We start from the raw sequence: 57,671 nt of genomic DNA, 5'->3' as shown, positions 1-57,671 counted from the left end.
CCGAACCGAAGAATAATTCAAAATCAATACCGCATATGGATACCAAAACGATTCTCAACGATGCTTCGGCCCGCATGCAGAAGGCCATCGACCACCTCGAGGAGGAACTCCTCAATGTCCGCGCCGGCAAGGCATCGCCCAACGTCCTCAACGGCGTGATGGTCGACTATTTCGGTTCGCAGGTGCCCGTTTCGGGTGCCGCCAGCGTCACCGTCCCCGATGCCAAGACCATCCTCATCCAGCCCTGGGACAAGAAGATGCTCCGCATCATCGAGAAGGCCATCCTCGATTCGAACATCGGTCTGACCCCCTCGAACAACGGCGAAACGATTCGTCTGACCATTCCGCCCCTGACCGAGGATCGACGCAAGGAGCTCGTCAAGCAGATCCGCAGCGAGGCCGAAACCGCCCGCATCAGCCTGCGCAATGCCCGCCGCGAGGCCGTCGAAGCCTTCAAGAAAGCCCAGAAGGAGGGTATGCCTGAAGACGAGTCGAAAGACGGCGAAAGCCAGTCGCAGAAACTCCTCGAGAAGTTCACCAAACAGCTCGACGAGGTACTGGCCCGCAAGGAGAAGGAGATCATGACCGTCTGATACGGCCGATTCCCGATCCTGCAGAAATCCATGACACCCGGTTCCTTTGTGAACCGGGTGTTTTTGTTTTGTCGGACGACGTCGGGCGCAAGACAGGCCGACCGTCCCGACTCCCGCACCCCGGAGGACAATCCGTCATACGGACCTTTGTCCGACAGCCCGAATGCAGGCGGAACGGGAGCGGGCAGGACGGAAGCCTGTTCGACCGCCATTGCGGCTTCCCGCCGGGAATCCCGCAAACCCGGCAAACAGCCGCAAAAAAACGGGGCGGATGGAGAACCATCCGCCCCGTCGGGGTTATCTCATGCGGCAGACACCGCACGGAGAGTCATTACAACTTCGGGCCGGCAGCCACGAGGTTCTTGCCCTCCTCGTTGCCCGTGAACTTCTGGAAGTTCTTGATGAAGCGGCCGGCGAGGTCCTTGGCCTTCTCGTCCCACTGCGATGCATCGGCATACGTGTCGCGCGGATCGAGGATGTGCGAGTCAACACCCGGCAGCTCGGTGGGCACCTTGAAGTCGAAGACAGGGATCATCTTCGTAGGAGCCTTGTCGATCGAGCCGTCGAGGATGGCGTCGATGATGCCACGCGTATCCTTGATCGAGATACGCTTGCCGGTGCCGTTCCAACCCGTGTTCACGAGGTAGGCCTTGGCGCCCGACTTCTCCATCTTCTTGACCAGCTCCTGGCCGTACTTCGTCGGGTGCAGCGACAGGAAGGCGGCACCGAAGCAAGCCGAGAAAGTCGGCGTCGGCTCGGTGATACCACGCTCCGTACCGGCCAGCTTGGCGGTGAAGCCCGACAGGAAGTAGTACTTCGTCTGCTCCGGAGTCAGGATCGATACCGGGGGCAGCACGCCGAATGCATCGGCCGAGAGGAAGATCACCTTCTTGGCGGCCGGAGCCTTCGATACCGGCTTAACGATATTCTCGATATGGAAGATCGGGTACGATACACGGGTGTTCTCCGTTACCGACTTGTCGGCGTAATCGATCTTGCCCTTCTTGTCCACGGTTACGTTCTCCAGCAGGGCGTTGCGGCGGATGGCGTTCCAGATGTCGGGCTCGTTCTCCTTCGAGAGGTTGATCACCTTGGCGTAGCAGCCGCCCTCGAAGTTAAAGACGCCGTCGTCGTCCCATCCGTGCTCGTCGTCACCGATCAGCTGACGCTTCGGATCGGTCGACAGCGTGGTCTTGCCCGTTCCCGACAGACCGAAGAAGATGGCCGTTTCGCCCTTCTCGTTCGTGTTGGCCGAGCAGTGCATCGAAGCCATGCCCTTCAGCGGCAGCAGGTAGTTCATGTAGGAGAACATACCCTTCTTCATCTCACCGCCGTACCAGGTGTTGATGATCACCTGCATCTTCTCCGTGAGGTTGAAGACTACGGCCGTCTCCGAGTTCAGACCCAGCTCCTTGTAGTTCTTTACCTTGGCTTTCGAAGCGTTCAGTACCACGAAATCGGGCTCGCCGTACTTCTCCAGCTCCTCATCCGTCGGACGGATGAACATGTTCTTCACGAAGTGAGCCTGCCAGGCAACCTCCATGATGAAACGGATCTTCAGACGCGAGTTCTCATTGGCGCCGCAGAACGTATCAACCACGTAGAGCTTCTTGCCCGAGAGCTCCTCGGCTGCGATCTTCTTCAGCTCTTTCCAAGCCTTCTTCGTCACGGGCTTGTTATCGTTCTTGTACTCGTCGGAGGTCCACCAGATCGTATCCTTCGTGGTTTCGTCCATCACGAAGAACTTGTCCTTGGGCGAACGGCCCGTATAGACACCCGTCATTACGTTAACGGCTCCCGTCTCGGTCAACTGACCCTTCTCATACCCACGCAGGCCTTTCTTGGTCTCCTCACGGAACAGTTCGTCGTAGGAGGGATTGTACACGATCTCGGTTACGCCCGTGATCCCGTACTTTTTCAGATCCATTTTGTCCATAACTTGTTTATTTTGATTAAACACCAAATCCTTAACCCAACGTCCGGGCAGCGTTGAAAATTGCCTTTTCGGACGGCACAAAGGTAAAAACTTTTTCCAGAATTGTGAAAAAAATAACAGCATAAATTACGAAAATTTTTTACGATCCCCGCCCGACGGCGGCGACGGGCGGTTCGCAGGTCCCCGGGAGTCGGAAGTCCTGACTCCGCAGGAGCGCTTCTGGACGGGGTTTACAGTGCACGGCCGAGCCCGGCAGAAGTACCGGCGAATGGCAGGACACCGTTCAGAAAGAGCGCGGCATGGACGGACGAGGCAAGCCCAGTTGCGATCCCGAAAAGCCACCGTCCAGATAAAGGGAGGAACAAAACAACCGAAGCGGTCAGGACAACCGGGAGGATCCGAAACGACAAGGAGGATTCGGACAGTCGAAGCACCAGGAGAGGGGCAGCAGGGGGGGGGGCAGGGCCGGCAAACGGCCGAGACAGGCGGAATGGTCCGGCGGCCGAAGCACCGGGAAAGGGACAGCAGGGGACGAGAGGAACGGAAAGTACAGGACGGACAGGACAGGACAGGACAGGGAAAGCAGGCAGGACGGGAAAGGGCACCAACAGCCGAAACCGGCGAAATGATACCGACTGCCCGGCTGCCGGAACGGTCGGGACAACAGGAACAGCACAAGCAACCGGAACGCCCGAACCGTCGGGCAGCCGCATCTTTTTCGAAAGATTTCCTTTCCGATTTCAAAACGGAGATTTTATCCGAAAAATAATTTCATTTCGAAAAACGTTTCCCCATGCCGAGAATTTTTGTATCTTTGGTTTGTTATGGCCGGACTCTACCTTCATATCCCCTTCTGCAAGCGCGTATGCGCCTACTGCGACTTCTTCAAGGAGGTCGGAACCCGCCGCATGGGCCCGCTCATCGAAGCCATGCACCGCGAAATGGAGTCCCGTCGCGACTATCTCGGCCAGGAAGCCGTCCGAACCCGCTATTTCGGCGGCGGAACCCCCTCGCTCTGCCCGCCCGACGTGCTGAAAGGACTCCTGGACCACGCCGCAGAGCTTTTCGACTGCTCGCAGGTCGAGGAGACCACCCTCGAAGCCAACCCCGATGACCTGACTCCCGAATACCTCGAAGCCCTGCGACGGGCCGGCACCGACCGTCTGTCGATCGGCATCCAGTCGTTCGACGACGCCTGTCTGCGGTTGATGAACCGCCGTCACACCGCCGCTCAAGCCGAAGAGGCTGTCCGGAATGCCCGCAAGGCCGGTTTCGGAAATATCACCGTCGATCTGATTTTCGGCGTGCCGGGTTTCGGCGGCGATTCGCTCCGCCGTTCGATCGACCGCACGCTGGAGCTCGGCGTCGAACACATCTCGGCCTATCACCTCACGATCGAACCCGGTACGGCCTTCGGCCGCCGGATGGAGCGCGGCGAGTTCGCCCCGGTGGACGAAACGGTCAGCGAAACGGAGTATGCGCTGGTTCACGAGCGACTCACCGGTGCCGGCTATGAGCACTACGAGGTTTCGAATTTCGCCCGTCCCGGGTTTCGAGCCCGCCACAACTCGGCCTACTGGCACGGCGTCAAATACCTCGGAATCGGTCCGGCGGCCCACTCCTTCGACGGCCGCGAACGCCATTGGAACGCCTCGTCCGTCGACCGCTACCTCGCCGGCGAAGCCCCCGAAGCGGAGATCCTCACCGACCGCGACCGTTTCAACGAGTATGTGATGACCCGGCTGCGCACGACCGAGGGGATCGACCTCGGACAGGCCGAAGCCCTTTTCGGCCCCGATCGCACCGCCCGCATGCGCCATGAGGCCGAAGGCTGGATCCGGGCCGGAATCCTCCGCATCGAGGGGACGCAAATGGCCATTCCGGCCGAACGCATGCTCGTTTCGGATGCCGTCATCGAAGAGCTCTTCGAAACGTAAGCCAGCTTCGCAACCAAGTGAAACAGAAATGTTAAGTTATTATTAAATATTTTTAGTAATTGATTTTTCAATTGTTTTATCTAAATATAAGTATTACCTTTGCGGCCGGATCCAAATCCGTTCGTCACGAATCAAACAAGCACAAATATGAGCAACGCTAAACACACTCCCGACTTCCTGTTCGAGGTAAGCTGGGAGGTATGCAACAAGGTGGGCGGAATCCACACCGTCATCTCGACCAAAGCACAGACCGTCACCCGAAAATTCGGCGACCGCTACCTCCTGCTCGGCCCCGATCTCTCGCACGAAGGCGTAAACCCCGAATTCGAGGAGGATCAGAACCTGCTCAAGGCCTGGCGCCAGGGCCTCTACAACGAGGGAATCCGCGTCCGCGCCGGACACTGGAAAATCAAGGGCGAACCCACGGTCCTGCTCGTCGACTTCTCGTCGCTGATCCCCCGCAAGGACGAAATCCTCAAGAGCCTCTGGGAATCCTACCACGTCGACTCGATCTCCGGTCAGTGGGACTACATCGAACCCGTCCTCTTCGGCTGGGCCGCCGGTGTGGTGATCGCCTCCTACGTCAAGAGCTTCGGCGCGCCGACCGACCGCATCGCCGCCCACTTCCACGAGTGGCAGACCGCCGCCGGAGGACTCTACCTGCGCAACCATTCGCCCTACGTGGCCACGGTATTCACCACCCACGCCACCGTCATGGGCCGCTGCATCGCCGGAAACCGACTGCCGCTCTACAACTCGCTCACGAAACTCAACGCCGACGAGCTGGCCCGCCGCTTCAACGTCGTGGCCAAACACTCGATCGAAAAGATGGCCGCCACGTATCACGACGCCTTCCTCACCGTGAGCGACATCACGGCCAACGAATGCAAATACCTGCTCGGCCGCGAACCCGACGGCGTAACCCCCAACGGTTTCGAAAACGACTTCGTCTGGTCGGGCGACGAGTACTACGCCAAACGCGACGAGGCCCGCAAGGCCATGATCAACGTAGCCGAAGCCTGCCTGGGCGAAAAATTCGCCGGAGATCCGCTGATCGTCGGAACCAGCGGCCGCTACGAATTCCGCAACAAGGGCATCGACGTCTTCATCGAGTCGCTGAAGATCCTCGCCGAGTCGGACAAGCTCCAGCGCGAAATCCTCGCCTACATCACCGTGCCGGCCGGAAACCGCGGCCCGCGTGTCGACCTGCAGGCCCATCTGGCCGATCCGTCGAAACCCATCGACGCCTCGCAGTACAAATACTCGACCCACTATCTGGAAGACATGACCTGGGACCCGATCGTCAACGCCCTGAAGGACAGCCCGCTGACCAAACCCGGTTCGAAGGTCAGGGTGATCTTCGTCCCCACGTACCTCAACCACAACGACGGCATCTTCAACAAGGACTACTACGAACTGCTCGTCGGCATGGACCTGACGGTCTTCCCCTCCTACTACGAACCGTGGGGCTACACCCCGCTGGAGTCGGTGGCCTTCTCCGTGCCCACGATCACCACGACACTCGCCGGGTTCGGCATGTGGGTCGACAAGCAGCGTGAACACGCCGGCGTGGAGGTCATCCGCCGCGACGACTACAACGACAAGGAGGTCGAGCAGAACATCGCCGACGCCCTGCTGCGCTTCTCGCAGCTCGACGAAAAACACGTCAACGAGATCCGCACCTCGGCCTACGAAATCTCCACGACGGCCCTCTGGGAGCACCTCTACGCCGCCTACGAACAGGCCTATTCCGAGGCGGTCGAGAGCTCGATCGTCCGCACCAACCGCGCCACGCTCGATGACGGCGGAGCCAAGACCGAACAGATCAACTTCGTGCGGCAGCAGCTCTTCGTCGAAAAGCCCAACTGGAGCCGCATGATGGTCGACAAGACCCTGCCCAAGCGGCTGCATGCCCTCGAGGAGCTCTCGCGCAACCTCTGGTGGTGCTGGAACCCCGGCGCCCGCGACCTGTTCGAGAGCATCGATCCGACGCTCTGGGCCGAATGCGAGCGGAACCCCATCGCCCTTCTCGACAAGCTCAGCGTCGAGCGCATACGCGAACTCGAAAAGGATTCGAACTTCCTCGCCTTGCTCGATGCCGTGCACACCCAGTTCCGCGACTACATGAACGAGAAGCCCGACCCGAAGGCCACCTCGATCTCCTACTTCTCGATGGAGTACGGCCTGCACTCCTCGCTGAAGATCTATTCGGGAGGTCTGGGCATCCTGGCCGGAGACTATCTCAAGGAGGCTTCGGACCGCAACGTCCCGATGGCCGCCGTCGGACTGCTCTACCGCTACGGATACTTCACGCAACGCCTCTCGGCCCAGGGTGCCCAGGAGGCCACCTATGAGGCCCAGAACTTCTACAAGCTGCCGATCTCGCCCGTACGCGACGAGGCCGGAAACTGGATGACCATCTCGATCGCCTTCCCGGGACGTACGCTCCTGGCCCGCATCTGGAAATGCCAGGTCGGACGTACGGACCTCTACCTGCTCGACTCCGACATCGAGGACAACCTCGAGGAGGATCGTCAGGTGACCCACTACCTCTACGGCGGCGACTGGGAAAACCGTCTCAAGCAGGAGATCCTGCTCGGAATCGGCGGTATCCGCGCCCTGCGCAAACTCGGCATCAAGCACGACGTATACCACTGCAACGAGGGCCACGCCGCCTTCATCGGCATCGAGCGCATCCGCGACCTGGTCAACCACCGCAAGCTCTCCTTCTCGGAGGCCCTGGAGGTGGTCCGCTCGTCGTCGCTCTTCACGACCCACACCCCCGTGCCGGCCGGCCACGACGCCTTCCCCGAATCGATGATCCGCCAGTACATGTCGCACTATCCCGACGTGCTGGGAATCACCTGGGAGCAGTACATCAACCTCGGCAAGACGAACCCCAACGATCCGAACGAAAAGTTCTCGATGTCGGTGCTGGCCTGCAACCTCTCGCAGGAGGTCAACGGCGTATCGTGGCTCCACGGCGAGGTCTCGAAGGAGATTCTCGGCAACATGTGGCCCGGATACTTCAAGAACGAACTCCACATCGGATACGTCACCAACGGCGTGCACTTCCCGACCTGGATCGCCACGTCGCTGCGCCGCCTCTACGCCCGCTACTTCGCCGACGGATTCGAAGGTCATACCTATAACATCCCCGCCTGGCAGAAGGTGCACAACATCCCCGACGCCGAACTCTGGGAGGAGCGCATGAAACTGAAGGACAAGCTCATCAAGCATATCCGCAAGCGTTACAGCGATCCCAAGCAGGTGCGTCTCGAATCGCCGCGCCAGATGCTGCAGGTCATCGAGGGGATCCGTCCCGACGTGCTGACCATCGGTTTCGCCCGCCGCTTCGCCACCTACAAGCGCGCCTACCTGCTCTTCACGAACCTCGACCGCCTCTCGGCCATCGTCAACAACAAGGAGCGCCCCGTACAGTTCATCTTCGCCGGCAAGGCGCACCCCAATGACAAGCCGGGTCAGGATCTGATCAAACGCATCGTCGAGGTGGCCGCCATGCCGCAGTTCGTGGGCAAGATCCTCTTCCTGCAGAACTACGACATGGAGCTGGCCCGCCGCATGGTTCAGGGCGTGGACGTATGGCTCAATACGCCGACCCGTCCGCTCGAGGCCTCGGGTACGTCGGGCGAAAAGTGCGTCATGAACGGCGTCATGCAGTTCTCGGTGCTCGACGGATGGTGGGTCGAAGGCTACAAGGAGGGCGCCGGATGGGCCCTGCCGATGGAGCGCACCTTCACCGACCAGCACTTCCAGGACGAACTCGACGCCGAGATGATCTACAACACCATCGAGGAGCAGATCGCCCCGAAATACTACAGCCGCGGCACGGACAACATCCCTCACGACTGGGTGGCCTCGATCAAGAAGTGCGTCGCCGACATCGCCTCGAACTTCACCACCAACCGCATGCTGATCGACTACGAGGAGCGGTTCTACAACAAGCTTGCCGCCCGCAAGCACCTGATGAGCGCCGATTCCTACCGCATGGCCCGCGAAATCGCCGCCTGGAAACGCAAGGTCTCGGCCGCCTGGGACAAGGTGCATGCCGTCGACGTACAGCGCGTGAAGATCGACAAGGAGGCCGTCTATGTCGGTGAAAAGTACCACTTCTCGGTGACGGTCGACATCGCCAACCTCCGCCCCGAAGACATTGGCGTCGAGATGGTCCTCGCCCGTCAGATCGTCGGCGGTCAGTCGGTCAACGTCACCCGCACGATCCAGCTCGAACGCACCAAAATCGAAGGCAGTCAAGTCACCTATGCCCTGGACTACACCCCCGACGAGGCCGGCACGTTCGACGTGGCGCTGCGTATCTACCCCTCGAACCCCAATCTCCCCCACCGTATGGACTTTGCCCTCGTGAAGTGGGCCTGATAACAAAACGGGTCGGATTATTGGGGCGAAAAGTGTCGTTTTTCAGCAACAGAGTTGCCGATTTTCGAATTTTTCAATAACTTTAATGGACGAGAAAAAGCATTTTTTTAGCATATGTCAGCATTAACCTTCGACAAAAGCGAACTCGGAAACCTGGAGTACTCCCTCCAGCGCGAAATGCTCGCTACCGACCGAATCGGCGGATACATGAGCACGACGATCGTCTGCTGCAACACGCGCCGCTATCACGGACTGATGGTCGCCCCCATCGACACCAGCGACCGCACCTATGTGCTGCTGTCGGCACTCGACGAAACCATCATCCAGCACGACCAGTCCTTCAACCTGGCCCTCCATCGCTACAAGGGAACCTATGAGCCCCGCGGCCACAAGTACATCACCGATTTCGAGTACACGCCTACCCCCACGATCACCTATCGCGTCGGCGGCGTGATCCTCAAGAAGGAGATGCTCTGGATCCACAAGCGCACGCAGCTCATGATCCGCTACACGCTCGTGGATGCCCACTCCGAAACCCGGCTCCGCCTCCGCCCGTTCCTCGCTTTCCGCGACAAGCACGAGCTGACCCATGCCAACATGGAGGCCGACGGACACTCCTATCCCGCTGTCAACGGCGTCAAGTGCCGCCTCTACGGCTCGTTCCCCTGGCTCTACCTCCAGACCAACAAGCCCGACACGGAATTCGTCCCGGCTCCCGACTGGTACTACAACTTCGAATACCTGCAGGATATCGCCCGCGGCTATGAGGGCCACGAGGATCTGATGACCACCGGATACTTCGAAACCGAACTCAAGAAGGGCGAAAGCATCATCTTCTCCGCCTCGCTCGACGAAATGGGCTCGACGAAGACCATCGACGAACTCTTCGCCGGCTCGATCGCCCGCCGTACCCACAAGATCGACTTCATCAGCTGCCTCGAACACTCGGCCCGTCAGTTCCTGATCCGCCGCCCGGGCAACCGCACCGAAGTCATCGCCGGGTATCCCTGGCACGGCGTCACGGGCCGCGAAACCTTCATCTCGCTGCCCGGCATCACGCTGCGGCAGAACCACAAGGAGGATTGCATGGATGCCCTCGACACACAGACCCGCAACCTCTGTCACGGCATGTTCTGCGGAGGCTTCTCGGCCGCCCAGGGCGCCGACACCCCGCTGTGGTTCTTCTGGACGCTGCAGCAGCTCGAACCCCAGATCGGCGCCAAGGCCCTCTGGGAGCGTTACGGCGAGACCATGAAGCAGATCCTCGAGGCCTACCGCGAAGGGGTGGCCGGCCGTGTCATCCTCAACGAGAACGGGCTCATCTGGGCTTCGTGCGAAAGTCAGCCGATGACCTGGATGGACGCCATGATCGACGGAAAACCCGTCACTCCGCGAAACGGCTATCAGGTCGAGGTCAACGCCCTGTGGTACAACGCCCTCTGCTATACCCTGAAGCTGGCTGCCGAAAACGGCGACAAGAAGTTCGTCAAGGCCTGGGAGAAGCTCCCCGAAAAGACCAAGGCCGCATTCAACGAACTCTTTACGCTGCCCGAGGGCTATCTGGCCGACTACATCGGATTCGAAGGCCCGGCCCGGGAGATCCGCCCCAACATGATCATCGCCTGCGGACTGCCCTTCAAGATGATCGACGAGCAGACGCAGCTGGCCGTCATCCAGACCGTACGCCAGCACCTGCTCACCCCGAAGGGTCTGCGGACGCTCTCGCCCCGAAACCCCCTCTACAAGGGTTCGCAGGAGGGTTCGCCCCGCGAGCGCCAGTTCTCGGCTAAGAACGGTTCGGTATGGACCTGGCTGCTGGAATTCTACGTACAGGCCTGCTTCGACATCAACGGCGACTCGTTCCTGCCCGAGGCCGAGGAGATTCTCGAAAACTTCAACGAGGACATCCAGACCTACGGAATCGGCTCGATCGGCGAACTGTTCGATGCCGATCCTCCCTACTCGCCGCGCGGCGCCATTTCGCAGGCGTGGAGCGTGGGGGCCGTTCTGGACATCTACGCCATGATCCAGGAGCGCAAGGCCCGGATGGCCGCCGAGCCCAAAAAGAAGAGTACACGCAAAACGACCGCCAAAACGGCAGCCAAGGCCGCAGCCAAAACCACGGCAAAGGAGGCCGTAAAGAAAACTGAAGAGGTAAAAGAGGCAAAAACGGCTGAGGCCAAACCGGCCAAAAAGACGACCCGAAAGGCCGCAACCAGGAAGACGGCCGCAAAATAGCAGCCGCAGCCCGACGGTCCGGAAGAGATGAGACCCGAAAAGTCTTCCCGCGCTCATGTATCGCGGCACGGGTCTTCCGGACACCAGCCTGGGCCCTCGCGGGATCGTATGCGATCACCGCGGGAGCAATGCAGAGAGTGAAAAGGTGTCCTCGACCCGGCGACGGCCATCACCCTCTCCTCGGACCAGAAGGGTGGAGAGACGGGATCCGCCGACGCAAAGAGAATGCCAAGTGCCAGAGAACCAGGGGGGGGGAAAAAAAAAAAAGCCGGACAAAAGCGTATACGCAACGATACACAGATAAAACAAGGAATATATGAAAGTATTAATGTTCGGATGGGAGTTCCCGCCCCATATTGCGGGCGGCTTGGGAACGGCCTGCTACGGAATGACCCGCGGTCTGGCTCGCAACGGTGTGGATGTGACCTTCGTGGTCCCGCACGCCTACGGCGACGAGGATCAGCGCTTCACCCACGTCCTGAATGCCAGTGAAGTCGAAGCCCTCTACGGTTCGACCGGCAGCGGTGCCGACGACATCCTCGAAAAGATGTCGTTCATCCACATCGACTCCAACATGGTCCCCTACATCTCCCCCGAAGAGTATCAGTCCTACCACGAACAGTATGTCAAGTCGGGTCAGCGGACCTGGTCGACAACCGACGCCTGGAAACAGCGTTACACCTTCTCGGGCAAGTACGGCGCCAATCTGATGGAAGAGGTCGCCCGCTACGCCGTCGTTGCGGCCCAGGTGGCCCACGACCTGGAGGGGCAGTTCGACGTCATCCACGCCCACGACTGGCTGACCTACTACGCCGGAATCGCCGCCAAGCGTATCTCCGGAAAACCGCTGGTCGTCCACATGCACGCCACGGAATTCGACCGCAGCGGCGAGAACATCAACACGCAGGTCTATGCCATCGAGCGCGCCGGCATGGAGGCCGCCGACCGCGTCATCGCCGTCTCGAACCTCACCCGCAACATCGTCATCAACCGCTACGGAATCCCGGCCGACAAGGTCGTGACGGTGCACAACGCCGTGCGTTTCGCCGAACACGAAACGGCGGTACCCGAACGCGGTGTGACGGACAAGATCGTCACCTTCCTCGGCCGAATCACCTATCAGAAGGGCCCCGACTACTTCGTCGAGGCGGCCGCCAAGGTCCTCAAGCGCGTGCCCAACGTCCGCTTCGTGATGGCCGGATCGGGCGACATGATGAACCACATCGTCCGCCGCGTCGCACGCCTCGGAATCGCCGACCGCTTCCACTTCACCGGATTCCTCCGCGGCGAAGACGTTCACAAAATGTTCCAGCTGTCGGACGTCTACGTCATGCCTTCGGTCTCGGAGCCGTTCGGCATCTCGCCCCTCGAGGCCATGCGTTCGAACGTCCCGGTGATCATCTCCAAGCAGAGCGGTGTGGCCGAAGTGCTCGATTATGCCGTCAAGGTCGACTACTGGGATGTCGACACCCTGGCCGATGCCATCTACGGTCTGATCGAATACCCGGCGCTGGCCAAAATGTTCGCGTCGAAAGGACTCGAAGAGGTGACGAACCTCAAGTGGAACGATGCCGCGGCCAAAATCAAGAAGGTCTACGAAGACGTCATCGAAGAGAACAAAAATCAATCAAAATAGACATTCACCAACATGAAAACCGTTTGCCTCTACTTTCAGGTACATCAGCCCTGGCGTCTGAAAAAGTACCGCTTCTTCAACATGGGCAAGGACCATAACTACCTGGATGACCTGCAGAACCGTGCCATCATGCAGAAGGTCGCCCGGCAGTGCTATCTGCCGATGAACGCCCTGCTGCTGAAGCTCATCAAGGAGAACAAGAGCAAGTTCCGCTGCTCGTTCTCGATCACCGGCAGCGCCATCGAGCAGATGAAGGCCTTCGCCCCCGAAGTCCTCGAATCGTTCAAGGAGCTCGCCGCTACGGGATGCGTGGAGTTCCTGGCCGAAACCTACTCCCACTCGCTCGCCTCACTCGCCTCAAAGGAGGATTTCGAAGAGCAGGTCAAACTCCACGTCAACCTCATCAAGAAGGAGTTCGGTGTCAAGCCCACCGCCTTCCGCAACACGGAGCTGATCTACTCGGACGAGATCGGCGCCATGGTCGCCGGCATGGGATTCCGCACGATGCTGGCCGAAGGCGCCAAGCACGTCCTGGGTTGGAAATCCCCCAACTACGTCTATGCCAACGCCATCGACCAGAAACTGCGCCTGCTGCTGCGCAACTACAAACTCTCGGACGACATCGCCTTCCGCTTCTCGAACCGCAGCTGGGACCAGTGGCCGCTGACGGCCGACAAGTATGTCGGATGGCTCGCCTCGGAGGATACCCCCGGCGAGGTGATCAACCTCTTCATGGATTACGAAACCTTCGGTGAGCACCAGACGGCCGATACCGGCATCTTCGAGTTCATGCGTGCCCTGCCGAAGGCCATCCTGGCCAAGAAGAACGGACTCGAATTCGCGACCGTCACCGAAGCGGCCAAGAAACATCAACCCGTAGCCGTACTCCACTGCCCGCACGTGATGTCGTGGGCCGACGAGGAGCGTGACGTGACCGCATGGCTGGGCAACGAACTTCAGAACGAGGCCTTCTCGAAACTCTATGCCCAGAAGGAGAAGGTCAAGGCGCTGAAGAGTCCCGATTTCGACTACGTATGGAGCTTCATGCAGACCTCCGACCACTTCTATTATATGGCCACGAAGTGGCTCTCGGACGGCGACGTGCACTCCTACTTCAACCCCTATGACTCGGCTTACGATGCCTTCATCAACTACATGAACGTCCTCTCGGACTTTATCATCGAGTTGGATAAGGCGCTGGCCGTCAAAAATGCCAAAAAAGCATAAGAGGAAGGGGTCTTCACGCCGAACGAAAAAGGAGCTCGCAACTGACAGCGAGCTCTTTTTTTTGGAGGAGGGGGGGGGAGGGGCGCCACAGGTCGATGCTGGCGTCAGAAGGCTGAAGACAGCAGACAACCCATCGGGTGCAATCGGAAAGGAGAGCCGGAAAAAGGAGGAGTCGGAGAAGGATCCGGGGAAACGAGCTTCGGGAAGAGACAAAGAGCCCCCAAGGAGAAGGAAAGGACAGAAAAGACGAGTTCAGTCAAATGCAAGGTTGAAAAAGGGCAACACCGGGGAGACCACACCGGCGGACAGTCTGACCAGTTGGGACCTGGCCAAATCGCCGCCCAAGATTGCACACCCCTCAATGACGGGCACGCTCCTCGAAAATCGAGGCTTTGTTGGCCTGAGCCCACTCCACCAGTCCGAAGATGTGGGGCAACAGACTCGATCCCCGCTCGGTGAGGCGGTACTCGACCCGCGGCGGGACCTCGGCAAAAACCTCGCGCGCGATCAGCCCGTCGGCCTCCAGCATCCGCAGCGTGACGGTCAGCATCCGGTGCGAAATATCCTCCAGCGAACGGTGAATCTCGTTGAAACGCATCGTTCCGTTGGCGTGCAGTGTCAGCAGAACGAGCATCGACCACTTGTCCCCGATCCGACTCAGAACATCCCGAACCGGACAACTCCCCGTGGGAGGAAATTTTTCCAACTTTTTTCCCGTCTCCATCCTGTTCTCTTTCAACAAAGGTTACATCCGTGTAACCTGCTAACAGGCAGGTGCGTTCTTGTTTATTTGAAAATGTGCCCCTACCTTTGCATACAAAGGTAAGAAACTTACGGAAAATAACCGACAAACCATTCAAAAAAAGAGAAACATGGCCAAGAAAGTTGCAGTTGCAGCCGTCAATCCCGTAAACGGGATGGGGCTGTTCCAGTATCTGGAAGCATTTTATGAAAACAAGATTCCCTACAAGGTATTCGCCGTAGCCCCCACGCGGGAGATCCGCACCAACTCGGGCGTCACACTGACCGTCGACGGAGTGATCGCCGATCTGAAAGGACACGAGGAGGAGTACGATGCGCTGGTTTTCGCCTGCGGAGATGCCGTTCCGTTCTTCGCCCAGCACGCCTCGGATCCCTGGAATCAGGATTTGATGGCCGTATTGAAGCGTTTCGGGGAGAAGGGCAAACTGATGATCGGCCACTGCGCCGCCGGACTGATGTTCGGATTCGCCGGCATCGCCGCCGGAAAACGCGTCGCCGTACACCCGATGGCCAAGGCCGGTGTGCAGGGGCCGATTGCCACCGACGCTCCGTCGGAGATCGACGGCAACTACTTCACCGCCCAGCAGGAGCACACCATTCCGACGATGATCGACCGCGTCATCGAGGCGTTGAAGTAGTTGTACAAAAAGGACATCGGGCTGCCGGTCACAAACCGGAGGGGGGGGGTGAGGCGGCCGAAAGGTCAGCCGGAAAAACGGCCCCGATAAGAAGCCTCCGAAAGGACGACAGGGAAAAGGAGTCCGGAAGAAAAACCCGCCCGAGAATTCCGGGACAGAAGACCTGCCCAAAGAAAACGACCGCCGGAGAGACTCCGGCGGTCGTTTTGCCTGTTACAACGGTTCAAGCTCTGGGTCGTGGCTTCTCCCCGTTGGCTATCACTCCGATACGCGGCTCGATACTCCTGCGGCAGATCATTGCCCCGGCAAGCAGATCGCCGCTCCGTTCGGGCAAATGGGTCGAACCGACCCTACGGCCGCACGTCCTGCACAGATCAGCACTCCGACAGACCACCATCCCCACAGATCGCCGACCGCCCGGGCAAAAAAACGAAAGTATCCGATAACTGACCTCCTCGCCGTCTTACCGTCCTTACTGTCCTCGCCATCCTGCCGTCCTCACCGCCTTGCCGTCTCGGCGTCCTGCCGCTACGTTACCTCGGCGTCCCGCTACCCTTTGCGCTTGTAGCGCGAAGGCGAAGTGCCGGTATGCTGCTTGAAATACTTGCCGAAGAAGGATTGCGTCGAAAAGTTCAGGTGGTAGGCAATCTCCTGGATGCTCATCCCCGAATATTTCAACAGGGCCTTGGCCTCGAGGATCACCGATTCGTCGATCCACCGCGCCGCCGTCTTGCCGCTCACCTCCTTGACCACCGACGAAAGGTACTTCGGCGTGATGTTCAACTGCTTGGCGTAGAAGCTGACGTTGCGTTCGCGTTTGCTGTACTGCTGCAGCAGCGACATGAACTCGTCAAAAAGCACCTCGCAGCGCCCCTGCTTCATCTCACCGGGCTGCTCGCGCAGATTGATCTCCGTGATGATATAGAAAGCCGCGGTGAAGAGCGTACGGATGATCTCGTGACGATAGCGCTCCTTGTCACTCAACAGCATCGTCTTGATCATCAGAAACAACTGCCGGATCTCGTCAACATCCTGCTGCGTCACCTCCAGCACCGGGGCTTTGCCAAAGCGCATGTAGACCGGAAGCGAAGTCGAGAGGTCAATCTGGATCTCGTTGACAAACGACTTGGAGAAGGCCAGCAGGTAGGCGGCGGCATTCGGCGAGCATTTCACCGTGCGGATGATCGAATCGGGATTGAAGAAGACGATCATATTGGGACGCACCGTATAGTTCTGCATGTCGATCGACACAACCGCTTCTCCGGAGATCATGATGATGGCCGTGAAGCCGTCGACCGTCGTCGGATAGTTGGCCGTAGTGTTCTTGTCGGCCGTCAGCGTCGTGATGACCAGATCGTCCGAAAGATAGAAGACATTGTTCATCTCCTTCTTGATCCGGGAGATGGAGACTTTATGAAGGCCTTCCCGTCCGCTGCCGCGCGTCGTTTTGCCATGTTCCGCCATAAGGTCGTGTTTTTTGACAAATATAGCATTTTACCGGGCGAAAAAGCAAATCAGGACATAAAAAAACACCCGAATGTGTAAAAAGTTGCAACAAGATCAAATTTTGCAAAATTGGCAAACCAAATCAGAATTGAATCGGATCATGGAAGAGACAGCAGGACGAAGATTTGCAGATCCCATCGGCCGTGAACCGGTCCCCGAAAAAGCAACCTCCCCCCCCGAAAAGCAACCGGCCCCCCAAAAGCAACCGGCCCCCAAAAGCAACCGGCAGCGGAAGATCACTCCGCCTCCGCAGAGCACGGACGCACCACCCGCAAACCGCCGGCCACACACTCGATGTGAAGCGGGAATTCGGCACCGGGCTGTCCGTCGACATCCGTCGGCTCGTTGACCGTCGACTGGATGTCGATCTTCCGGGCCCGGAAGTGGCGGACAATCTTCGGATTGCCGCCCAGCAGGTACTGTCCCATGGCCAGCGTCGAACGGAAGAGATCCTTCTTTTCAAGCAGAATGCAGTCGAACAGTCCGTCGCGGATCGACGCCGTGCGCGCCAGGCGGAATCCGCCCGCCGTCTCGCCGTTGAAGATCAGCACCATCAGCGACCGCAGGTCGAAATGCTCGCCGTCGGCCACAATCTCCAGCGGCACGGCATGGATCGTCCGGAACTCCTTGACCCCCTCGATGATATAGGCCAGTTTGCCGATGCGGTGTTTGCGCGAATTGGGCGTACGCTGCGAGGTGGTCGTGAAGATCCCGAACGAGAAGATGTTGACGAACCACAGGTCGTTGACCCGGCCCACATCGACCCGATCCTCGCAACCCGTAGCGACCTGACGCGCCGCTTCGAGCAGTTCGTTCGACATGCCGAGCGCCCCGGCAAAATCGTTCGCCGTCCCGGCCGGAATCACCCCGATCGGAATATCGAGACCCTTGCGTTTCATGGCGTTGACGGCAAAATTGATGGTTCCGTCGCCTCCGGCCACGACCATCAGATCGATCGTCTCATGGCCCTCGAAGGGATTGACGGCAAAGTCGATCGGCTGCGGAATAACCCGGTAGCCGTTCGTACGGAAGATCTCGTCGATCTGTTCGGCTTCACGGGCGACGCGCCCCCGGCCCGATTCGGGATTATAGAGAAATACGGCGGTTTTCATAGATAAGAGTCGTTCGAATGGGTTGGTCCGGGGAGTTTCACTCCAGAATCAGCGGCTTCATCGCCGGGGAGACATACTCCTCATAGGCGTCACCCTCGCCCGCCAGGATGAAGTAGACCTTCACGCCCGGCATGCGGTCGACGGCCGCACGCGCATCGTCGGCCCCCATGGCCAGAAACATCGTCCCCAGGGCATCGGCCTCGGCACACGTCGGAGCCACCACCGTCACCGACAGCAGCCGCGACACGACACTGTGTCCCGTACGGGGATCGATCGTATGGGCCACCTTGTTGCCGTCGGCATCCAGATAGAAGCGGCGGTAGTTGCCCGACGTGGCCAGACCGCCCTCCGAGAGGCTGATCCGACGCTGGAGATACTCTCCGTCGCTCATGTTGCCGTCGAAGGGTGTCTCCACGCCGATGCGCCACGGATTGCCCTGGCGGTTGACACCCCGGCAGCGCACTTCGCCGCCGATGTCGACGATGTAGTTCTCGGCGCCGAAGCGCTCGACCAGCGCCGCCAGCAGATCCACCGTATAGCCCTTGGCCACGGAGTTGAAGTCGAGCTGCACGCGCGGATCGGCCTTCACCAGGCGGTTGCCTTCGATGTGCACCTTCTCACGTCCGACAAAGGTGAGGATCGAATCGATGTTCGGGTGTGCCTGCGCCTCCTTGCCCGCGAAGCCCCATGCTTCGACCAGCGGCTTGACCGTCACGTCGTAGCGGCCGTCACTCAGGGCGCCGATACTGTCGGCCAGCCGCAGGTTGAAGGCGATATGGCGGTCGACCGTATCGGTCTGGTTGCGGTTCAGACGGCTCAGCAACGAGTTCTCGTCGAAGATCGACATCGAAGCTTTCGCCTCGCGGTCGAGATCCATGACAGCCGCATAGAGCTCTTGTGCCGAAGCATCGCGCACGTCGGCGACGATATGCAGCGTCGTACCCAGCATCACCCCGTCAACGGTCGTATAGTCGGGGCGTCCGGTACACGAGGCCAGAACCACCGCCGCAACCACGGCCCAGGCGCCGCGGACTCGCTTGTTTCCCATAATTTTCCTGCGTTTAGGCACAAAAATACGATTTTCCCCGTAAACTTTTCATTTTTCGCCCGAAAAGACGAAGAATTTTCGACTTTTCATTCCTAAATCATAATTATATTCGTACCTTTGCCCAACGCTCTGGCGTTATCCACGGTAAGGGGGATGCGTCGTAGAGTGGAACTTAAATAAACTTTTACAAAATGGCTTATTTAACAGCTGAGAAAAAGCAGGAGCTTTTCGGCCAGTACGGCAAGTCTAACACCGACACGGGTTCGCCCGAGAGCCAGATCGCGTTGTTTTCGTACCGTATCAGCCACCTTACTGAACACCTCAAGAACAACCGGCACGATTTCGGTACCCAGCGCGCGCTGCTGCGTCTGGTCGGCAAGCGCCGCCAGTTGCTGGAGTACCTCAAGGAGGTTGACATCGAGCGCTACCGCGCCATCGTCAAGACCTTGAATCTCCGTAAGTAATCCGAGGTTTGAAATGAGGGCAATTCCCGAAGGGGGTTGCCTTCATTTTCTTGCGAAAAAAAATCGAGTACATCATAGGTTAAAATTTTTATGGAAGAAAAGAAGCTGTACAACGCAGTCCGCAAGATCATCACCCTCGGCGACGGCCGCCAGATCGAGATCGAAACGGGCAAGCTGGCCAAACAGGCCGATGGCGCCGTGGTCGTCAAGATGGGCGACACGATGCTCCTCGGCACCGTCGTGGCCGCAAAGGATGCAAAACCCGACACCGACTTCATGCCCCTGCAGGTCGAATACAAGGAGAAGTACGCCGCCTGCGGACGCTACCCCGGAGGTTTCATGAAGCGCGAAGGAAAGGCCAACGACAGTGAAATCCTCGTCGCCCGCCTGATCGACCGCGCCCTCCGTCCCCTGTTCCCCGCCGATTACCACGCCGAGGTATACGTCACCGTAAACCTCATCTCGGCCGACAAGGACATTCAGCCCGATGCCCTGGCCGGTCTGGCCGCTTCGGCTGCCCTGGCCGTGTCGGACATCCCCTTCGGAGGCCCCATCTCCGAGGTCCGCGTCGTACGCAAGAACGGGCAGTATGCCATCAACCCCAACTTCTCCGAAATGCCCGAGTGCGACCTCGACATCATGGTCGGCGGTACGATCGACAACATCCTCATGGTCGAGGGTGAGATGAAGGAGGTCTCCGAGGAGGTCATGCTCGGCGCCATCAAGTTCGCACACGAGGAGATCAAGAAGCAGTGCGCCGTACAGATCGAGCTCTCGAAGGAGCTCGGCAAGGACGTAAAACGCACCTACTGCCACGAGGTCAACGACGAGGAGCTCCGCCAGACCATCATCAAGGAGCTCTACGACAAGGCCTACGCCATCGCTACGAGCGGCACGATGAAGCACGAGCGCGAGGACCTCTTCAACGCCCTCGAGGCCGAATTCGCCTCGCGCTACACCGAGGAGGAGCTCGTCGAGAAGGCCCCGCTGATCCACAAGTATTTCCACGACGACGTCCTCAAGAAGGCCATGCGCAACATGATCCTCGACGAGGGCAAACGTCTCGACGGCCGCCGTACGGACGAGATCCGTCCCATCTGGTGCGAAGTGGGCTACCTGCCCGCCGCCCACGGTTCGGCCATCTTCACCCGCGGCGAAACCCAGGCCCTGGCTACCGTAACCCTCGGCACGAAGCTCGACGAGAAGGTCAAGGACGAGGTTCTCGTCCAGGGCACCGAGCAGTTCGTGCTCCACTACAACTTCCCGCCCTTCTCGACCGGCGAGGCAAAGGCCGCACGCGGTCTGTCGCGCCGTGAGATCGGACACGGACACCTCGCATGGCGCGCCCTGAAGCCCATGATTCCGCTGGGCGAGGAGAACCCCTATGCCGTCCGTGTCGTTTCGGACATCCTCGAGTCGAACGGTTCGTCGTCGATGGCTACCGTCTGCGCCGGCACGCTCGCCCTGATGGACGCCGGCGTCAAGATCAAGAAGCCCGTTTCGGGTATCGCCATGGGTCTGATCACCGACTCCTCGACCGGCAAGTGGGCCGTCCTCTCCGACATCCTCGGCGATGAGGACCACCTCGGCGACATGGACTTCAAGGTAACCGGTACGCGCGATGGTATCACCGCCACGCAGATGGATATCAAGGTCGACGGCCTCTCGTACGAAGTCCTCGCCAAAGCCCTCGAGCAGGCTCGTCAGGGCCGCATGCACATCCTCGACAAGATCACCGAGTGCATCGCCGAGCCGCGCGCCGACTACAAGCCCTTCGTACCGCGCATCGTCCAGATCACCATCCCGCAGGATATGATCGGCCCCGTAATCGGCCCCGGCGGAAAGGTCATCCAGGATATTCAGAAGACCACCAACACCACCATCACCATCACCGAGGTCGACAACAAGGGTATCGTCGACATCTTCGGCGTGGACAAGGCCGCCCTCGACGCTGCACTGGCCCGCATCAAGGCCATCGTGGCAATCCCCGAGGTGGGCGAAACCTATCACGGAAAGATCCGTTCGATCGTGGCATTCGGTGCCTTCGTCGAGATCCTCCCCGGAAAGGATGCCCTGCTCCACATCTCCGAAATCGACTACAAGCGTTTCGAGACCATGGAGGAGACCGGTCTGAAGGAGGGTGACGAGATCGATGTCAAACTCATCGGCGTCGATCCCAAGACCAACAAACTCAAGCTTTCGCGCAAGGCCCTGCTCCCGAAACCCGAGGGTTATGTCGAGCGTGAGCGTCGTCCCAGACCCGACCGCGGCGATCGCCGACCGCGGCACGACCACAAGGACGAATAAAACGTTTGTGAATGTGACATTTCGGGCGGAAATTTTATTTACATTTTCCGCCCGAAATTTTGCATAATTTGCCGGACTTTTCTATATTTGCGTTGTTCCAGCGGCTCAGACTGCCCACCGGATCGGCTTCTGCGGGTTAAGTCGCAGGAGCGGGTCACCCGACAGAGAGAGAGGAGGGGGGGGGAGAGAGAAAGAAGGGAAGAGAGGGAGAGAGAATAATGAAGTGGCGGAGGTGCTCGGGAAAAGAGACAAAACGAAGAAAAAGAAGGTACGAGGCGCTAAATGAAGCGCTGGAAGAAGAGAGGAGAGGAGAAAAAGAGAGAGGAAGAAGAGAGGGAAGAGTGAGAGAACAGGCATACGCCCCGATTCACAAGCGGACGTATCGGTTTTTAATCGAAAATAAGGCAAACAACAAATAAACACACTAACTTTATCTATTATGAAAAACATCATGAAATTGAGCGTTGTGCTCGTAGCTGCCGCTCTGGCATTCTCGAGTTGTAACTGCTTCAAGAAGATGGCCCAAAATCGGGACGACATCAAATTGACGGTGACCCCCGAGATTCTGACACTGAACAACGGCATCGTGGCCGCTGACATCAATGTCACGTTCCCCGAAGAGTACTTCAACAAGAAGGCTGTGATCAAGGTAACGCCCGTCATCGTTTTCGAGGGCGGCGAAGTTGCCGGTACGACCAAATATTATCAGGGTTCGAAGGTGGACGAGAACTACGCCGTTGTCGACAAGACCTCCGGTGGAAACTTCTCGCAGCATGTCGAATTCGCCTACGATCCCCGCATGGATCAGTGCGAACTCCAGCTCCGCGCCGAAATCAAGTGCCCGAAGGGCAAGTGCAAGGAGTTTACGCTCGTAAACCTCAACAACGGTGCAATCCCCACCAAGGAGGAGGCTGCCGTGCTGGCCGGCAATGACGAGGCTGCCAAGGCTGCCTTGGCCAAGGAGTTCGGTCTGACGGTCGCTTACGGTCTGAACACCCTGCAGAAGGATCTCAAGTACAGCGATCTGATGGAGCAGATGCCCAACGACTACAAGAAGGTCACCACCGTCGTTGACAAGACCGACCTGCTCTATGCCATCAACTCCTCCGTCGTGACGAAGAAGAACGAGCAGAACGCAAACCTCGACGCCTTCAAGGCCAACGTCGACAAGAACCTCGACAACGACCGCGCTACCCAGAACATCGCCGTGAAGGGTTACGCTTCGCCCGATGGTCCGGAGAAGTTCAACGACAAGCTCTCCAAGGCTCGTAGCGAGTCCAGCCAGAAGGTCGTTGCCAAACTGCTCAAGGATGCCGGTCTGGAGATCGACGCCGCTGCCTACGGTGAGGACTGGGACGGCTTCAAGGAGCTCGTCGAGAAGTCCAATATCCAGGACAAGAACCTCATTCTCCAGGTGCTGAGCCTCTACAACTCGCCCGCTGAGCGTGAGGCCGAAATCAAGAACATGTCCTCCGTATTCGAGGAGCTGAAGAAGGAGATCCTGCCCGAGCTCCGTCGCTCGCAGATCGTCAACAGCACCGATCTTCAGGGTCTGACCGATGCTGAGATCATGGAGGCTTACCGCAACGGTGGCGAACTCACCGCAGAGCACTACCTCTACGCCGCTCAGGAGCTGACCGAGGATCCCGCCGAGCAGGTTGAAATCCTCACCGCCGCTTCGAAGAAGTACAACGACGCCCGCATCTGGAACAACCTCGGTGTTGCCCAGACCGAAGTCGGCGACAAGGCTGCTGCCCTCGAGTCCTTCGAAAAGGCTGCCAAGCTCGACTCCTCGAAAGAGCTCAACAAGAACCTCCTGCTGGCCAACCTCGCTAACGGCAACACCGCCGAGGCCAAGAAGTATGCCGCTGCCGCCGACGCCGAGTCGAAGGCTGCCATGGCTGCTGCCGAGGGCGACTACAAGACCGCTGCCAAGGGTCTGACCGGCTACAACGAGGCTATTGCCCTGGTTCAGTCCAACGACCTGGCCGGTGCCAAGAAGGCCATCGCCAAGGACAACTCCGCTGAGGCCGACTACCTGCGTGCCGTCATCGCCGTCAAGGAGGGTGACCTGAAGACCGCCGAGGCTCAGCTCAAGAGCGCTACCTCGAAGAATCCCGAGCTCGCCGCCAAGGCTGCCAAGGACGTCAACCTCAAGGCGCTGAAGAAATAATTCCTCCCGCACTGAGGAATAAACGGGCCCGGATCGATTGATCCGGGCTTTTTTTTGCCGGTACGAATAATTTTCCTACTTTTGTGCAAAACCGTTAAGTATGGAATACGCCAACCATCTCAAAGAGTACGCGCCGGCCTGGAGCCCCGCACAGGTAGACGAAGAGGTCGCCCGCTTCCGCAAGATCGCCCAAGAGCGGAATCACAATATCGAGGTATACAAGTTCTGCTACTCGGCTATTGATCTGACGACGCTTTCGTGCAACGATTCGGTCGCTTCGGTCACCGAATTCGCCCGCAAGGCCGCAGAATTCTACGAAAAATACCCCGAAATCCCCAATGTCGCCTCGATCTGTGTCTATCCGGCATTCGTCGATACGGTAGGCGTTGCGGTTGACGGCACGCCGATGCGCATCACGAGTGTGGCTGGCGGTTTCCCTGCCTCGCAGACCTTCCTCGAGGTGAAGGCCCTCGAAGTGGCCATGGCCGTGGAGAACGGAGCCGACGAGATCGATATTGTGCTCAACGTCGGCAAGATGCTCACCGGGGCCTATGACGAAGCCGCCAACGAAGTAGAGGTGATCCGCACGGAGATGGACAGCGACATCGTGCTGAAGGTCATCATCGAGTCCGGAGCGCTGAAGACTCCGGAACTGATCCGCAACGCGTCGCTGCTGTCGATGTTTGCCGGTGCGGATTTCGTGAAGACCTCAACGGGCAAGATCGACGTGGCCGCTACACCCGAAGCCGCCGTCGTCATGTGCCAGGCGATCCGCGATTACCACGAAAAGACGGGCCGCAAGGTCGGTTTCAAGGCCGCAGGCGGCGTCCGCACCCCCGAGGAGGCTGCCCTCTACTACACGATCGTCGAGGAGATTCTCGGCAAGGAGTGGCTCACGACGGATCTCTTCCGCATCGGAGCCTCGTCGGCCGCCAACAACATCCTCTCGGCCATCGAAGGAAAAACGATCAAATACTATTAGCAGCCCTGCACAATTTGCATTGTACGGAAAACGGCAGCCTTTGTAGAAAGGTTGCCGTTTTTTCACGCGCATCAACCGGCCTTTGCGAGACAATGGCGCCCCCTCGAAGCGAAGCAAAGACCGCAGGCAGACCGAAGGACCAAGTAATTGCGGAAAGACCGGGCGGAAACTGAAATCCGACAACCGCAAGATCAGAACCAGAGGTTTCCCGATGGATTCAACGCAAAGAATCCGTCGACGGGGAGGGTTCTGCCGGAGTATCACCCGGAATAGCCGCGGAGTCCACTCCAGGTTTCGTTCCGGGAACCGCTTCAGAGCCGGAGCGTACGGATGTATCCCCGACAGCCTCCTGCGTCGGAACAGGAGCCCGCTGTGAATCCTGCGGCACAAGCGTCACACCGGGATCGCCAAACGGAAGCATCGAACGGTAGCGACCGTGATGAAGGATCGTTATCACCACAACGGCCAGCACGGCCAAAGTCACCACAAAACCGATCAGTCGCTTAATCATCGCTGGCCTCCTCTCCTTTCAAAACGGCAATCGCCCGCATGATGACGTTGTCCACGGGATAGATATTCGCATAGAAACCGTTGTCTTCGAGCTGCGTATTGCGGCCGATATAGGCCCGAAGCTGCGCCTCGATCAGCTTGCGCGAACGGGCAATGTCGCCGTAGCGCGGTGCAACCCCCTTGCGGGCCGCATAGCGGATGAAATCCTCGACCAGCGCCCGGTCGCTGTCGAGCAGCGTCTCGAGATCACCGATCGTCTGCACGGCATTGAGCGCCTCGCGGTGACGGTCGGCGTACTCGATCGTATAGCGGTAGAGGATGTTGCGGCCCACGACCTCGACGAAATAGGGGGTCACATCGGTCGTGTCGGCCGGTACAAAAATGTCGGGCATGATGCCTCCGCCGCCATAGACGATCTTGCCGCCGGGCGTCACCCGCTTGAGCGAGTCGGCAAAGTGGATGCTGTCGGCCGAGAAGAACTCGTTGTTGCGGTAACGGTTGTAGAGATCCTCCTCGTAACTCTCGTCGTCGCCGATCGTATAGGGTTTCTGGATCGATCGGCCGGTGGGGGTGTAGTAGCGGGCCGTCGTCAGACGCAGCGCCGAACCGTCGCTGAAGGGGATCTGGCGCTGCACAAGCCCCTTGCCGAACGAACGCCGGCCGATGATCGTGGCGCGGTCGTTGTCCTGCAGGGCGCCGGCCAGAATCTCGCTCGACGAGGCGCTCCCTTCGTCGATCAGCACGGCCAGCTCCATATTCTGGGCCGAACCTCCGCCGTCGGCGTATTCTCGCAACTGCTGGTGGTGGCGGTCCTCCGTATAGACGATCAGCTGCCCTTCGTGCAGAAACTCGTCGGCTACGCCGATCGCCTGATCGAGATAACCGCCCGAATTGCCCCGCAGGTCGAAAATCAGTTTGTTGACCCCCTCGGCCTGCAGCGCGGCAAGCGCACGGCGGATCTCCTCGTGAGTCGTCCGTGCGAACTGGCCCAGTTTGATGTAGCCGATGCTGTCGGTGATGCGGAACGACGATTCGACACTCTTGATCGGGATGACACCCCGCTCAACCTCGACCTGCACCAGATCCGGAATTCCCTGCCGTTCGAGCCCCAGGTGCACCTTCGAGCCGCGCGGACCGCGGAGCTTCCGTACGACCTCGTTCTGGGGGATCTTGCGCCCGGCCACCAGCGAATCGTCGATCTCGATGATCCGGTCGCCGGCCTTGATCCCGGCCTTGTCGCTCGGACCCTGCGGGATGACGTTCAGCACGATCACCGTATCGGTGGCCATGTTGAAGACCACGCCGATGCCGTCGAACTCCCCTTCGAGCGGTTCGTTCAGCGCGGCCATCTCCGAGGCCGGAATATAGACCGAATGGGGGTCGAGTTCACGCACCAGCAGCGGAATGACGTGCTCGGAGAGCGAATCCATCGAGACGGAGTCGACATACTCGTTCTCGATCAGGGAAAGCGTATAGGTGAGTTTGTTGGAGGGGAGCGTCATGCGGTCCAACACCCCCTTGAGTTGCGAAGCCGTCGTGTTGCGTCCGAGGTACTGTCCGAGCAGCAGCCCCGCTACCACGCCCGCCGCCAGCAGCAGCGGGAAGAGAATCGTCTGTTTCGAATTGCGGTACATCACTTGTTCTTGAAGGTATAGGTCAGACCGACGCTCAACAGCGTTTCGGTCTGTACGGAGAGGTTCTGCGCCCGGTTGTAGTAGAGCTGGAAACTCAGCGTCGTCGTCAGGAATTTCGTGGCCTTGATATCCACGGTATTGGTCCAGCGCACCGTCGGATGAATCGCCAGGCGCGGCTTGAGTTCGGGATCCGAACCGTTCTGCTCCCACGTCTGCACGGCATCCAGATAGCGGTTGTAATCGTTATACTTGTGCGGCTGCCCCACGTCGGTGATCCAACCGTAGAAGGTATAGAGCGTCGTTCGATAGCGCAGGTAACCCGTCTTGCCGAACGTGCGGTCGAAGTTGATCTCCACCGACGAACCGCCCTCGTACTTCGAGGTCTTGCCCTCGGAGGCCAGACCATAAGATTCCCACCCCGGTTTGTTGCTATCCCAACTGTTGCTCCGAATTCGCGAACTCTCCACAAAAACGGCACTCAGGGCTACCGGCGAGATATTGACCGCTATGGGAAACTTCGCAAGCGGACTCTTGTAGGTCAAACCCAGCGAAATGTCGAGGTAACCCGGCGAGAGGAAGGAGCTCTTCAGATGTTCACGTTCCTGCTCGGTACGCGACTTGTAGCCGTTGACGAACTGGCTGCGGAACTGGAACGTCGAACCGTAGGACCAGTTTTTGGCCAATTTGAAGGCCGGATTGACCCATACGACAAACTCATCCTGATTCTTGAACCACACGCCGTTGCTCACCGGTTCGTTCTCCGCGTTCGTCGTCTCCACCTTCATGCGGTTGTAACCCAGTTTGGCAGAAGCCTTCGTCTCAATCGAGAAGAGGTTTTTCTTAAACAGATGCCTCAGGTTGAACGAGGCGACCAGCGCAATAGAGTTATCACCGCCCGATACGGAGATCCATGGATCGTTATAGGAGGTCAACGTGCCCTGCAGTCCTGCACTGATTTCCAAATCATTGCGCTCCTTGCGGATGGCGGCACGCTCGGCCTTGTAACGGGCCAGACTGAAATAGTCGACATCCACTGACGTGGATTTCAGTTCATCGTGGAACTTCACGTCCGAGGGCTCGGCATTGACCTCGTCAATCGAGATCTGGGCCGCGGCCGGAAGGCTCGAAAACAGCAGGAAAAACCCTGCGAGAAGCACATGTGAACGTTTCATAACGGGTTCAAGGCGTTATATTTCCAAAATGCAAAGTTATGAATTTATTTACAAATTCCTTAACTTTGTCCAAAACAACACGAAACATCGAACACCATGAAATACTTCGGAGCACACGTCAGCGCATCGGGCGGGCTGGAGAACGCCCCCCGCAATGCCCACGCCATCGGCGCCACGGCCTTTGCCCTCTTCACCAAGAACCAGCGTCAGTGGATGGCCAAGCCCCTGACCGCGGCCGAGATCGACGCCTTCCGCCGCGCCTGCGACGAGTGCGGGTACACCCCGGCGCAGATCCTTCCCCACGATTCGTACCTGATCAACCTCGGACACCCCGAGGCCGAAGCCCTCGAAAAGTCGCGCACGGCCTTCACCGACGAGATGAAGCGCTGCGAACTGCTGGGGCTCGACCGCCTGAACTTCCACCCCGGAAGCCATCTGAAGCAGATCTCCGAGGAGGAGAGTCTCGACCGCATCGCCGAGTCGATCAACCTCGCCCTCGAAAAGACGCACGGTGTCACGGCCGTCATCGAGAACACCGCCGGGCAGGGTTCGAATCTCGGATTCCGCTTCGAGCACCTCGCCTATCTGATCGACCGCATCGAGGACAAGTCGCGCGTCGGGGTCTGCATCGACACCTGCCACGCCTTCGCCGCCGGTTACGACCTGCGCACCGAGGAGGCCTGCGAAGCCACCTTTGCCGAATTGGAGCGGGTTGTCGGATTCCGCTATCTGAAGGGGATGCATCTGAACGATGCGATGAAGATCCTCGGAAGCCGCGTCGACCGCCATTCGTCGCTCGGCGAGGGAATGATCGGCGAGGCCTGCTTCCGCTACATCGCCCGCGATCCGCGGTTCGACGCCATTCCACTGATCCTCGAGACCCCCGACGAGAGCCGTTGGGCCGAGGAGATCGCCCGGCTGAAGGCCTTCGCCGCCGAGGTGCAATAGGCACAGGCAGCGGGACTCGACGGCAGAGAGTCCGGAGCCGACCTGACCGCAGCGTCAAAGGCTCCCCGGCTGCGACAGTCCGCAGGACGCAGCAGGGGGGGGGATGGAAGGGTAGTCGACGTTCCGCCTCTACCCGGAACCTTTTTCCCCCCCCCTCCTTTCCCGGCTACAGCCGGTCGAGGCATTCGCGAATGAGCGCCGCACTGTCGCGCACCTCCTCCTCGGAGATCGTCAGCGGCGGCGAAATACGGAACGCCGTGTCGCAGAAGAGAAACCAGTCGCTCAGGATCCCCGCCTCCTTGAAGAGTTCCATGATCCGGTAGAGGCGATCCGAAGAGCCCAGCTCGACGGCCAGCAACAGACCGCTGCGGCGGATCTCCCGCACGGCCGGATGGTCGCGCAACAACTCTTCGTACAAGGCACCCTTCGCCTCGACCGTCTCGACGACGCGGTTCTCCAGCAGGTAGTCGAGCGCCGCCAGACCCGCCGCACAGCAGACCGGATGGCCGCCGAAGGTCGTAATGTGTCCCAGCACGGGGTCGTGCTGCAGGGTATCCATCACCTCGTGGCGCGCGATGAAGGCTCCGAGAGGCATCCCTCCGCCGAAAGCCTTCGCCAGGCAGACGATATCGGGCACCACGCCGTACTTCTGCATGGCGAACAGCTCGCCCGTACGGCCCAGCCCCGTCTGGATCTCGTCGAAGATCAGCAGCGTCCCCGTCTCGTCGCAACGCTTGCGAAGCGCCTCGAGGTAACCCGGCTTCGGAGGACGCACACCCGCCTCGCCCTGTACCGGTTCGGTCAGCACGCAGGCCGTGCGGCGCGTGATGCGCTCCAGCTGGTCGAAGTCGTTGAATTCGATGGCCTGCACGTCGGGCAGCAGCGGCCGGAAGGCCCCCTTCCACTCCTCACCCTCGGGGGCGCCCATCATGCTCATCGCACCGTGGGTCGAACCGTGGTAGGCCCGCCGCATGGAGATCATCTCCGTACGGCCCGTGAAGCGCTTGGCCAGCTTCAGCGCCCCCTCGACCGCCTCGGCGCCCGAGTTGACAAAGTAAACACTCTCCAGATCGCCGGGCAGCAGCGAGGCGATCTTCGCCGCATAAGTCACCTGCGGTGTCTCGACCAGCTCGCCGTAGACCATCACGTGCATGTAGCGCGCCACCTGCTCCTGCACGGCCCGCACCACGGCCGGATTGGCATGTCCGACGTTGCTCACCGAAACCCCCGCCACCAGGTCGTAATAGCGTTTTCCCTCGGGCGTGTAGAAAAAGGTGCCCTCGCCCCGGGCCACCTCCACCAGCATCGGCGAAGGCGACGTCTGGGCCACGTGGGCCAAAAACTGTTTCCGAAGAATCGTACTCATCCTATTTCACTTGTTAAAACGTCACTCCGCAGTGCCGAAGCGTCGCTGCAGGATTGCATCGGCATCCTTCACGCTGCGCCGCATCCACCGCTCCATCAACGCCGCCTGCTCCGCGACCGGAAGCTCCCACCCCGCGACCGTACGCCGCACCCGCAACGAGAGTTCGTAGATCAGGATCGCCGCCGAGGCCGAGACGTTCAGACTCTCGACCAGTCCGCACATCGGGATGCGCAGAAACTCGTCGGCTCCGGCAATCGCCTCGTCCGAAATGCCGGCGTGCTCCGTGCCGAAGATCAGCGCAAAGGGCCCCTTCGCGACGTCGAACGTCTCGGGGGTCACATCCTCGCAGTGGGGCGTTGTGGCCACGATGCGGTAGCCCTCGCGCCGCAGCGAGGCGATGGCCTCCGCCGTCGAGGCGTGGCGCTCGACATCGACCCATCGCTCCGACCCACGCGCAATGACCGGATTGGGCCGGAAGGTGCAGCGCGTCTCCACAGTGTGCAGATGCTGCACCCCGAAGGCGTCGCAATGGCGGATCAGCGCCGCGGCATTCTGCCCGTGGTACATGTTCTCGGCCAGCACCGTCATGTAGCGCATGCGCATGGCGACGCTGCCCCGCAGCACGCCGTAGCGCTCGGGGGTCATGAACTCCGCCAGGAAGGCAATCCGCTCCGCCGCAGGCCCCGCCTCGGGACCGAACAGCGCATCGCTGCGCGGCGTCGTGTCGTTACTTGCGGTACTTCTCATCTTCGTCGAGGATTTTCAGGTAGCTCTCGTAGCGCGGCCAGGCAATCTCGCCCGCCTTGACCGCCTCCACCACGGCACAGCCCGGCTCGTGGGTATGCGTGCAATTATAGAAACGGCACCCCGGAGCCACACGCATCATCTCCGGAAAGTAGTGCCACAACTCGGCATCGTCGATGTCGATCAGTCCGAAACCCTTGATCCCGGGCGTGTCGATCACCGCTCCGCCCCCCTGCAGGGGATACATCGTCGAGAAGGTGGTCGTATGGCGCCCCTTGTGGTGACTCTCGGAGATTTCACCCGTGCGGATGTCGAGCGCGGGGTCGATCGTCTGGATCAGGGTCGACTTCCCGACTCCCGAATTTCCCGACACGAGCGTTGTGGAACCGGTCAACAACCTGCGGACCTCCTCCACCCCCCGTCCGTCCCGGACCGAAACCTCCAGAACACGGTATCCGGCCCCCTCGTAGACGGCCCGGAAGTCGGCCACGGCCTCCGGATCCTGCAGGTCGATCTTCGACAGCAGGATCGTCACCGGCACCTTGTAGGCCTCGCACGTCACCAGAAAACGATCCACGAACTCCGGCGGAGTCTCGGGCGACTGCAAGGTGACCATCAGCAACGCCTGGTCGATGTTCGAGGCGATGATGTGCGACTCCTTCGAGAGGTTCGAAGCCCGGCGGATGACATAATTGCGCCGCGGACGAATCTCCACGATCACCCCTTCGCCGGGAGTCTCCTCCCGTTCGCACTCCACCACGTCGCCCACAACAACCGGATTGGTCGACCGCACCCCCTTCAGGCGCAGGCGCCCCCGGATCCGGCAGCGCACATGCCCGCCCTCCGGCGTGGCCACGTCGTACCAACTGCCCGTCGCACGCACGACGGTGGCTGTAAATCGCTCATTCATCGGTTGGTCTGTTATCGTTCTGAAAGGTGATTCTCTCGTACATCCGCTCCACGAAGGGGAAGAGGCTCTCCGAAAGCCGAAGAATCGGACGGTAGCTCCGCGACTCATCGAGCGTCTGCCGCTTGACCAGCGTATAGTCCGCATTCAGCCGGCTGAAAGCCGAGAAGAGCACGCTCATGACCAGCAGGTATTTCACCACCGAGACGGCAATGCCCAACAGGATGTCCGCCACGCCGAACCCCGCAAAGTGAAAGAGACGGCGCACCAGTCGTGCCGCAATGGCCACCACAAGCACCACCACGATCAGCACCGTGACGAAACCGCCCGCTGCGGCCACCTCTTCGTCGAGCCGGAGCAGCGCACCGACCTCGGCGCCGAAACGCGCCGCCAGCCAGATCCCCGCGACGATTCCCGCCAGCGAAAAAATCTGTACGATGAAGCCCTGGCGCCAGCCATTCCAGACGGCCAGCACCAGCACCAGGCAGACAAGCAGATCAATCGTATTCAAGCAGTGCTTTTTAAGTTCCGAAAGATACGAAAATTACCTGAACGAGCCAAAAAAAGCACCGATACCGCCTTTTTGACCTGTCTTCTATTAATATAGGTATAAAGGCTCAGCGAACTACGTCCCGAAGCTTGACTCCCAGAGCGTTACAAATTATACACAAGGTTTTAACCGTCAGATTCGTTCGACCGGCTTCGATACGGCTCATGTTGGATCTCTCCATGTCACACCTGTAAGCCAGTTCCTGGACCGTCAGCTGACTCGCCCTCCTCAACTCCTTGATTCTCCCGGAGATATATCTTATCTCCTCCTGATAATCCATTCCCATTTCAAAAATCTTGACAAAAATTTTGCGGTACAAATTTTTATCTTTATATTTGCACCATGCGTATCATATATGATACCAACAGGCGAAAAAACTGATGCATTAACACACTGAAAGTCAAAGATCGAACACACTCATTTATTCAATCATTCCACTATGAAACACAATCTATTCAGGAATTTCACGGCATTGCTCCTGAGCGGAACAATGCTGGCCGGTGTCGGTTGTAAGGACTATGACGACGACATCGACAACATCAACAAACGTCTCGACGAGATGCAGGTGACGGTCTCCAGTCTGCCCGAGCAGATCGAGGCCATCAAGGGTTCGATCCCCGACCTCGCGTCGCTGACCTCGCGTGTCGCTGACCTCGAAGGGAAACTCGAGGGCGTAACCGATCTGAAAGGCCAGCTCGACGCACTCAAGGGACTGGAAAACACCCTGAAAACGTATATCGACGATGAGATCGGCAAGGCTACGACGGCCGATGCTCTGAAAAAAACGCTGGACAACTATTATGCGACCGCTACGGCTCTGAGCGACCTGGAGCTCAAGTTGACCGACATCACGAAGGACAACGGCGCAATCGACCAGGCCGTGGCTGCTGCCGTTTCCGAGATTCAGAACGATCTCTCGGATCTCGAATCGAGCATCAAGACCTGGATGGGATCGCAGATGGAGGGCTATCTCACCGCGGAAGCAACCAAAACGTATGCGGATAACGCAGCCAGCGGTGCCGTGAAAGACGTTTTCGATCAAATCAAATCGGCTCAGGGCGAGTATTACGATGCGCTTACCGATGCCGTGAAAAATGCGATTGTGGGTGAAAACGGCACCATCAAGATCGGCAAGGAGCAGCTCGACAGCGCCCTGCAGACCCTGATTGATGAGATCACACCGCTGATCAGCCGCGTTGCCGAACTCGAAGGCCGCATCCAGTCGCTGGTATACGTCCCCTCGACGCTGGAAGAGGCTCAGAACAACACGATCATGTTCAAGGGTACTTCGTGGATCCAGTTCGGTAAGTCGACGAAGTTCTACCTGGACCAGACCAACAAACAGACGGCAAAGATCACCTTCCGCGTATCGCCCGCTTCGCTGGCCGGAAAGATTACGAAAGAGAACACCTCCATCGTAACCGAGAAGATCTCGAAGACCCGCGCCGGTGAGCCGCTCTTCGTGGTAACCGATGTGACCGCCGAGAAGGAGTCGGACGGTGAGGCCTACACCGGAGCATTCACGGTTACGGCCGAATGCAACTACAACTACGGCGAAGTGGATGGTGAGACGCTGGCCATCGCCCTGAACGTCAACATCGCTCCGGCTGAGGGCAGCGACAGCAAATTCGGCATCGATTACACGACCCCGTACATCGGAACCGATTATGAGGAAGGCGGCGAGATCAACGACAAACTCGTCATCGCCAAAGAGATGGAAAATGGCGCATTCGTTGAGCCCGACGGCGGCATGTACAAAACGGAGCTGAAATACAACTCGGATGAGACCGTCACCTTCCTGGATGGATTCTCGATCTACTACAAGGATGGCGACGAGTACACGGCCCTTTCGAACTGGGAAAACGCCGAGGACCTCATCGAGATCGCAGCTCCCGAGGAGAAGGCAACGACCACCGGAACGGAAAACCTGTACGAACTGGGAACGACGACTGTCAGGTTCAAGGATGCGGCAAATGGAAGCAACGTAGGCGAGATCAACTCAAAGATCACCTCGGAATCGTTCACCTTCAACCTCGTATACAAAGAGGAGACGATTGAGGTGGGCGGCGTACAGCACGAAATCACGATTGTCGGTGACAACACGGACGTTCAGGCCGATGCCATTGCCATGACCTGGAACTATGCTGCGGCCAGCTCCGATCAGCATTACAGCAAGGAGGCCATTGATCTTGCCGAGAATGTGCTGGATCCGAAGACCTACGTCGCCATGAAGGGTTACACGCAGGCCGCCGAACTCGCAGCAGGCAAGTATACCGTAGCACTTACCAAGAACGGTCAGGCTGCCGCAGGTATCACCGCAACGATCGCACTGACAACGACGCCGAGTGTCGCAGGCGACGCACAGCAGATTCAGGTAACGCTGACGGGCGATCTGAAAGAGACGGCCACTTACGAGCTGAAGGCCGTTTACATGCACGAGGATTTGACCACCGCGACGATCAACGCCACGATCGACGTGACGGGCATGCCGACTCTCCCGAGCTATGACCTCTCGAACGGAACCACCTCCATCAAGGAGTACAAGGGTCAAAACAGGTTCGAAATGCTGGAGGACTTCGCCGCCGCATACGCCAAGAAGGTTTGGAATGACGAGCTCGAAGCCGCATTCGGTACCGAGGAGACGCTGGCTGGCATCTTTACGGATATCACCCCGACGGCTGCCGGCAGCGACAAGGCTACGCTGAGCGCCGAGGAGGGCAACATCTTCGTCACCTTCGAGGATACAGCCACGTTCGGCGAAAGCTACCAGCCGACGCTTACCTTCACCCACGGAACGATCGCAGATCTGAAGGTTCTCTTCACGAGCAAGGTCCAGCTCGCCAAACCCGCCAACGTGCAGCTGAAGGCCAACGACGCTATCATTTCGAACGGACAGGCTACGGCTCAGACCCAGATCTCGGGCACCTCGTTCGACGTCATCGACAAGGCACTCGACGGAGCCTTCTTCTACGACCAGAGCATCGAAGGCCTGAAGGTTGTCTACGGCATCGCCACGAATCTGGATGATTTCGAGGGCGGAGAGGCTCCGGCCATTGTCGACAACAAGCTGGCCTGGAACGACTGGACGGGGCTGACCCTCGACGTGAAGGCCGCACTCGAACTGAACGGCCGTCAGATCGACGAGGCTACGTTCACCGTGGCAATCAAGGATCCGATCGTCGACGCACAGATCTCGATGCTGGAGAATGTCAATGCCTCGATCTACACCGACGCAAAGAACAAGACGTTCAACGTGGCCTCGATGCTGAAACTTTCGGCCCAGAACGGCAAGAACGTATTCGCCGACAGCGACCTCGCAACGGCTATCGAAGGCAAACCCAGCTACAAGCTGGTCGAGGAGAACCCCAACATCGAACTGGCGGACGGCGTTGTCAGCCTGATCACCGACTCCTCGCTCACACTCACGGCTTTCGATGTAGAGGTTGAGGTTAATTACAGCTATAAATTCGGAAAACGCGGACCCGTCACGGTAACGGTTCACATCGTTCCGGGTGCCAACCCCGCAGAGACATCGGGCAACTGATCAAAATCCCTTTAGGGAGAGGGAAATAACCGGTGATGCCGGGCGCAGAATCGAACCGCAGCGATTCGCGCCCGGCTCCTTTGTCTCCGCCGGCCGGCTCCGCCCGGAATTCACGAAAAATAATGTTTGATTTTCATACCGCGTTGTGTATCTTTGCAGGGATGAACCCCGACGGCCGCATCCGGCATACAGAGTCCCGGCTCGCCGATCGGAGCCTTAAACGTCCTGCCATGAAACGATTCATAACTCTTGTGCTGCTGATGCTCGGAATCGCACTCTCGGCCCGCGCCCGGGAGGTATTCCCTATCAACGAAGGCTGGCGCTTCTACTTCAAGACCGAGCGTACGTCCGACAATGCCCGCCATGTCACCCTTCCCCACAGTTGGAACACCGACCCCCTGGCTCAGGGTTACTGGCTCGAAACAACGGGCAACTACATGAACGGCATGTACATCCCCAAAGAGTGGGCTTCGAAACGCCTCTTCGTGAAGTTCTACGGCGTACAGAGCGTCGCCGACGTCTTCGTCAACGGAAGCCACGTCGGCACCCACCGCGGCGGCGGTACGGCCTTCGTCTTCGAGATCACCGACAAGGTCCGCTTCGGAACGGACAACGCCCTGCTCGTGATGGTCAGCAACAGCTGGCGCGACGACGTGCTGCCCACCTCCACGGACATGAACTCCTACGGCGGCATCTACCGCGAGGCCGAACTCATCGTCACCGAATCCACCGCCGTCTCCCCGCTCTACTACGGCTCGGACGGAGTGCTCATCCATCCGCAAAGCGTCTCGGCGGAACGCGCCGAAGGCGAAATCGAGGTGCACCTCACCTCGCGCAGCGAAAACACCTGCATGCTCAACCTTGAAATCTCGGCTCCCGACGGCAGAACCCTCTTCACGAAACGCCAGAAGGCCAAAATCGAGGACAAACCCGTACTGATTCCCTTCCAGGTCGAGAACCCCGAACTCTGGAGCCCCGACCATCCGGCCCTCTACACCGTGACGGCTGCCATCGGCGAAGACAGCATCACCGACCGCGTAGTCGTCCGGACCGGATTCCGCTCGCTCAACGTCACCCCGGCCGATGGTTTCCTGATCAACGGCGTGCGGACTCCGCTGCACGGCGTGGTGCTGCACCACGACAACGCCCTCTCGGGCGGAACCCTCGTCGCCCAGGATTACGATGCCGATCTGCAGGTCGTCCGCCGCATCGGCGCCAATGCCATCCGCTCGGCCGTCATGCCCCATGCGCAGTACCTCTACAACCGCTGCGACGAAACCGGCCTGATGGTCTGGATCGACGCCCCGCTGCAGCGATCCCCCTTCCTGAGCGACATGGCCTACTTCGCAACCCCGGCCTTCGAGGAGAACGGGCTGCAGCAGCTGCGCGAAATCATCGCCCAGCACATCAACCATCCTTCGGTGGTCATGTGGGGCATCTTCTCCCAACTCTGGATGCGCGGCGACGACGTAACCCCCTATCTGCGCCGGCTGAACGAGACGGCTCACACGATGGATGCCTCGCGCCCGACGGTCGCCTGCAGCGATCAGGACGGAACCGTCAACTTCATCACCGATCTGATCGTCTGGAAACAGGATGTCGGCTGGCAGCGCGGATCGACCGACGACGTGGCCGTATGGCGCGACCTGCTGCAGAAGAACTGGTCCCATCTGCGCTCGGGCGTGCAGTACGGCGAACCGGGATTCCTCGGGCACAAGAGCTACACCTCACAGGCACTCCCCCGCTCGAACTGGCTGCCCGAAGAGCGGCAGACCCGTTTCCACGAGGAGTATGCCCGCAACCTGCAGAACGATTCGCTCTTCTGGGGGGTATGGATCGAGAGTCTGTTCGATTACGGATCTTCGCGTCGCCCCTACGGCGTGAACGGCACGGGACTGCTGACCCTCAACCGCCGCGAAGCCAAGGATGCCTTCTATCTCTACAAGGCCCTGTGGAACACCGCGGAACCCACGCTGCACATCGTCAACAAGCGGCTGCGGATGCGCGACGGCAACATGCAGCTCTTCCGCGTCTATTCGTCGGCCGGAACCCCACTGATCATGGCAGGTGCCGACACGCTGGCCGTGACGGAGTATGCCCCGTGTCAGTACCGCACGGATTCGGTATCGCTGCAGGGCGTGGTCGAGATCAAGGCGATGGCCGGAGCGCTGCGTGACAGCGTCACGATCCGAATCGGCAACGTCCTAAAACCGAAACGGACGCCGGGCCTTCGGCGAACAGCAGGTCCGCAAACGACAAATTAGCCGCAAAGGGCATCCGGTCGGAGAAGACCTGGAAATAGGGCTCGGCCTCGAAGGCCGGGCCCTCGCTGTTTCGGCTGCGCAGGTCGAGATCGCCCGGACGGGCCTCGACGTAGCGCTCGCAGAGGGTCGGCATCGGGATCCTGGCCAGCGAGCACAGCACCTCGAGCAATCCGAGGTTGTACTCCACCAGAAAGTCGTACGGCCGCGTGTAGAAGGGCTCGAAGCGTCCGGCGTAGTGGTCGAAATAGGGCGACGAGCGGTAGGAGGAGACCAGCGCCCCCCAATGCTGGTGCTGCCAGCGCTTCGAGTAGTCGAGGCGCACGTCGCGCATCGGCTGCCGAGGGCGGTTGGCGTGGCAAACGTGGGCCGTGAGCTCCATCACGCCGCCGGTGGCCAGAATCCGGGTCCGGTTGCGCTCGGAGCGTTTCACGAAGTGTTCGCCGAGGTCCACGACGCAGTCGCCGCGGAGCAGGCGGGCAAAATAGGAGACCGAGGGCAGGTAGGCAAGGGGAAGTATGGTCATCGTCAGAGCGGGTGATAAAGGTCAATGGGTGTATCCGGAGGCGTCGTTTCGGGCCCCGGAGAATCAGTTTCAAGTCCGGGACGGGGTCCGGGAGCGTCTGTTTCGAGAATCCGGATCGATCAGAGTATCGGAGACATCGGAGGGTTCGGGGCGTCAGTTGCAGGGCTCGGGTGCTGCCGGAGCATCGGGAGCGTCGACCCAGTCGCCGTTCTGGCGGATCAGCTCGATCAGGCGGTCGAGAGCCTCCTCCTGCGGGATGTTGCGCACGATCACCTCACGCCCCTTGTAGAGCGTAATGCGGCCCGGACCGGCCCCCACATAACCGTAATCGGCATCGGCCATCTCGCCCGGACCGTTGACGATGCAGCCCATGACGCCGATGCGCAGGTTTTTCAGGTGCGACGTACGGGCCTTGATCTCCGCAAGGGTCCGCTCGATATCGTAGAGCGTCCGTCCGCACGACGGGCAGGCGATATACTCCGTATGGGAGAAGCGCACGCGCGCCGCCTGCAGGATCATCAGCTCCAGATCGCGGATCTGCGCCGCGGTAAGGGCCGGGGCATCGATCCAGATGCCGTCGGCCAGTCCGTCGAGCAGCAGCGGCCCCAGGTCGGCCGCCGCCTTCACGGCCACCGCCTCGAGCGTGGGATCGTCATAGCGGCGCCGCACGACAACCGGTTCGTCGGGAGTCTCCAGATTCAGAATCGCCGCGCGCAGTTCGGCCGTCGGATTCTCCGACGTGGCCTCCAGGATACGAAAGCCGTCGAGCGGTTCGCTGTGGATTACGGGTACAGTGACGTGCGAACGGCGGCGGTAGGCCGTCGGCGAATAGCGTTCGGGGTGGCGGACCTCGAACACGCCAGGACGCGAAGCGAAGTGTCGGACAAGCATCTCAGCCACGGGAATCTCGTTCTCGGGCGCTTCAGTCAGCGAGACGCGGATCGTGTCGCCGATGCCGTCGGCCAGCAGCGCCCCGATCCCCACGGCGCTCTTCACGCGCCCTTCGAGGCCGTTGCCCGCCTCGGTGACCCCGAGGTGGATCGGGTAATGCATCCCCTCGGCATCCATCGCCTCGACCAGCAGCCGGTAGGCTGCCACCATCACCCGCGTGTTGCTCGACTTCATCGAAACGACTACCTGGTCGAAGTCGCGCTCGCGGCAGATCCGCAGGAACTCCATGGCCGAGACGACCATCCCCTCGGGCGTATCACCCCAGCGGTCGAAGACCCGCCGCGCAAGCGACCCGTGGTTGACGCCGATGCGCAGCGCCACGCCCCGCCGGCGGCACTGTTCGATCAGCGCCTCGAATTCGCCGTGTTCGTTGCGGTAGTTGCCCGGATTGATGCGTACCTTGTCGACGTACTGCGCCGCGATGGCGGCCACCTCCGGCACGAAGTGGATGTCGGCCACGACGGCCGTATCGAAGCCGTCGGCCCGCAACTGGCGGACGATGTTGGAGAGGTTCTCCCCCTCGCGCCGCCCCTGGGCCGTCAGGCGCACGATCCGGCCCCCGGCCCGGTCGATACGCTCGATCTGAGCCACGCTCGCCGGCGTGTCGTTCGTATCCGTATTGGTCATCGACTGCACGGCCACCGGACGGTCACCGCCGATCGTCACCTGCCCGATCCGCACCTCGCACGTCGGGCGTCGTCTGAATGTCGTCAGATCCATTTCCTGAGAGTTTTCGACAAAGATAGTACAAATTTAACTATCTTTGTCTTCGTGGAGATACTCGACAACGACATAAAGTACGTCCCGGGGGTCGGCGAGGCCCGCGCCAAGCTCCTCGACCGGGAACTGGGAATCCGTACGGTAGGCGACCTGCTCTCGCACTATCCGTTCCGATACATCGACCGCACGCGCGTCTACCGTATTGCCGAAATCACCGACTCGGCCGGACTCTCCTACGTGCAGTTCCGCGCCCGCGTCATGGGGGTCGCCTACGCCGGGGCGGGGCGCAAACGCCGCTTCACGGTCCAGGTGCAGGACGACTCGGGACGCGCCGAACTGATCTGGTTCCAGGGCATCAAGTGGATCGAAAAAAGGGTCGAGGTCGGCCGCGAGTATCTCGTCTTCGGACGCCCGAACTTCTTCCACGGCGAACTCTCGATCGCCCACCCCGAACTGGAGACCGTCGAGCAGGCCCTCTCGCGAAAGGTCGAGAGCGGCATGCAGGGCATCTACCCCTCGACCGAAAAACTCGGCAACGTCCTCGGCACGAAGGGCATGTACCAGATCGTCTGCAACGCCTGGACGCTCGTCCGCGACCGCATCACGGATCCGCTGCCCGAGGCGCTCCGGCAGCAATACGGTCTCATCCCGCTGCCCGAGGCACTCTACAACATCCACTTCCCGCAGTCGCAGGAACTGCTCCGCCAGGCCCAGTACCGGCTGAAGTTCGACGAACTGCTCGGCGTACAGCTCAACATCCAGCAGCGCCGCACGGCCCGCCTCTCGAAGAGCGACGGATTCCTCTTTGCAAAGGTCGGCGGCATCTTCAACACCTTCTACAACGAGAAGCTCCCCTTCCCGCTCACCGGAGCCCAGAAGCGCGTCATCCGCGAAATACGCCGCGACACCGTCTCGGGATTCCAGATGAACCGCCTGCTGCAGGGCGACGTCGGCAGCGGAAAGACCCTCGTGGCACTGATGTCGATGCTGCTGGCCGTCGACAACGGATTCCAGGCCTGCATGATGGCCCCCACGGAGATCCTCGCCCGACAACATTTCGCCACCATCAGCAGGATGCTCGACGGACTGCCCGTGCGGGTGGCCATCCTCACCGGCGCCTCGAAGACCAAAGAGCGTCGCCAGGCCCTCGAAGGAATCGCCTCGGGGGAGGTCCAGATTCTGATCGGCACCCACGCCCTGATCGAGGACCGCGTGCAGTTCGCGAACCTCGGTTTCGTAGTCATCGACGAGCAGCACCGCTTCGGCGTCGAGCAGCGCGCCCGTCTCTGGACCAAAAACGCGCAGCCGCCACACATCCTCGTGATGACCGCCACACCAATCCCCCGCACGCTGGCCATGACGCTCTACGGCGATCTCGACGTCTCGGTGATCGACGAACTGCCCCCCGGACGCCGCCCGATCAAGACCTATCACTATACGGATGCCGCTCGGCTGAAGCTCTTCGGATTCATGCGTCGGGAGATCGCCAAGGGCCGGCAGGTCTACGTCGTCTACCCGCTCATCAAGGAGTCCGAAGCGATGGACTACAAGGACCTGACGGACGGCTACGAGGCCATCTCGCGCGACTTTCCCCTGCCGCAGTACGTCACGGCCATCTGCCACGGCAAGATGAAGCCCGCCGACAAGGAGGAGTCGATGCGTCAGTTCAAGGAGGGCGAGGCACAGATTCTGGTCGCCACATCGGTCATCGAGGTGGGGGTCGATGTCCCGAACGCCACGGTGATGGTCATCGAATCGGCCGAACGCTTCGGCCTCTCGCAGCTCCACCAGTTGCGCGGACGCGTCGGGCGCGGCGGCGAACAGTCCTACTGCATCCTCATGTCGGGCGAAAAGCTCTCGCGCGAGTCCCGCGCCCGGCTCGACGCCATGTGCGAGACGAACGACGGATTCCGCCTGGCGGAGCTCGACCTGAAGCTGCGCGGCGCCGGAGACATCAACGGCACGCTGCAGAGCGGCATGGCCTTCGATCTGAAGATCGCAAGCCCGACGGCCGACGTGCAGATCCTCACCCTTTCGCGCGAAGCCGCCGCCGCGGTGCTCGCCGCCGATCCGAAGCTCGCGCGGCCCGAAAACCGCGGCCTCGAAGCGCTCCGCCGACGCTATTCCGGACGCGAAGAGTTCGATTTTTCCCGTATTTCGTAATATAATGCTCCAAAAACCCGTTTATTCCCCAAAAAAGAGACACCTGCAATGAAACGATTTCTGTTCAGCATACTCCTCGCGGCAGCCGTCTCGCCCCTCTTCGCCCAGTTCTACCATCCGGGCGAAGAACTCTTCTACCGCGTGAGCTACAAGGCCAAGATGTTCCCCAATACCGAAGTCGGCGCCGTCGAGATCCGAACCTCCGAGGAGCGGAGCGACGGCCGCAACTTCTACAAGGTCGAAGGCATCGGCCGTACACTGCCCACCTACCGCTGGTTCTACAACCTCGAGGATATCTATACGGTCTGGATCGACAATCAAACGCTGCGTCCGGTCCGCTTCGTGAGCGACCTGCGCGAGGGTGACTACACCTTCCAGAGTTACTACACCTACCTCTGGCCCGACTCCACGGTCCACACCCGCTGGAGAAGCCGGCAGCGCCCCTTCCAAGAAAAGAACATGGCGCTGACCAACGAGAGCCTGGACGCCATCTCGCTCTTCTTCAACCTCCGTTCGGCCGAGGCCGAGGACTTCCGCGTCGACGAGGTCGGGACCCTGCAGATGATCCTGCAGGACACCATCAAGCACATCCACTACCGCTATCTGGGACGCGAAAACAAGAAGATTCGCAACATGGGCCGGTTCCGCACGCTGAAGTTCGAATGCCAGCTGGGAACCACCGAGGGATACTCGTTCACCGACGGCACAATCTTCACCATCTGGATCTCCGACGACCGGAACAAGATCCCGCTCTATATCGAGTCCCCGGTCAAGATCGGCAGCATTCAGGCCTATATCTCCGGGTTCAAGGGGCTCAAGTATCCTCTCGAAAGCCGGATCCGGTAAGCCCGGGAGGGAGCCAAAGGGCCGGGAAGCCAAGGGGGGGGGCAGGAACCGGGGAGCCGGAGGACTGAGGAACCGGATAGCCGAGGAGCCGGATGGCCGACGGGACGGAGCAAACCACTCCGGCACCACGAACGGCAGCCCCGGCAACAAAAGTGTTGCAAACTATCCTCCGACAACGGCTTTCAGATTCCGCTTTTTTGACTATCTTTGCCCGTAAGTATCGACAACACCCCGGTCCGGTTGCCGAAACCGCCCGCAAACCCGATCCAATCCGGCAAAACGGAGCGAAACAGGCAAACTTCGAACCGCTAAAACCAACCTTTATGGAAAACAAACAGGGATACGATCCTTCGGATTTCGAAGACGACGACTTCTCGACACCGCAGCCCGATGCCGGAAAGTCCATCCGCGGCTATCGCATCGTCATTATCATCCTTTCGGTTATTCTGGTGGCCCTCTCGGCCCTCTACTTCGGCATCCACCGCCAGCAGATGATCGACAACGAACTGCTGCGCGCCGACCGCGACTCGATCCAGAGCGATCTGGGCCGGCTGATGACCGACTACGACAACCTCCAGATCTCCAACGACTCGATCTCCCGCGGCCTGGACATCGAACGCGAACGTGCCGATTCGCTCATGACCCGACTCAAAAAGGAGCGTTCGTGGAACCTCGCCAAGATCAAACAGTATGAAAAGGAGGTCGGTACGCTGCGTACGATCATGAAGGGATACGTCCGCCAGATCGACTCGCTCAATACGCTCAACAAACAGCTCATCAAGGAGAACGTCGGATACCGCAAGGAGATCTCCACGGCCCGCCTGCGCGCCGAAATGGCCGAGGAAAAGGCCGCAGAGCTCGACAACAAGGTCAAGGTCGGCGCCGTACTCCGCGCCCGCGACATCCGCCTCTCGGCCCTCAACAGCCGCAGCAACCCCGTTTCACGCATCAAGAACGCCTCGCGCCTGCGCGTCGACTTCGTCCTCTCGGCCAACGAACTCGCCACGCCCGGAAACAAGGCCATCTACGTGCGCATCACCTCCCCGGACGGCTATGTGCTGACCACCGAGCAGATGCCCACCTTCGAATTCGAGGGCGAACGACTCAGCTACTCGGCCATGCGTGAGGTCGACTACCAGAATCAGGACCTCGAGGTAGGCATCTACTTCAATTCGACGGGTTTCGCCGCCGGAACCTACTCCGTCGAGCTCTACTGCGAAGGCCGTCTGATCGGTCAGACGCAGGTCGTCATGAAATAACGGCCGCACGAAATGAAGCGGCTGCATCGGACATGCTGCCGACCTTTCCGGGTCGGCAGCATCTTTGCACAACTGCTGCGACCCGTCGGAGAACACCCCGCATTCTTCCTCTTCGCAGCCCTCGTTCCCGACATTCTCTGACATTCTCTACGCTGTCAGCCAGGAGGAGATGAGCTTCTTCATCGACCGCAACCTGGTGCTCCGGGAGACCAACCCACAGGAGAGCAGCGAATTCCTGAAGACCTACAGCACCTCGACGAGCTGCATTCTGCTGACGCTCTTCTTCCTGCTGCTGGTGGCCGAACACGACACCCTGATCCGGGAATAGCCCTCCGACGGCACGCAACGGGGCCCGCTCCAGAACAGAAAAACCCTGCAACGTCAAGTTGCAGGGTTTTTCCATACGAAAGGGCGCGGCTTCCGAATCAGCGGATGCCGCACTTGCGCAGCACCTTCAGCAGTTCGGGCTGCAGATTCTGCGCCCAGCGCCAGTAGCCCAGATCCGAAGGGTGGGTACCGTCGGCCGAGGTGACATGGTCGGTGCCCGTCAGATCCCGGGCGTCGATGAAATAGACGTTGTCGAACTGCTCCATGGCCCGGGCCATCATCTCGCGGGCCGCCGCACGCTTGGCCTCCTCGCGGGCCCGGCTCCCGAGGTTGAAGTTGCCGCTCTCACGGTAGATCGTCTGCACGAAGATCAGCGGCGTCGCGGGCAGTTTTTCGCGGATACGGGCAATGAAGGGGATCAGCCGCTCGCGGATCATCTCCGCACCCGGATTCGAGAAGCCGTCGAAGACCATCGCATCGGCATCCTTCACGTCGGCCAGGTAATCGGCAAAATAGGGCTGCAGCTTACAGTTGCCGCTGCAGGCAATGCTGCAGAAATAGAGCCCCGTGTTGCGCTCGAGCTGCATCGGGTAGCTCATTCCCGCGCGGCTCGTGCTCACGCCGTGCGTGAAGCTCGATCCGAAGATCACGATCTTGTGCCGGAAGGGGTTCTCCATCGGCGTGATCGTCGCCGCGGAGTCCACGCCGATCTGCAGCGACAACAGTTCGCTGTAGTTGGGCAGGTACAACAGGCACTCCTTCTGCGTGGTGTCCATCTCCTGGATGAGCGTGAATGTCCGACCGCGCCGGCCGGACGCCTGCGACGCCGCATAGAGCCATTCGCCATCCTTGCGGATATAGAGGTCGAATCCCTCCGAGGCGACACGCGGCGTGCTCGTCCCGCCGTAAACGAACGACGAATAGACCGGGCGCATGTCGAGACGGGTGGAATTGGTCTTGAACACCAGCGCAAGACCCGCCGAACAGCGGACCTGCTGGTTCTCCGTGGGGGTGAAGCCCTTGTAGAGGGTCGTGTCGATCCGATGATAGGGGTGCGAAGTCGGCAGTGCCTTGCCGATCAGCGTCAGTTGCGTCGCATCGACGAAGCGCACCTGGGCTCCCGCGACGGCGGCCGTCAGCAGTACGGCGGCCAACAGAATCACTTTTTTCATGGTCTCTTTCAGTAGTTGTGGGTTGTCAGGGTCGATTCCCGAATTTTCAAACTCCAAAAAGGGCGGAGTCCGAAAACTCCGCCCGTCATTCCTTCCGATCGAAGGCTTACTGGATATGTCCCTGCTCCTGCCAGATCAGCGCCGAGGCACCCAGAATGGCGGCATTCTTGCCCTGAATGCCGCTCGGCAGCAGCTTCACCTTGTTCTTGAAGACGAAGAGCATGTTCTCCTCCATGTACCACTGCGTGGGTTCGAAGAGCAGTTTGCCCGCCTTCGACAAACCGCCGAAGAGGAAGATCGCCTCCGGCGAGGTGATCGTCACCACGTCGGCCAGCGCCCGGCCCAGCATCTCGCCCGTAAAGCGGAAGGCCTCCTTGGCGATGGGGTCCCCCTGCTCGGCGGCGGCCGAAATCATCGAGGCGTCGAAATCGTTGAAGGCAATGCTGCGCAGCTTGCTGGGAACATTCATCCGGGCCATCAGCTCGAAGGCCGTACGCTTGATGCCCGTCGCCGAAACGTAGGTCTCCAGGCAGCCCCGCCGTCCGCATCCGCACTCACGACCGTTGCGCTCGACTATGATGTGGCCGAATTCACCGGCAAAACCGTCGTGTCCGTAGATCATCTCGCCGTTGGAGACAAAACCCGAACCCAGACCCGTACCGAGCGTAATCATCACGAAATCCTTCATCCCCTTGGCATTGCCGTAGATCATCTCGCCGATGGTGGCGGCGTTGGCGTCGTTGGTCACGACGGTCTTCACGCCGTTGAAGCGGCGCGAAATGTCGTCGGCCAGCGGGAAGATCCGACGAGACTCGTCGGGATTGGAATCCCCCGCGCGAAATTTCCACAGGTTGGCCGGCGACTCGATCGTCCCCTTGTGGAAGTTGGCGTTGGGGGCGCCGATGCCGATACCCGCCAGTTCATACTCGAACGACAGACTCTGCGCCAGGGCCCGGAGCGAATCGCAAAGCTCCTCGACATAGGCCGGATAATCATCCACACAGGGATATTTCTTGGTCGAGATGACCGATTCGGCATACAGATCGCCGTTCTCGTCCACCAGACCAAAGGCGGTGTTGATACCTCCGATATCCACACCGATAGCGAGTTTTTTCATGATTTTATCTTCAGTTAAAGTTCGATTCATCCTTTCAAAGTTAAAGGAAAATTCGGCCATTCCAAAGTTTTTTCCTATTTTTGGGTCAACTTTGATCCGAAAAAAACGTCCCGAAACCATGCTGAACAACGAGCAACTGCTCCAATCCATCGAAAATTATCTGGCTCAGACCGACTTCCCGGCCGAACCCGAACTCCTCTATGCACCGATCGGTTATTCGTTGGCCGGCGGAGGCAAACGGCTTCGTCCGATGCTTCTGGCCCTGGCCTGCGGCATCTTCTCGGACGACATCCAGCAGGCTCTCCCGGCGGCCGCGGCCGTCGAGGTTTTCCACAACTTCACGCTCCTGCACGACGACATCATGGACAACGCCGCCATGCGCCGCGGAAAACCTTCGGTCTACGCCAAATGGGGACAGAATGTCGCCATCCTCTCGGGTGACGCCATGCTCATCTGCGCATACCGCCTGCTGGGCGCCATTCAGCCCCGTTTCCTGCCGCAGGTCCTCGCCGTGTTCAACACCATGGCCCTCGAGGTCTGCGAAGGTCAGCAGTACGACATGGATTTCGAAACCAAGTCCAAGGTCTCCGTGGTCGAGTACATGCACATGATCGAACTGAAAACCTCGGTACTGCTCGCCGGGGCGGTCGTCATCGGAGCCACCCTCGGCGGCGCCTCCGAAGAGGACTGCCGAAAACTCCGCCGATTCGCCATCGAACTCGGACTGGCCTTCCAGCTGCAGGACGATCTGCTGGACAGCTACGGCGACGAACGCCTCGGAAAGGCTATCGGCGGCGATATCCTCGAAGGCAAGAAGACCTATCTGATGATCACGGCCATGAGCCACGCCGACGAGCCCACGCGCGAGGTGCTCCGCTCGACCTACCGCAACACCAGCCTCTCCGACCGCGAGAAGATCGACACCGTAAAGGCCATCTACGACCGGCTCGACATCCCACGCCTCACGGAGCAGCAGATCTCCGTGCGCTTCGAACGCGCCCTGTCGATCCTCGACACCCTGTCGGTCGGGGCGGAACGCACCCGCCAGATGCGCGAATTCGCCGCCGGACTGATGGGTCGCAAACATTGAGCCAAGCATGAAACGTTCGGATATCGAAATCATGGCCCCCGTGGGCTCCTGCGAGTCGCTGGCCGCAGCCATTCAGGCCGGTGCCGACGCCGTCTACTTCGGGGTCGGAAAGCTCAACATGCGCTCGGCGTCGGCCGCCAACTTCACGCTCGACGACCTGGAGCAGATCGCCTGCACGGCCCGGCAGGCCGGCGTCAAAAGCTATCTGACCGTCAATACGGTGGTCTACGAGGATGAGATCGCCGACCTGCACGCCGTCATCGACCGCGCCCGCCGGGCCGGCGTCGACGCCATCATCGCCTCCGACATGGCCGCCATCCTCTATGCGCGGCAGATCGGGCAGGAGGTCCATATCTCCACGCAGTGCAACATCTCGAACTCCGAAGCCGTACGCTTCTACGCCCAGTGGGCCGACACGGTGGTGCTGGCCCGCGAACTGACTCTCGAACAGGTGGCCGAAATCCACCGCCGCATCGAGGCGGAGCAGATCCGCGGTCCGCGCGGCGAACTGGTTCAGATCGAGATGTTCGCCCACGGAGCCCTCTGCATGTCGGTCTCGGGCCGCTGCTACCTCTCGCTCTACGAAACCGGATGCTCGGCCAACCGCGGCGCCTGCCGCCAGTTGTGCCGCCGAAAATACACCGTCACCGACAAGGAGACCGGCGCCCAGCTGGACATCGACGGCCGCTACGTCCTCTCACCGAAGGATCTCTGCACGATCGACTTCCTGGACAGGATGATCGGCGCCGGAGTCCGCGTGCTGAAGATCGAGGGGCGCGCCCGCGGCGCGGAGTATGTCAAGCGCGTTGTCTCGTGCTACGACGAGGCGCTCCGCGCCCTCGAGGCCGGATGCTACACCCCGGAACTGGCCGCCGGACTCAAGGAGCGGCTTCGCGAGGTCTTCAACCGCGGATTCTGGGAGGGATACTACGCCGGACGCCCCGTCGCCGAACACAGCACCGCCTACGGTTCGTCGGCCACCAAGCGCAAGGTCTATGTCGGCAAGGTGGTCAACTTCTACAAAAAACTCTCCGTCGCCGAGGTGGCCGTCGAGGCCTCGACCCTGACGGTCGGCGAGCAGATCTTCTTCCTCGGAGCCACGACCGGTGTGGCCGAACAGACGCTCACCGAACTCCACGGGCCCGACGGAAAGCCCTGTCAGCAGGTCTCGCAGGGCGAACTCTGTGCCATTCACACCCCGGGAGTGATTCGGCGCGGCGACCAGCTCTACAAGTTCGTCGACGCCCAATAACCCAGGGGCCCGAGAAGGGGAGGGGTGAGCTGGTGGCAGATCAGAAGCAGGCGAGAAGCGAACCGGGAGCAGGACAGAGGTGGACCGGAAGCAGGATAAAGGCGGGCCGGGAGCAGGAGAGGCAAACCGAAGACAGGATAGGAAAGGCCGGAGGCACACAGGAACAGACCGGGCGGATCGGGGACAGACCGGGCGGACAAGCAGCAGGCCGGAAAACGCCGAAAGCTGATCGGAGAGTGCCAAGAGCAAATCGGAGAGTGCCAGAAGCTGATCGGGGAATGCCGGAAGCTGATCGGCCGGTGAAGGCAAAAAGCCGGAAAGCCACGGCCACAAGAAGGCTCTCCCGGCAGTCAGGACCCGGCAAGCGATATCGGAGACGGTTCAGCGTCTCCGTTTTTTTCATACCTTTGCGGCGATGTTTACCTCCCCGCACATATCCACACCGGCCGACGGACTACCGATGCCCCGCAGGCTGGGCGCCATTCTCGCCGTCTCGTTCGGAGTCTCTCTCTCGGTCATCGACGGCTCGATCGCAAACGTCGCCCTGCCCACCATCAGCTCCCAGCTCGGCGTCTCGGCCGCCGACTCCATCTGGATCGTCAACGCCTATCAGTTGGCCATCATGGTCTCGCTGCTCTCCTTCTCGGCGCTGGGCGACGTGATCGGTTACCGCAAAATATACATCGCCGGTCTGGCCCTCTTTACGGTGGCATCGGTCGGTTGCGCCCTGGCCGGATCGTTCCAGGCTCTGGTGCTGGCCCGCGTCATGCAGGGTTTCGGAGCCTCGGCCGTCACCTCGGTCAACACCACGCTCGTCCGGTTCATCTATCCCAGAAACCAACTCGGACGCGGGCTGGGTATCAATGCCACAGTGGTCGCCGTCTCGTCGGTCGCCGGACCTACGATCGCCGCCGGAATCCTCTCCGTGGCCCATTGGCCCTGGCTCTTCGCCGTCAACATCCCCGTCGGACTGGCGGCCCTGATCCTCAGCCACCGATTCCTCCCCTCGAACCCCGTCAAGGATGCCGCCCACCACTTCAGCTGGCGCGACGCCCTGATGAACGCCCTCACCTTCGGTCTGATGATGGCCTCCATCGAAGGCTACTCCCACGGCCTCGACCCGCGGCTCCTCTCGGTCGGAATCGGTGCGCTGCTCATCATCGGATTCTTCTTCATCCGCTCGCAGCTGCGCGAAACCTATCCGATTCTGCCCTTCGACCTGCTGCGCATCCCGATCTTCTCGGTCTCGGTGCTCACCTCGATCTGCTCGTTCCTGGGGCAGATGCTTGCCATGGTGGCCCTTCCGTTCTACCTGCAGCACTCCTGCGGCTACAACGACGTCCAGACCGGCCTGTTGCTCACGGCCTGGCCCGCCATCATCATGATCGTGGCTCCGGTGGCCGGCATGCTCGTCGAGCGCATCCACGCCGGACTGCTCGGAGGCCTCGGACTCACGGCCATGGCCGCCGGACTCTTCCTGCTGGCCTGGCTGCCCGAAAACCCCTCGCAGGGCGACATCGTCTGGCGGCTGATGCTCTGCGGTGCCGGTTTCGGATTCTTCCAGTCGCCCAACAACAGCATCCTGATCGCCTCGGCACCCCCGTCGCGCAGCGGTTCGGCCAGCGGCATGCTCGCTACGGCCCGGCTGGTCGGCCAGACGACCGGCGCAGCCCTGATGGCCCTGCTCTTCCATCTCGTCCCGACGAACAGCACCCACGCCGCCCTGATGCTCGCCGGCGCATTCGCCATCGCCGCCGCGCTGATCAGCTTCTCGCGCCTCTCGCTGCCGCTGCCCGAGGGATTGACCCGCAAACGCAAACAAAAGGCATGAGACTGCACCCGATACGGCTTCGGCTCTCCCTGCTGTCGGCGCTGCTCTCCGCCCTGCTCCCGGCGGCAGCCCAACCGACCGATTCGACGGACTTCATCCGCCCGCCCTGGCTCCGCGAGGGCGACACCGTCGCGATCGTCGCGCCGGCCGGCAAACTCTCCGAACGGGTCGACACGGCCCGCATCCGCCAAAAATTCGGAGAGTGGGGGTTGCAGGTCCGTTTCGGCACCTGTCAGAATCCCGACAAAAAAGCCTACTTCGCCGCACCGGACAGCGTGCGCGCCGAGGAGCTGCAACGGGCAATCGACGATCCGTCGGTAAAAGCCGTCATCGCCTGCCGCGGCGGGTACGGTTCGGTACGATTGCTGCCCCGGCTGCGGCTCGACGCGCTGCGCCGGCATCCGAAATGGATCGTCGGATTCAGCGATATCACCACACTGCATCTGGCCTTGCGCCGGCTCGGAATCGAGAGCATTCACGGCCCGATGCCCGGCGGTTTCCGCTTCGAGGAGGAGAAAACGGGCGCTTCCCGGAAGACGGGATCCGCAGGAACGACTCCCTCCGACCGGAGTCGGGCAACCGCGGAGCCAAAAGAGAGACGGTCGGAGTCCTGCAAGACAACAGGGCTGACGGCAAGGGGTCAAGGCGCCGGGAGACCGCATGCGGCGGAGCCGGAGGGCGACTCGTCGGAATCGCTGCGCGAAGCCCTCTTCGGAGAGGTGCATTCGATCGCGGCGGAGCCCCATCCGCTCAATTCGCCCGGCGAGGCGCGCGGACGTCTGGCCGGCGGAAACCTCACGGTGATCTGTGCCGCTAACGGAACCCCCGAAGCACTGCAGGCCGACACGCCGACGATTCTCCTGATCGAGGAGATCGGCGAATCGGCCTACCGCATCGACCGCATGATGCAGAGTCTCGCGCGCTGCGGCGTGCTCGAACGGCTGCGGGGCGTCGTCGTGGGACACTTCACCCGCACGGCCGGCTGCGAGCGATTCGGGGTCGAGGAGCCCGAGGCCCTGCTCGATGCCTATCTCCGGCCGCTGGGTATACCGGTCGCCTACGGATTCCCGGTCGGGCACGAGGAGCCCAATCAGGCCCTCTATCTGGGTCGCGAGGTGCGGCTGGAGGTCGGAGCGGAGGGCGTCCGGCTCGATTTCGGAGATGACCGATAGCTCGGAGCCGGAGGAGACGGCACTGTCCGGCAGACAAAAAAATCGCGCAAATTTGACTTTCTCGCCCGGCTTTTGTTATCTTTGTGGAAAACTCTACGCTTTATGTTCTCCGCAAAAACCTATACCGCGCGCCGCCGCGAGCTGCGCACCCGAATCGGAGAGGGCATCATCCTGCTGCCCGGCAATACGCTGGCTCCGAACAACTACCCCAACAACGCCTACTACTTCCGTCAGGATTCGACGTTCCGCTACTACTTCGGACTGAACGTCCCGTCGGTGGTCGGCCTGATCGACGCCGACTCGGGCGAAGAGGCCCTCTACGGCGACGACTTCACCGTCGAAGACATCATCTGGACCGGCCCCCAGCCCACACTCCGCGAACTGGGTGCCCAGGTCGGCGTGTCGAAGACCTTCCCGACGGCCGATCTGCCCGCCCGCCTACGCAAGGCCATCGCCCTGGGCCGCAAGATCCACTACCTGCCCCCCTATCGCGGCGAAACGAAACTCCTGCTCTCCGAACTGCTCGGAATCAAACCCGCGGCGCTGCACGACTACAAATCGGTCGATCTGATGTTCGCCGTGGCCGAGATGCGCGAAAAGAAGAGCGCCGAGGAGATCGAAGCCATGGAGCGCGCCTTCCACATCGGATACGAAATGCACACGCTGGCCATGAAGATGTGCCGCCCGGGGGTCATCGAACGCGAAATCGCCGGCGCCATCGAAGGCGTCGCCAAGTCGATGGGACAGGGCGTCTCGTTCCCCTCGATCGTCTCGCAGCACGGCGAAACGCTCCACAACCTCAACTCCGAAGGGGTGCTCGAGGAGGGACGTCTGCTGCTGTGCGATGCCGGCGGAGAGAGTCTCGAGGGCTACTGCTCGGACCACACCCGGACCTATCCCGTCAGCGGACGGTTCACCCAGAAGCAGAAGGATATCTACAACATCGTCCTGGCCGCCCACGACCACGTGGCCCGCATCGTCAAACCCCACATGATGTACACCGAAGTGCACAACGCCGCCTACACCATACTGGCCGAAGGTCTGGTCGGACTGGGGCTGCTCAAGGGTTCGCCCGCCGATGCCGTCGCGTCGGGGGCCATGACCATGCTCATGCCTCACGGCCTGGGACACGGTCTGGGAATGGACGTTCACGACTGCGAGGCCATGGGCGAACGGTCGTTCGACTTCTCGGCGATCGCCGAACGCGCCGCTCAGTCCGGAACCTGCGTCTACCGCGCCGCCTGGCGCATCGAACCCGGTACGATTCTGACCGATGAACCGGGACTCTACTTCATCCCCGCCCTGATCGACAAGTGCCGCGCCGAGGGACTCTATCAGGGTATTGTCGACTACGACGCCCTGGAGGCCTACCGCGACTTCGGCGGCATCCGCATCGAGGACGACATTCTGGTCACCGAAACCGGAAGCCGCATCATCGGCGACCGCAAAATCCCGGCTTCCGTCGAGGAGCTGGAGGCCGTTGTCGGAAAATAAAGACGCATCAAACGATGAAAAAACTGTTGCTCGCCTGCTGCACCGCCCTGCCGCTCCTCGCCGGTGCCCAACGCCCGGCCGACTGGGCCGACTATGGCCGCTACGCCGAAGCCAACGCCCGACTCGAAAAGGCCCCCGTCGTGGTATTCATGGGCAACTCGATCACCGACGGATGGGACAATGCCCATCCGGAGTTCTTCACCGACCACAACTTCGCCTGCCGCGGAATCGGCGGGCAGGTCACCTCGCAGATGCTCTGCCGCTTCCGCGCCGACGTGATCAACCTCCACCCTGAGGCGGTGGTGATTCTGGCCGGAACGAACGATCTGGCCCGGAACAACGGTCCGATCGAAATGGAGCACATCGTCGAAAACATCGTCTCGATGGCCGAACTGGCCCGTGCGGCCGGAATCCGACCGATCCTCTGTTCGGTGCTCCCCGCCGGGAAATACCCCTGGCGACCCGAGATCGAAGGGGTGGCCGAAAAGATCCGTCAGCTCAATGCCCTTCTGAAGGCCTGGGCCGACGAACAGGGCGTCACGTGGGTCGACTATCATGCGGCGATGGATGCCGGCGACGGCTCGATGCGCGGCGAGCTGACCCGCGACGGCGTGCACCCCACCCGTCAGGGATACGATCTGATGGAGCAGGTCATCGCTCCGGTTCTCAAGGAGTACGAATCCGGCAACGGACACTGATCCGCTCCGCTCCGAAGCCCCGAAAATCGCCCCAAAAGGGCGATTTTTTCGTTTCCGAGGGTTGTTTTTCCCGATTATTTCGTATATTTATAGTCGCGTGCCTGAAAAGGCACGGCCAACCGCAACGAAACCAAAAACCTAAAACTTTCGGAATATGAAAAACTATTCAGCCAAGGAGATCAAAAACATTGTACTGATCGGTGCCCCGGGCACGGGGAAAACGACCCTTGCCGAAGCGATGGCTTACGAGGGGAAAGTCATCGACCGCAGGGGCAGTATCGAGACCAACAACACGCTCTCGGACAATACGGATATCGAGCACGAATACAAACGCTCGATCTACTCCACGATCCTCTTCACCGAATTCATGGACCGAAAGCTCAACATCATCGACTGCCCCGGTTCGGACGACTTCTGCGGAAGCCTCTTCTCGGCCTTCAAGGTCGGCGACGTCGGCGTATTCCTCTTCAACGCCCAGAACGGCTGGGAGGTCGGCAGCGAAATCCAGGCCCGCTACGCCCGTCTGCTCAAAAAACCCGTCATCGGCGTCATCAACCAGCTCGACGCCGACAAGGCCTCGTTCGAGTCGGCCTTCGAGTCGATCAAGGCCGCCTCGCGCGTCAAACCCGTCATCATCCAGTATCCCGTCAACCAGGGTCCCTCGTTCAACGCCTTCATCGACGTGCTGCTCATGAAGATGTACCGATTCAAGGACAACGACGGCCACCGCGAAGAACTCGAAATCCCCGCCGAGGAGATGGAAAAGGCCATGGAACTCAACAAGGAACTCGTCGAAATGGCCGCCGAGCACGACGAGGCCCTCATGGAACTCTACTTCGAGAAGGGAACCCTCACGCAGGACGACATCCGCGCCGGTCTGAAGATCGGCGTCTCGAAACGCGAGGTGATGCCCATCTTCTGCGCCAGCGCCAAACGAGACATCGGAACGAAACGTCTCATGGAGTTCATCATCAACGTCGCCCCCGGTCCGCTCAAGGCCCCGGCATTCCTCTCCACCGAGGGCGAGGAGATTCCGGCCGACGAGTCCGCTCCCGCCGTGGCATTCGTCTTCAAGAGCCAGATCGAACAGCACATCGGTGAGATCACCTACTTCCGCGTCATCCGCGGCAAGATCACCGAGGGTACGGAACTCGTCAACACCCGCACCGGAAACAAGGAGAAACTCTCGCAGCTCTTCGCCGTGGCCGGCAAGAACCGCATCAAGGTCACCGAACTCTCGGCCGGCGACATCGGCTGCACGGTCAAACTCAAGGGCACGCGCACGAACGACACCCTCTCGGCCGCCACGGATCCCGTGACGATCGAACCTATCGTCTTCCCCGAACCCCGCTACCGCGCCGCCATCAAGTGCAAGGAGCAGAGCGACGAAGAGAAACTCGGCAAACTGCTCAACGACGCCCGGTACGAGGATCCGACCATTCTGGTCGAGTACTCCAAGGAGTTGAAACAGACCATCGTCCAGGGACAGGGCGAACACCACCTGAATATCCTCCGCTCGCGCATCGAGAAGGAGAACAAACTCCCCTACGAGTATATCGCTCCGAAGATCCCCTATCGCGAAACCATCACCAAGGTCGCTCAGGCCGACTACCGCCACAAGAAACAGTCGGGTGGCGCCGGACAGTTCGGCGAGGTGCACATGATCATCGAACCCTACTACGAGGGAATTCCCGAACCCAAGAACTACAAGATCCCCGGCAAGGGTGACATGGCGGTCAACATCAAGAACAAGGAGGAGTACGATCTGCCGTGGGGCGGCAAACTCCAGTTCTACTCGGCCATCGTCGGCGGAGCGATCGACGCCCGCTTCATGCCCGCCATCCTCAAGGGTATCATGGAGAAGATGGACCAGGGCCCGCTGACGGGTTCCTACGCCCGCGACATCCGCGTCATCATCTACGACGGCAAGATGCACCCGGTGGATTCGAACGAAATCTCCTTCAAGCTCGCCGCCCGGAACGCCTTCAAGGAGGCCTTCCGAAACGCCGGACCCAAGATCATGGAGCCGATCTACAACGTCGAGGTCCTCGTGCCGAGCGAGTACATGGGCGCCGTGATGTCGGATCTGCAGAACCGCCGCGCCATGATCGCCGGCATGGAGTCCGACAAGGGTTTCGACCGGCTGAACGCACTCGTCCCCCTGGCCGAACTCTACCGCTACTCGACGACCCTCTCGTCACTCACCTCCGGATCGGCCACCTACACCATGAAGTTCTCCTCCTACGAGCAGGTGCCCTCCGACGTGCAGGAGAAGCTGCTCAAGGCATACACCGACACCGACGAGGATTGAGCCCCGGCGTCGTAACGTAAAGCCCCGTGCGGAGGGCGGACGGCCATCAGGCGGTCCGCCCTCGCTCTTTTCCGGGGGGGGCAGAGCCGGGATGCACAGAGGGAGGGTCCGGAAGCACAGAGGCAGGACCGGACGGCGCAGGGGGGGGG

General features: G+C 60.3%; 42 protein-coding genes (1 of these 42 running past the window's edge). 26 read left to right on the top strand and 16 right to left on the bottom strand.

Annotation, left to right across the window (positions count from 1 at the left end):
- Both B5G09_RS03910 and frr read left to right on the top strand, forming a co-directional pair.
- A protein-coding gene (locus B5G09_RS03910) for a TlpA disulfide reductase family protein (RefSeq protein WP_087404128.1) crosses the window boundary here: on the top strand, nt 1-16 show its final stretch. Its footprint begins 590 nt before the window's first position; 16 of the gene's 606 nt are visible here — the last part of the coding sequence; its start codon lies beyond the left edge, outside the window; the stop codon is at nt 14-16.
- 19 nt (nt 17-35) lie between these two features.
- Nucleotides 36-593 carry a ribosome recycling factor gene (gene frr / locus B5G09_RS03905; protein ID WP_087311189.1) on the top strand — a complete coding sequence of 186 codons (558 nt, stop codon included), beginning with the start codon at nt 36-38 and terminating at the stop codon, nt 591-593.
- A gap of 331 nt (nt 594-924) precedes the next feature.
- Here the strand turns inward: frr and pckA are convergent, their stop codons facing one another.
- Nucleotides 925-2,529, bottom strand: coding sequence for a phosphoenolpyruvate carboxykinase (ATP) (gene pckA, locus B5G09_RS03900; protein WP_087311188.1), 1,605 nt, complete (start codon nt 2,527-2,529; stop codon nt 925-927).
- A gap of 824 nt (nt 2,530-3,353) precedes the next feature.
- Between pckA and hemW the strand changes: the two genes are divergently transcribed.
- The 5 genes from hemW (at nt 3,354) to B5G09_RS03875 (ending at nt 13,965) form a co-directional block, all read left to right on the top strand.
- Complete coding sequence (gene hemW / locus B5G09_RS03895) at nt 3,354-4,466, top strand: radical SAM family heme chaperone HemW (protein ID WP_087404271.1); 1,113 nt, start codon at nt 3,354-3,356, stop codon at nt 4,464-4,466.
- A 147-nt stretch (nt 4,467-4,613) separates the two neighbouring features.
- On the top strand, nt 4,614-8,864 hold the full coding sequence (gene glgP, locus B5G09_RS03890) for an alpha-glucan family phosphorylase (RefSeq protein WP_087404127.1): 4,251 nt from the start codon (nt 4,614-4,616) through the stop codon (nt 8,862-8,864).
- A 114-nt stretch (nt 8,865-8,978) separates the two neighbouring features.
- Nucleotides 8,979-11,102, top strand: a complete 2,124-nt coding sequence (locus B5G09_RS03885) for a glycogen debranching enzyme N-terminal domain-containing protein (protein WP_087404126.1) — start codon at nt 8,979-8,981, stop codon at nt 11,100-11,102.
- A gap of 316 nt (nt 11,103-11,418) precedes the next feature.
- A complete protein-coding gene (locus B5G09_RS03880; RefSeq protein WP_343285473.1) occupies nt 11,419-12,738 on the top strand; it encodes a glycosyltransferase family 4 protein in 1,320 nt (439 codons plus the stop codon).
- Nucleotides 12,739-12,750: 12 nt separating this feature from the next.
- The gene (locus B5G09_RS03875) at nt 12,751-13,965 is read left to right on the top strand and encodes a glycoside hydrolase family 57 protein (RefSeq protein ID WP_087311183.1); all 1,215 of its coding nucleotides are present in this window, start codon (nt 12,751-12,753) and stop codon (nt 13,963-13,965) included.
- 358 nt (nt 13,966-14,323) lie between these two features.
- Here B5G09_RS03875 and B5G09_RS03870 read toward each other — a convergent pair whose 3' ends face one another.
- Entirely contained in the window at nt 14,324-14,671 is a 348-nt protein-coding gene (locus B5G09_RS03870; protein WP_087311236.1) for a helix-turn-helix domain-containing protein, read from the bottom strand.
- 166 nt (nt 14,672-14,837) lie between these two features.
- Between B5G09_RS03870 and B5G09_RS03865 the strand changes: the two genes are divergently transcribed.
- Nucleotides 14,838-15,365 carry a DJ-1/PfpI family protein gene (locus tag B5G09_RS03865; protein ID WP_087404124.1) on the top strand — a complete coding sequence of 176 codons (528 nt, stop codon included), beginning with the start codon at nt 14,838-14,840 and terminating at the stop codon, nt 15,363-15,365.
- Between the two features lie 549 nt (nt 15,366-15,914).
- On the opposite strand, the gene B5G09_RS03860 is transcribed toward B5G09_RS03865, so the two are convergent.
- From B5G09_RS03860 to B5G09_RS03850, 3 genes are all read right to left on the bottom strand, one after another.
- Nucleotides 15,915-16,829 (bottom strand): helix-turn-helix transcriptional regulator, encoded by a 915-nt coding sequence (locus tag B5G09_RS03860; RefSeq protein ID WP_087311181.1) that lies wholly within the window; start codon nt 16,827-16,829, stop codon nt 15,915-15,917.
- 278 nt (nt 16,830-17,107) lie between these two features.
- Nucleotides 17,108-17,983, bottom strand: a complete 876-nt coding sequence (locus B5G09_RS03855; RefSeq protein WP_087311167.1) for a YegS/Rv2252/BmrU family lipid kinase — start codon at nt 17,981-17,983, stop codon at nt 17,108-17,110.
- A gap of 37 nt (nt 17,984-18,020) precedes the next feature.
- Entirely contained in the window at nt 18,021-19,031 is a 1,011-nt protein-coding gene (locus B5G09_RS03850) for an FAD:protein FMN transferase (protein WP_087404123.1), read from the bottom strand.
- A 191-nt stretch (nt 19,032-19,222) separates the two neighbouring features.
- On the opposite strand from B5G09_RS03850, the gene rpsO reads away from it, so the two are divergent.
- The 4 genes from rpsO to deoC all read left to right on the top strand — a co-directional run bounded on the left by rpsO (nt 19,223) and on the right by deoC (nt 24,957).
- Nucleotides 19,223-19,495, top strand: coding sequence for a 30S ribosomal protein S15 (gene rpsO, locus B5G09_RS03845; protein WP_087311165.1), 273 nt, complete (start codon nt 19,223-19,225; stop codon nt 19,493-19,495).
- 90 nt (nt 19,496-19,585) lie between these two features.
- Nucleotides 19,586-21,802, top strand: coding sequence for a polyribonucleotide nucleotidyltransferase (gene pnp, locus B5G09_RS03840; RefSeq protein ID WP_087311164.1), 2,217 nt, complete (start codon nt 19,586-19,588; stop codon nt 21,800-21,802).
- Between the two features lie 451 nt (nt 21,803-22,253).
- The gene (locus tag B5G09_RS03835) at nt 22,254-23,975 is read left to right on the top strand and encodes a hypothetical protein (RefSeq protein WP_087404122.1); all 1,722 of its coding nucleotides are present in this window, start codon (nt 22,254-22,256) and stop codon (nt 23,973-23,975) included.
- A 100-nt stretch (nt 23,976-24,075) separates the two neighbouring features.
- A complete protein-coding gene (gene deoC, locus B5G09_RS03830; protein ID WP_087404121.1) occupies nt 24,076-24,957 on the top strand; it encodes a deoxyribose-phosphate aldolase in 882 nt (293 codons plus the stop codon).
- Between the two features lie 503 nt (nt 24,958-25,460).
- Here the strand turns inward: deoC and B5G09_RS03825 are convergent.
- Both B5G09_RS03825 and B5G09_RS03820 read right to left on the bottom strand, forming a co-directional pair.
- Nucleotides 25,461-27,101 (bottom strand): S41 family peptidase, encoded by a 1,641-nt coding sequence (locus tag B5G09_RS03825; RefSeq protein WP_087404120.1) that lies wholly within the window; start codon nt 27,099-27,101, stop codon nt 25,461-25,463.
- A complete protein-coding gene (locus B5G09_RS03820; RefSeq protein WP_087404119.1) occupies nt 27,101-28,273 on the bottom strand; it encodes a DUF3078 domain-containing protein in 1,173 nt (390 codons plus the stop codon). The genes B5G09_RS03825 and B5G09_RS03820 overlap by 1 nt, the downstream gene beginning before the upstream one ends.
- Before the next feature lie 96 nt (nt 28,274-28,369).
- On the opposite strand from B5G09_RS03820, the gene nfo reads away from it, so the two are divergent.
- Nucleotides 28,370-29,221, top strand: a complete 852-nt coding sequence (nfo, locus tag B5G09_RS03815; RefSeq protein WP_087404118.1) for a deoxyribonuclease IV — start codon at nt 28,370-28,372, stop codon at nt 29,219-29,221.
- 166 nt (nt 29,222-29,387) lie between these two features.
- On the opposite strand, the gene B5G09_RS03810 is transcribed toward nfo, so the two are convergent.
- From B5G09_RS03810 to B5G09_RS03790, 5 genes are all read right to left on the bottom strand, one after another.
- Nucleotides 29,388-30,587 (bottom strand): aspartate aminotransferase family protein, encoded by a 1,200-nt coding sequence (locus B5G09_RS03810; RefSeq protein WP_087404117.1) that lies wholly within the window; start codon nt 30,585-30,587, stop codon nt 29,388-29,390.
- A gap of 21 nt (nt 30,588-30,608) precedes the next feature.
- Nucleotides 30,609-31,232, bottom strand: a complete 624-nt coding sequence (locus B5G09_RS03805; protein WP_241147571.1) for an RNA methyltransferase — start codon at nt 31,230-31,232, stop codon at nt 30,609-30,611.
- Nucleotides 31,233-31,314: 82 nt separating this feature from the next.
- Nucleotides 31,315-32,241, bottom strand: a complete 927-nt coding sequence (gene rsgA, locus B5G09_RS03800; protein ID WP_087404115.1) for a ribosome small subunit-dependent GTPase A — start codon at nt 32,239-32,241, stop codon at nt 31,315-31,317.
- Nucleotides 32,234-32,749: a CvpA family protein gene (locus B5G09_RS03795; RefSeq protein WP_087311156.1), complete on the bottom strand. Its 516-nt coding sequence runs from the start codon at nt 32,747-32,749 to the stop codon at nt 32,234-32,236. Before B5G09_RS03795 ends, rsgA begins: the two co-directional genes overlap by 8 nt.
- A 106-nt stretch (nt 32,750-32,855) precedes the next feature.
- On the bottom strand, nt 32,856-33,068 hold the full coding sequence (locus tag B5G09_RS03790; RefSeq protein WP_232009245.1) for a helix-turn-helix transcriptional regulator: 213 nt from the start codon (nt 33,066-33,068) through the stop codon (nt 32,856-32,858).
- A gap of 159 nt (nt 33,069-33,227) precedes the next feature.
- Between B5G09_RS03790 and B5G09_RS03785 the strand changes: the two genes are divergently transcribed.
- Nucleotides 33,228-36,332 carry a hypothetical protein gene (locus B5G09_RS03785; RefSeq protein WP_143256471.1) on the top strand — a complete coding sequence of 1,035 codons (3,105 nt, stop codon included), beginning with the start codon at nt 33,228-33,230 and terminating at the stop codon, nt 36,330-36,332.
- A 230-nt stretch (nt 36,333-36,562) separates the two neighbouring features.
- Complete coding sequence (locus B5G09_RS03780; protein WP_087404270.1) at nt 36,563-38,596, top strand: glycoside hydrolase family 2 TIM barrel-domain containing protein; 2,034 nt, start codon at nt 36,563-36,565, stop codon at nt 38,594-38,596.
- Here B5G09_RS03780 and B5G09_RS03775 read toward each other — a convergent pair.
- Nucleotides 38,514-39,119, bottom strand: coding sequence for a WbqC family protein (locus tag B5G09_RS03775; protein ID WP_087404113.1), 606 nt, complete (start codon nt 39,117-39,119; stop codon nt 38,514-38,516). The two genes, B5G09_RS03780 and B5G09_RS03775, sit on opposite strands and share 83 nt — an antisense overlap.
- A 153-nt stretch (nt 39,120-39,272) precedes the next feature.
- Nucleotides 39,273-40,790: a (E)-4-hydroxy-3-methylbut-2-enyl-diphosphate synthase gene (gene ispG, locus B5G09_RS03770; protein WP_087404112.1), complete on the bottom strand. Its 1,518-nt coding sequence runs from the start codon at nt 40,788-40,790 to the stop codon at nt 39,273-39,275.
- Nucleotides 40,791-40,841: 51 nt separating this feature from the next.
- On the opposite strand from ispG, the gene recG reads away from it, so the two are divergent.
- From recG to B5G09_RS14055, 4 genes are all read left to right on the top strand, one after another.
- Complete coding sequence (recG, locus tag B5G09_RS03765; RefSeq protein ID WP_087404111.1) at nt 40,842-42,953, top strand: ATP-dependent DNA helicase RecG; 2,112 nt, start codon at nt 40,842-40,844, stop codon at nt 42,951-42,953.
- Nucleotides 42,954-43,001: 48 nt separating this feature from the next.
- Nucleotides 43,002-43,799, top strand: a complete 798-nt coding sequence (locus B5G09_RS03760; RefSeq protein ID WP_087404110.1) for a DUF3108 domain-containing protein — start codon at nt 43,002-43,004, stop codon at nt 43,797-43,799.
- A gap of 323 nt (nt 43,800-44,122) precedes the next feature.
- On the top strand, nt 44,123-45,058 hold the full coding sequence (locus B5G09_RS03755; RefSeq protein ID WP_087404109.1) for a hypothetical protein: 936 nt from the start codon (nt 44,123-44,125) through the stop codon (nt 45,056-45,058).
- Between the two features lie 169 nt (nt 45,059-45,227).
- Nucleotides 45,228-45,386, top strand: coding sequence for a hypothetical protein (locus B5G09_RS14055; protein ID WP_162608235.1), 159 nt, complete (start codon nt 45,228-45,230; stop codon nt 45,384-45,386).
- 97 nt (nt 45,387-45,483) lie between these two features.
- On the opposite strand, the gene B5G09_RS03745 is transcribed toward B5G09_RS14055, so the two are convergent.
- Both B5G09_RS03745 and B5G09_RS03740 read right to left on the bottom strand, forming a co-directional pair.
- The gene (locus B5G09_RS03745) at nt 45,484-46,557 is read right to left on the bottom strand and encodes an SGNH/GDSL hydrolase family protein (protein WP_087404107.1); all 1,074 of its coding nucleotides are present in this window, start codon (nt 46,555-46,557) and stop codon (nt 45,484-45,486) included.
- A gap of 106 nt (nt 46,558-46,663) precedes the next feature.
- A complete protein-coding gene (locus B5G09_RS03740; protein ID WP_087404106.1) occupies nt 46,664-47,674 on the bottom strand; it encodes an ROK family protein in 1,011 nt (336 codons plus the stop codon).
- Nucleotides 47,675-47,792: 118 nt separating this feature from the next.
- On the opposite strand from B5G09_RS03740, the gene B5G09_RS03735 reads away from it, so the two are divergent.
- The 7 genes from B5G09_RS03735 to B5G09_RS03705 all read left to right on the top strand — a co-directional run bounded on the left by B5G09_RS03735 (nt 47,793) and on the right by B5G09_RS03705 (nt 57,522).
- The gene (locus tag B5G09_RS03735; RefSeq protein WP_087404105.1) at nt 47,793-48,764 is read left to right on the top strand and encodes a polyprenyl synthetase family protein; all 972 of its coding nucleotides are present in this window, start codon (nt 47,793-47,795) and stop codon (nt 48,762-48,764) included.
- Between the two features lie 7 nt (nt 48,765-48,771).
- The gene (locus tag B5G09_RS03730) at nt 48,772-50,016 is read left to right on the top strand and encodes a peptidase U32 family protein (RefSeq protein ID WP_087311146.1); all 1,245 of its coding nucleotides are present in this window, start codon (nt 48,772-48,774) and stop codon (nt 50,014-50,016) included.
- Nucleotides 50,017-50,476: 460 nt separating this feature from the next.
- Nucleotides 50,477-51,847 carry an MFS transporter gene (locus tag B5G09_RS03725; RefSeq protein ID WP_087404104.1) on the top strand — a complete coding sequence of 457 codons (1,371 nt, stop codon included), beginning with the start codon at nt 50,477-50,479 and terminating at the stop codon, nt 51,845-51,847.
- A complete protein-coding gene (locus tag B5G09_RS14290) occupies nt 51,844-53,019 on the top strand; it encodes an LD-carboxypeptidase (RefSeq protein WP_087404103.1) in 1,176 nt (391 codons plus the stop codon). The genes B5G09_RS03725 and B5G09_RS14290 overlap by 4 nt, the downstream gene beginning before the upstream one ends.
- Before the next feature lie 102 nt (nt 53,020-53,121).
- Entirely contained in the window at nt 53,122-54,513 is a 1,392-nt protein-coding gene (locus B5G09_RS03715) for an aminopeptidase P family protein (protein ID WP_087404102.1), read from the top strand.
- 14 nt (nt 54,514-54,527) lie between these two features.
- On the top strand, nt 54,528-55,211 hold the full coding sequence (locus B5G09_RS03710; RefSeq protein WP_087404101.1) for a GDSL-type esterase/lipase family protein: 684 nt from the start codon (nt 54,528-54,530) through the stop codon (nt 55,209-55,211).
- Between the two features lie 154 nt (nt 55,212-55,365).
- Nucleotides 55,366-57,522, top strand: a complete 2,157-nt coding sequence (locus tag B5G09_RS03705) for an elongation factor G (protein ID WP_087404100.1) — start codon at nt 55,366-55,368, stop codon at nt 57,520-57,522.
- The last annotated feature ends 149 nt before the right edge of the window (nt 57,523-57,671 follow it).

It is taken from the genome of Alistipes sp. An54 (assembly GCF_002159375.1).
In the GTDB taxonomy this organism is placed as follows: Bacteria; Bacteroidota; Bacteroidia; order Bacteroidales; family Rikenellaceae; genus Alistipes; species Alistipes megaguti.
The sequence above is the reverse complement of the archived record's forward strand: the minus strand, read 5'-3'. Positions and strand labels throughout refer to the sequence as shown.

What these genes read in the sequence shown, in the direction of transcription:
- B5G09_RS03875 (WP_087311183.1), top strand. Translation starts at nt 12,751, where the DNA reads ATGAAAACCGTTTGCCTCTACTTTCAGGTACATCAGCCCTGGCGTCTG.
- B5G09_RS03780 (WP_087404270.1), top strand. Translation starts at nt 36,563, where the DNA reads ATGAAACGATTCATAACTCTTGTGCTGCTGATGCTCGGAATCGCACTC.
- glgP (WP_087404127.1), top strand. Translation starts at nt 4,614, where the DNA reads ATGAGCAACGCTAAACACACTCCCGACTTCCTGTTCGAGGTAAGCTGG.
- pnp (WP_087311164.1), top strand. Translation starts at nt 19,586, where the DNA reads ATGGAAGAAAAGAAGCTGTACAACGCAGTCCGCAAGATCATCACCCTC.
- B5G09_RS03760 (WP_087404110.1), top strand. Translation starts at nt 43,002, where the DNA reads ATGAAACGATTTCTGTTCAGCATACTCCTCGCGGCAGCCGTCTCGCCC.
- B5G09_RS03820 (WP_087404119.1), bottom strand. Translation starts at nt 28,273, where the DNA reads ATGAAACGTTCACATGTGCTTCTCGCAGGGTTTTTCCTGCTGTTTTCG.
- B5G09_RS03885 (WP_087404126.1), top strand. Translation starts at nt 8,979, where the DNA reads ATGTCAGCATTAACCTTCGACAAAAGCGAACTCGGAAACCTGGAGTAC.
- B5G09_RS03850 (WP_087404123.1), bottom strand. Translation starts at nt 19,031, where the DNA reads ATGGGAAACAAGCGAGTCCGCGGCGCCTGGGCCGTGGTTGCGGCGGTG.
- hemW (WP_087404271.1), top strand. Translation starts at nt 3,354, where the DNA reads ATGGCCGGACTCTACCTTCATATCCCCTTCTGCAAGCGCGTATGCGCC.
- B5G09_RS14290 (WP_087404103.1), top strand. Translation starts at nt 51,844, where the DNA reads ATGAGACTGCACCCGATACGGCTTCGGCTCTCCCTGCTGTCGGCGCTG.
- rpsO (WP_087311165.1), top strand. Translation starts at nt 19,223, where the DNA reads ATGGCTTATTTAACAGCTGAGAAAAAGCAGGAGCTTTTCGGCCAGTAC.
- B5G09_RS03805 (WP_241147571.1), bottom strand. Translation starts at nt 31,232, where the DNA reads ATGACCCCCGAGCGCTACGGCGTGCTGCGGGGCAGCGTCGCCATGCGC.
- ispG (WP_087404112.1), bottom strand. Translation starts at nt 40,790, where the DNA reads ATGGATCTGACGACATTCAGACGACGCCCGACGTGCGAGGTGCGGATC.
- nfo (WP_087404118.1), top strand. Translation starts at nt 28,370, where the DNA reads ATGAAATACTTCGGAGCACACGTCAGCGCATCGGGCGGGCTGGAGAAC.
- B5G09_RS03865 (WP_087404124.1), top strand. Translation starts at nt 14,838, where the DNA reads ATGGCCAAGAAAGTTGCAGTTGCAGCCGTCAATCCCGTAAACGGGATG.
- B5G09_RS03730 (WP_087311146.1), top strand. Translation starts at nt 48,772, where the DNA reads ATGAAACGTTCGGATATCGAAATCATGGCCCCCGTGGGCTCCTGCGAG.
- B5G09_RS03860 (WP_087311181.1), bottom strand. Translation starts at nt 16,829, where the DNA reads ATGGCGGAACATGGCAAAACGACGCGCGGCAGCGGACGGGAAGGCCTT.
- B5G09_RS03745 (WP_087404107.1), bottom strand. Translation starts at nt 46,557, where the DNA reads ATGAAAAAAGTGATTCTGTTGGCCGCCGTACTGCTGACGGCCGCCGTC.
- pckA (WP_087311188.1), bottom strand. Translation starts at nt 2,529, where the DNA reads ATGGACAAAATGGATCTGAAAAAGTACGGGATCACGGGCGTAACCGAG.
- B5G09_RS03735 (WP_087404105.1), top strand. Translation starts at nt 47,793, where the DNA reads ATGCTGAACAACGAGCAACTGCTCCAATCCATCGAAAATTATCTGGCT.
- B5G09_RS03725 (WP_087404104.1), top strand. Translation starts at nt 50,477, where the DNA reads ATGCCCCGCAGGCTGGGCGCCATTCTCGCCGTCTCGTTCGGAGTCTCT.
- B5G09_RS03710 (WP_087404101.1), top strand. Translation starts at nt 54,528, where the DNA reads ATGAAAAAACTGTTGCTCGCCTGCTGCACCGCCCTGCCGCTCCTCGCC.
- B5G09_RS14055 (WP_162608235.1), top strand. Translation starts at nt 45,228, where the DNA reads ATGAGCTTCTTCATCGACCGCAACCTGGTGCTCCGGGAGACCAACCCA.
- B5G09_RS03810 (WP_087404117.1), bottom strand. Translation starts at nt 30,587, where the DNA reads ATGAGTACGATTCTTCGGAAACAGTTTTTGGCCCACGTGGCCCAGACG.
- frr (WP_087311189.1), top strand. Translation starts at nt 36, where the DNA reads ATGGATACCAAAACGATTCTCAACGATGCTTCGGCCCGCATGCAGAAG.
- B5G09_RS03755 (WP_087404109.1), top strand. Translation starts at nt 44,123, where the DNA reads ATGGAAAACAAACAGGGATACGATCCTTCGGATTTCGAAGACGACGAC.
- B5G09_RS03785 (WP_143256471.1), top strand. Translation starts at nt 33,228, where the DNA reads ATGAAACACAATCTATTCAGGAATTTCACGGCATTGCTCCTGAGCGGA.
- B5G09_RS03855 (WP_087311167.1), bottom strand. Translation starts at nt 17,983, where the DNA reads ATGAAAACCGCCGTATTTCTCTATAATCCCGAATCGGGCCGGGGGCGC.
- B5G09_RS03825 (WP_087404120.1), bottom strand. Translation starts at nt 27,101, where the DNA reads ATGTACCGCAATTCGAAACAGACGATTCTCTTCCCGCTGCTGCTGGCG.
- B5G09_RS03880 (WP_343285473.1), top strand. Translation starts at nt 11,419, where the DNA reads ATGAAAGTATTAATGTTCGGATGGGAGTTCCCGCCCCATATTGCGGGC.
- B5G09_RS03790 (WP_232009245.1), bottom strand. Translation starts at nt 33,068, where the DNA reads ATGGATTATCAGGAGGAGATAAGATATATCTCCGGGAGAATCAAGGAG.
- rsgA (WP_087404115.1), bottom strand. Translation starts at nt 32,241, where the DNA reads ATGAATGAGCGATTTACAGCCACCGTCGTGCGTGCGACGGGCAGTTGG.
- deoC (WP_087404121.1), top strand. Translation starts at nt 24,076, where the DNA reads ATGGAATACGCCAACCATCTCAAAGAGTACGCGCCGGCCTGGAGCCCC.
- B5G09_RS03715 (WP_087404102.1), top strand. Translation starts at nt 53,122, where the DNA reads ATGTTCTCCGCAAAAACCTATACCGCGCGCCGCCGCGAGCTGCGCACC.
- B5G09_RS03740 (WP_087404106.1), bottom strand. Translation starts at nt 47,674, where the DNA reads ATGAAAAAACTCGCTATCGGTGTGGATATCGGAGGTATCAACACCGCC.
- B5G09_RS03775 (WP_087404113.1), bottom strand. Translation starts at nt 39,119, where the DNA reads ATGACCATACTTCCCCTTGCCTACCTGCCCTCGGTCTCCTATTTTGCC.
- B5G09_RS03835 (WP_087404122.1), top strand. Translation starts at nt 22,254, where the DNA reads ATGAAATTGAGCGTTGTGCTCGTAGCTGCCGCTCTGGCATTCTCGAGT.
- B5G09_RS03705 (WP_087404100.1), top strand. Translation starts at nt 55,366, where the DNA reads ATGAAAAACTATTCAGCCAAGGAGATCAAAAACATTGTACTGATCGGT.